The sequence below is a fragment of the Agrobacterium genomosp. 13 str. CFBP 6927 genome (genome assembly GCA_900012615.1).
Taxonomy (GTDB): domain Bacteria; phylum Pseudomonadota; class Alphaproteobacteria; order Rhizobiales; family Rhizobiaceae; genus Agrobacterium.
On sequence record LT009757.1, the window covers coordinates 728,096 to 782,342 of the forward strand.

63 protein-coding genes and 1 tRNA gene (1 of these 64 only partly in view) are annotated in these 54,247 nt (G+C 58.0%); 16 read left to right on the forward strand and 48 right to left on the reverse strand.

The features are described from left to right. Window positions 1-121: 121 nt before the first annotated feature. The gene (locus AGR13A_RS17585) at window positions 122-895 is read right to left on the reverse strand and encodes a DUF3108 domain-containing protein (protein WP_080838066.1); all 774 of its coding nucleotides are present in this window, start codon (window positions 893-895) and stop codon (window positions 122-124) included. A 252-nt stretch (window positions 896-1,147) separates the two neighbouring features. Here AGR13A_RS17585 and rpmB point away from each other — a divergent pair, with 252 nt between their 5' ends. The 3 genes from rpmB to AGR13A_RS17600 all read left to right on the forward strand — a co-directional run bounded on the left by rpmB (window position 1,148) and on the right by AGR13A_RS17600 (window position 2,669). After that, a complete protein-coding gene (gene rpmB / locus AGR13A_RS17590) occupies window positions 1,148-1,438 on the forward strand; it encodes a 50S ribosomal protein L28 (RefSeq protein WP_003509888.1) in 291 nt (96 codons plus the stop codon). A gap of 157 nt (window positions 1,439-1,595) precedes the next feature. After that, window positions 1,596-2,240 (forward strand): queuosine precursor transporter, encoded by a 645-nt coding sequence (locus AGR13A_RS17595; protein ID WP_003497472.1) that lies wholly within the window; start codon window positions 1,596-1,598, stop codon window positions 2,238-2,240. 90 nt (window positions 2,241-2,330) lie between these two features. Then, the gene (locus AGR13A_RS17600; RefSeq protein ID WP_003497474.1) at window positions 2,331-2,669 is read left to right on the forward strand and encodes a pentapeptide repeat-containing protein; all 339 of its coding nucleotides are present in this window, start codon (window positions 2,331-2,333) and stop codon (window positions 2,667-2,669) included. Between the two features lie 2 nt (window positions 2,670-2,671). Here the strand turns inward: AGR13A_RS17600 and AGR13A_RS17605 are convergent, their stop codons facing one another. The 4 genes from AGR13A_RS17605 to AGR13A_RS17620 form a co-directional block, all read right to left on the reverse strand. Next, window positions 2,672-3,697, reverse strand: a complete 1,026-nt coding sequence (locus AGR13A_RS17605; RefSeq protein ID WP_080838068.1) for an esterase-like activity of phytase family protein — start codon at window positions 3,695-3,697, stop codon at window positions 2,672-2,674. Further along, on the reverse strand, window positions 3,687-5,591 hold the full coding sequence (cobT, locus tag AGR13A_RS17610) for a cobaltochelatase subunit CobT (RefSeq protein ID WP_035222557.1): 1,905 nt from the start codon (window positions 5,589-5,591) through the stop codon (window positions 3,687-3,689). The genes AGR13A_RS17605 and cobT overlap by 11 nt, the downstream gene beginning before the upstream one ends. Before the next feature lie 107 nt (window positions 5,592-5,698). Continuing rightward, window positions 5,699-6,688, reverse strand: coding sequence for a cobaltochelatase subunit CobS (cobS, locus tag AGR13A_RS17615; protein ID WP_003509875.1), 990 nt, complete (start codon window positions 6,686-6,688; stop codon window positions 5,699-5,701). Between the two features lie 68 nt (window positions 6,689-6,756). Continuing rightward, window positions 6,757-7,392, reverse strand: a complete 636-nt coding sequence (locus tag AGR13A_RS17620) for a J domain-containing protein (RefSeq protein WP_035222802.1) — start codon at window positions 7,390-7,392, stop codon at window positions 6,757-6,759. 114 nt (window positions 7,393-7,506) lie between these two features. On the opposite strand from AGR13A_RS17620, the gene AGR13A_RS17625 reads away from it, so the two are divergent. Continuing rightward, window positions 7,507-7,788, forward strand: coding sequence for a BolA family protein (locus AGR13A_RS17625; protein ID WP_080838071.1), 282 nt, complete (start codon window positions 7,507-7,509; stop codon window positions 7,786-7,788). Between the two features lie 106 nt (window positions 7,789-7,894). Here the strand turns inward: AGR13A_RS17625 and aroB are convergent, their stop codons facing one another. Continuing rightward, window positions 7,895-9,028 carry a 3-dehydroquinate synthase gene (aroB, locus tag AGR13A_RS17630; protein ID WP_080838074.1) on the reverse strand — a complete coding sequence of 378 codons (1,134 nt, stop codon included), beginning with the start codon at window positions 9,026-9,028 and terminating at the stop codon, window positions 7,895-7,897. Between the two features lie 5 nt (window positions 9,029-9,033). Beyond that, the gene (locus tag AGR13A_RS17635) at window positions 9,034-9,615 is read right to left on the reverse strand and encodes a shikimate kinase (RefSeq protein WP_080838076.1); all 582 of its coding nucleotides are present in this window, start codon (window positions 9,613-9,615) and stop codon (window positions 9,034-9,036) included. Window positions 9,616-9,804: 189 nt separating this feature from the next. On the opposite strand from AGR13A_RS17635, the gene AGR13A_RS17640 reads away from it, so the two are divergent. The 5 genes from AGR13A_RS17640 to AGR13A_RS17660 all read left to right on the forward strand — a co-directional run bounded on the left by AGR13A_RS17640 (window position 9,805) and on the right by AGR13A_RS17660 (window position 13,706). Continuing rightward, window positions 9,805-9,978 (forward strand): hypothetical protein, encoded by a 174-nt coding sequence (locus AGR13A_RS17640; protein WP_035222550.1) that lies wholly within the window; start codon window positions 9,805-9,807, stop codon window positions 9,976-9,978. Next, window positions 9,975-10,970 carry a site-specific tyrosine recombinase XerD gene (xerD, locus tag AGR13A_RS17645; RefSeq protein WP_080838078.1) on the forward strand — a complete coding sequence of 332 codons (996 nt, stop codon included), beginning with the start codon at window positions 9,975-9,977 and terminating at the stop codon, window positions 10,968-10,970. The genes AGR13A_RS17640 and xerD overlap by 4 nt, the downstream gene beginning before the upstream one ends. Window positions 10,971-11,032: 62 nt before the next feature. Next, window positions 11,033-11,986 carry an acetyl-CoA carboxylase carboxyltransferase subunit alpha gene (locus AGR13A_RS17650; RefSeq protein ID WP_035222548.1) on the forward strand — a complete coding sequence of 318 codons (954 nt, stop codon included), beginning with the start codon at window positions 11,033-11,035 and terminating at the stop codon, window positions 11,984-11,986. Between the two features lie 191 nt (window positions 11,987-12,177). After that, window positions 12,178-13,473: a L,D-transpeptidase family protein gene (locus AGR13A_RS17655; RefSeq protein ID WP_139786086.1), complete on the forward strand. Its 1,296-nt coding sequence runs from the start codon at window positions 12,178-12,180 to the stop codon at window positions 13,471-13,473. Then, entirely contained in the window at window positions 13,470-13,706 is a 237-nt protein-coding gene (locus AGR13A_RS17660; RefSeq protein ID WP_080838082.1) for a sulfurtransferase TusA family protein, read from the forward strand. The genes AGR13A_RS17655 and AGR13A_RS17660 overlap by 4 nt, the downstream gene beginning before the upstream one ends. Before the next feature lie 239 nt (window positions 13,707-13,945). On the opposite strand, the gene AGR13A_RS17665 is transcribed toward AGR13A_RS17660, so the two are convergent. Next, window positions 13,946-15,097 (reverse strand): CobW family GTP-binding protein, encoded by a 1,152-nt coding sequence (locus AGR13A_RS17665; RefSeq protein ID WP_080838085.1) that lies wholly within the window; start codon window positions 15,095-15,097, stop codon window positions 13,946-13,948. 194 nt (window positions 15,098-15,291) lie between these two features. After that, entirely contained in the window at window positions 15,292-16,350 is a 1,059-nt protein-coding gene (locus tag AGR13A_RS17670) for a D-alanyl-D-alanine carboxypeptidase family protein (RefSeq protein WP_167377632.1), read from the reverse strand. A gap of 224 nt (window positions 16,351-16,574) precedes the next feature. Here AGR13A_RS17670 and AGR13A_RS17675 point away from each other — a divergent pair, with 224 nt between their 5' ends. The 5 genes from AGR13A_RS17675 to AGR13A_RS17690 all read left to right on the forward strand — a co-directional run bounded on the left by AGR13A_RS17675 (window position 16,575) and on the right by AGR13A_RS17690 (window position 19,197). Next, window positions 16,575-17,738, forward strand: coding sequence for a M20 aminoacylase family protein (locus AGR13A_RS17675; protein ID WP_080838090.1), 1,164 nt, complete (start codon window positions 16,575-16,577; stop codon window positions 17,736-17,738). A gap of 311 nt (window positions 17,739-18,049) precedes the next feature. Further along, a tRNA-OTHER gene (locus AGR13A_RS25000) sits at window positions 18,050-18,146 on the forward strand. 231 nt (window positions 18,147-18,377) lie between these two features. Continuing rightward, window positions 18,378-18,617: a hypothetical protein gene (locus AGR13A_RS17680; RefSeq protein WP_080838093.1), complete on the forward strand. Its 240-nt coding sequence runs from the start codon at window positions 18,378-18,380 to the stop codon at window positions 18,615-18,617. A 30-nt stretch (window positions 18,618-18,647) separates the two neighbouring features. Next, the gene (locus AGR13A_RS17685) at window positions 18,648-18,887 is read left to right on the forward strand and encodes a hypothetical protein (RefSeq protein ID WP_080838097.1); all 240 of its coding nucleotides are present in this window, start codon (window positions 18,648-18,650) and stop codon (window positions 18,885-18,887) included. A 1-nt stretch (window position 18,888) separates the two neighbouring features. Beyond that, window positions 18,889-19,197, forward strand: a complete 309-nt coding sequence (locus AGR13A_RS17690) for a hypothetical protein (protein WP_080838100.1) — start codon at window positions 18,889-18,891, stop codon at window positions 19,195-19,197. A gap of 465 nt (window positions 19,198-19,662) precedes the next feature. Here AGR13A_RS17690 and AGR13A_RS17695 read toward each other — a convergent pair whose 3' ends face one another. Genes AGR13A_RS17695 through AGR13A_RS17730 form a run of 8 tightly spaced genes read right to left on the reverse strand, consistent with a single transcriptional unit; the run spans window position 19,663 to window position 23,773 of the window. After that, window positions 19,663-20,979: an SGNH/GDSL hydrolase family protein gene (locus AGR13A_RS17695; protein WP_139786087.1), complete on the reverse strand. Its 1,317-nt coding sequence runs from the start codon at window positions 20,977-20,979 to the stop codon at window positions 19,663-19,665. Further along, entirely contained in the window at window positions 20,976-21,254 is a 279-nt protein-coding gene (locus tag AGR13A_RS17700) for a hypothetical protein (protein ID WP_080838105.1), read from the reverse strand. Before AGR13A_RS17700 ends, AGR13A_RS17695 begins: the two co-directional genes overlap by 4 nt. Before the next feature lie 33 nt (window positions 21,255-21,287). Further along, complete coding sequence (locus AGR13A_RS17705) at window positions 21,288-21,728, reverse strand: hypothetical protein (protein ID WP_139786088.1); 441 nt, start codon at window positions 21,726-21,728, stop codon at window positions 21,288-21,290. Between the two features lie 35 nt (window positions 21,729-21,763). Then, entirely contained in the window at window positions 21,764-21,952 is a 189-nt protein-coding gene (locus AGR13A_RS17710) for a hypothetical protein (RefSeq protein ID WP_080838111.1), read from the reverse strand. After that, complete coding sequence (locus AGR13A_RS17715; RefSeq protein WP_080838114.1) at window positions 21,949-22,212, reverse strand: hypothetical protein; 264 nt, start codon at window positions 22,210-22,212, stop codon at window positions 21,949-21,951. The genes AGR13A_RS17710 and AGR13A_RS17715 overlap by 4 nt, the downstream gene beginning before the upstream one ends. Before the next feature lie 36 nt (window positions 22,213-22,248). Next, window positions 22,249-22,737, reverse strand: coding sequence for a hypothetical protein (locus tag AGR13A_RS17720; protein ID WP_080838119.1), 489 nt, complete (start codon window positions 22,735-22,737; stop codon window positions 22,249-22,251). A gap of 4 nt (window positions 22,738-22,741) precedes the next feature. Continuing rightward, a complete protein-coding gene (locus tag AGR13A_RS17725; RefSeq protein ID WP_308400297.1) occupies window positions 22,742-23,071 on the reverse strand; it encodes a cell wall anchor protein in 330 nt (109 codons plus the stop codon). 24 nt (window positions 23,072-23,095) lie between these two features. Further along, complete coding sequence (locus AGR13A_RS17730; protein ID WP_080838123.1) at window positions 23,096-23,773, reverse strand: NlpC/P60 family protein; 678 nt, start codon at window positions 23,771-23,773, stop codon at window positions 23,096-23,098. A gap of 128 nt (window positions 23,774-23,901) precedes the next feature. Between AGR13A_RS17730 and AGR13A_RS17735 the strand changes: the two genes are divergently transcribed. After that, the gene (locus tag AGR13A_RS17735; protein WP_167377581.1) at window positions 23,902-25,782 is read left to right on the forward strand and encodes an acyltransferase family protein; all 1,881 of its coding nucleotides are present in this window, start codon (window positions 23,902-23,904) and stop codon (window positions 25,780-25,782) included. A 6-nt stretch (window positions 25,783-25,788) separates the two neighbouring features. Here AGR13A_RS17735 and AGR13A_RS17740 read toward each other — a convergent pair whose 3' ends face one another. Genes AGR13A_RS17740 through AGR13A_RS17780 form a run of 9 tightly spaced genes read right to left on the reverse strand, consistent with a single transcriptional unit; the run spans window position 25,789 to window position 32,151 of the window. Beyond that, window positions 25,789-26,328 carry a DUF4376 domain-containing protein gene (locus AGR13A_RS17740; RefSeq protein ID WP_080838129.1) on the reverse strand — a complete coding sequence of 180 codons (540 nt, stop codon included), beginning with the start codon at window positions 26,326-26,328 and terminating at the stop codon, window positions 25,789-25,791. A gap of 27 nt (window positions 26,329-26,355) precedes the next feature. Continuing rightward, a complete protein-coding gene (locus AGR13A_RS17745) occupies window positions 26,356-27,210 on the reverse strand; it encodes a hypothetical protein (protein ID WP_080838131.1) in 855 nt (284 codons plus the stop codon). 12 nt (window positions 27,211-27,222) lie between these two features. Beyond that, the gene (locus tag AGR13A_RS17750; RefSeq protein ID WP_080838133.1) at window positions 27,223-27,927 is read right to left on the reverse strand and encodes a putative phage tail protein; all 705 of its coding nucleotides are present in this window, start codon (window positions 27,925-27,927) and stop codon (window positions 27,223-27,225) included. Then, entirely contained in the window at window positions 27,917-29,002 is a 1,086-nt protein-coding gene (locus tag AGR13A_RS17755) for a baseplate J/gp47 family protein (protein WP_080838135.1), read from the reverse strand. The genes AGR13A_RS17750 and AGR13A_RS17755 overlap by 11 nt, the downstream gene beginning before the upstream one ends. Further along, window positions 28,974-29,510, reverse strand: a complete 537-nt coding sequence (locus AGR13A_RS17760; RefSeq protein ID WP_080838138.1) for a phage GP46 family protein — start codon at window positions 29,508-29,510, stop codon at window positions 28,974-28,976. The genes AGR13A_RS17755 and AGR13A_RS17760 overlap by 29 nt, the downstream gene beginning before the upstream one ends. Before the next feature lie 10 nt (window positions 29,511-29,520). After that, window positions 29,521-30,009 carry a phage baseplate assembly protein domain-containing protein gene (locus AGR13A_RS17765; RefSeq protein ID WP_080838141.1) on the reverse strand — a complete coding sequence of 163 codons (489 nt, stop codon included), beginning with the start codon at window positions 30,007-30,009 and terminating at the stop codon, window positions 29,521-29,523. After that, window positions 30,006-31,070: a phage baseplate assembly protein gene (locus AGR13A_RS17770; protein WP_080838145.1), complete on the reverse strand. Its 1,065-nt coding sequence runs from the start codon at window positions 31,068-31,070 to the stop codon at window positions 30,006-30,008. Before AGR13A_RS17770 ends, AGR13A_RS17765 begins: the two co-directional genes overlap by 4 nt. Beyond that, window positions 31,070-31,693, reverse strand: coding sequence for a hypothetical protein (locus tag AGR13A_RS17775; protein ID WP_080838147.1), 624 nt, complete (start codon window positions 31,691-31,693; stop codon window positions 31,070-31,072). Before AGR13A_RS17775 ends, AGR13A_RS17770 begins: the two co-directional genes overlap by 1 nt. Further along, a complete protein-coding gene (locus AGR13A_RS17780; RefSeq protein ID WP_080838150.1) occupies window positions 31,693-32,151 on the reverse strand; it encodes a DNA circularization N-terminal domain-containing protein in 459 nt (152 codons plus the stop codon). Before AGR13A_RS17780 ends, AGR13A_RS17775 begins: the two co-directional genes overlap by 1 nt. 80 nt (window positions 32,152-32,231) lie before the next feature. On the opposite strand from AGR13A_RS17780, the gene AGR13A_RS17785 reads away from it, so the two are divergent. After that, window positions 32,232-32,597, forward strand: coding sequence for a hypothetical protein (locus AGR13A_RS17785; protein ID WP_080838152.1), 366 nt, complete (start codon window positions 32,232-32,234; stop codon window positions 32,595-32,597). On the opposite strand, the gene AGR13A_RS17790 is transcribed toward AGR13A_RS17785, so the two are convergent. From AGR13A_RS17790 to AGR13A_RS17895, 22 genes are all read right to left on the reverse strand, one after another. Further along, a complete protein-coding gene (locus AGR13A_RS17790; RefSeq protein ID WP_080838155.1) occupies window positions 32,598-34,523 on the reverse strand; it encodes a phage tail tape measure protein in 1,926 nt (641 codons plus the stop codon). Window positions 34,524-34,532: 9 nt separating this feature from the next. Continuing rightward, entirely contained in the window at window positions 34,533-35,087 is a 555-nt protein-coding gene (locus tag AGR13A_RS17795; RefSeq protein WP_139786090.1) for a hypothetical protein, read from the reverse strand. A gap of 112 nt (window positions 35,088-35,199) precedes the next feature. Continuing rightward, window positions 35,200-35,520 carry a hypothetical protein gene (locus AGR13A_RS17800; RefSeq protein WP_080838161.1) on the reverse strand — a complete coding sequence of 107 codons (321 nt, stop codon included), beginning with the start codon at window positions 35,518-35,520 and terminating at the stop codon, window positions 35,200-35,202. Between the two features lie 9 nt (window positions 35,521-35,529). Then, window positions 35,530-35,901 carry a phage tail tube protein gene (locus AGR13A_RS17805; protein WP_080838165.1) on the reverse strand — a complete coding sequence of 124 codons (372 nt, stop codon included), beginning with the start codon at window positions 35,899-35,901 and terminating at the stop codon, window positions 35,530-35,532. A 48-nt stretch (window positions 35,902-35,949) separates the two neighbouring features. After that, window positions 35,950-37,428 (reverse strand): hypothetical protein, encoded by a 1,479-nt coding sequence (locus AGR13A_RS17810; protein ID WP_080838168.1) that lies wholly within the window; start codon window positions 37,426-37,428, stop codon window positions 35,950-35,952. A gap of 4 nt (window positions 37,429-37,432) precedes the next feature. Further along, window positions 37,433-37,615 carry a hypothetical protein gene (locus AGR13A_RS17815; RefSeq protein WP_080838170.1) on the reverse strand — a complete coding sequence of 61 codons (183 nt, stop codon included), beginning with the start codon at window positions 37,613-37,615 and terminating at the stop codon, window positions 37,433-37,435. 13 nt (window positions 37,616-37,628) lie between these two features. Then, on the reverse strand, window positions 37,629-38,357 hold the full coding sequence (locus AGR13A_RS17820) for a hypothetical protein (protein ID WP_080838173.1): 729 nt from the start codon (window positions 38,355-38,357) through the stop codon (window positions 37,629-37,631). Then, window positions 38,344-38,745, reverse strand: a complete 402-nt coding sequence (locus AGR13A_RS17825; RefSeq protein WP_080838176.1) for a hypothetical protein — start codon at window positions 38,743-38,745, stop codon at window positions 38,344-38,346. The genes AGR13A_RS17820 and AGR13A_RS17825 overlap by 14 nt, the downstream gene beginning before the upstream one ends. A 5-nt stretch (window positions 38,746-38,750) precedes the next feature. Beyond that, window positions 38,751-39,209 carry a hypothetical protein gene (locus AGR13A_RS17830; RefSeq protein ID WP_080838179.1) on the reverse strand — a complete coding sequence of 153 codons (459 nt, stop codon included), beginning with the start codon at window positions 39,207-39,209 and terminating at the stop codon, window positions 38,751-38,753. A gap of 41 nt (window positions 39,210-39,250) precedes the next feature. Next, window positions 39,251-40,261: a major capsid protein gene (locus tag AGR13A_RS17835; protein WP_080838182.1), complete on the reverse strand. Its 1,011-nt coding sequence runs from the start codon at window positions 40,259-40,261 to the stop codon at window positions 39,251-39,253. Window positions 40,262-40,274: 13 nt separating this feature from the next. Then, window positions 40,275-40,646, reverse strand: a complete 372-nt coding sequence (locus AGR13A_RS17840; RefSeq protein WP_121490350.1) for a head decoration protein — start codon at window positions 40,644-40,646, stop codon at window positions 40,275-40,277. 15 nt (window positions 40,647-40,661) lie between these two features. Continuing rightward, window positions 40,662-41,096 (reverse strand): hypothetical protein, encoded by a 435-nt coding sequence (locus AGR13A_RS17845; protein WP_167377582.1) that lies wholly within the window; start codon window positions 41,094-41,096, stop codon window positions 40,662-40,664. 155 nt (window positions 41,097-41,251) lie between these two features. Next, on the reverse strand, window positions 41,252-42,172 hold the full coding sequence (locus tag AGR13A_RS17850) for a S49 family peptidase (protein WP_080838193.1): 921 nt from the start codon (window positions 42,170-42,172) through the stop codon (window positions 41,252-41,254). 14 nt (window positions 42,173-42,186) lie between these two features. Next, window positions 42,187-42,453 carry a hypothetical protein gene (locus AGR13A_RS17855; protein WP_080838196.1) on the reverse strand — a complete coding sequence of 89 codons (267 nt, stop codon included), beginning with the start codon at window positions 42,451-42,453 and terminating at the stop codon, window positions 42,187-42,189. Further along, window positions 42,450-44,057, reverse strand: a complete 1,608-nt coding sequence (locus tag AGR13A_RS17860) for a phage portal protein (protein WP_080840292.1) — start codon at window positions 44,055-44,057, stop codon at window positions 42,450-42,452. Before AGR13A_RS17860 ends, AGR13A_RS17855 begins: the two co-directional genes overlap by 4 nt. Further along, window positions 44,054-46,039, reverse strand: coding sequence for a terminase gpA endonuclease subunit (locus AGR13A_RS17865; protein WP_080838200.1), 1,986 nt, complete (start codon window positions 46,037-46,039; stop codon window positions 44,054-44,056). The genes AGR13A_RS17860 and AGR13A_RS17865 overlap by 4 nt, the downstream gene beginning before the upstream one ends. Beyond that, the gene (locus AGR13A_RS17870; protein WP_308400298.1) at window positions 46,036-46,566 is read right to left on the reverse strand and encodes a hypothetical protein; all 531 of its coding nucleotides are present in this window, start codon (window positions 46,564-46,566) and stop codon (window positions 46,036-46,038) included. Before AGR13A_RS17870 ends, AGR13A_RS17865 begins: the two co-directional genes overlap by 4 nt. 430 nt (window positions 46,567-46,996) lie before the next feature. Then, window positions 46,997-47,773, reverse strand: a complete 777-nt coding sequence (locus AGR13A_RS17875) for a hypothetical protein (protein WP_080838208.1) — start codon at window positions 47,771-47,773, stop codon at window positions 46,997-46,999. 450 nt (window positions 47,774-48,223) lie between these two features. Beyond that, a complete protein-coding gene (locus AGR13A_RS17880; RefSeq protein WP_080838212.1) occupies window positions 48,224-50,041 on the reverse strand; it encodes a DNA primase family protein in 1,818 nt (605 codons plus the stop codon). A gap of 40 nt (window positions 50,042-50,081) precedes the next feature. Beyond that, window positions 50,082-51,350 carry a DUF7146 domain-containing protein gene (locus AGR13A_RS17885; protein ID WP_080838215.1) on the reverse strand — a complete coding sequence of 423 codons (1,269 nt, stop codon included), beginning with the start codon at window positions 51,348-51,350 and terminating at the stop codon, window positions 50,082-50,084. Window positions 51,351-51,359: 9 nt separating this feature from the next. Next, a complete protein-coding gene (locus tag AGR13A_RS17890) occupies window positions 51,360-52,571 on the reverse strand; it encodes a phosphoadenosine phosphosulfate reductase domain-containing protein (protein ID WP_080838219.1) in 1,212 nt (403 codons plus the stop codon). After that, on the reverse strand, window positions 52,568-54,247 hold the 3' portion of the coding sequence (locus AGR13A_RS17895) for a DNA cytosine methyltransferase (protein ID WP_374701886.1). 426 nt of this gene lie beyond the right edge of the window; 1,680 of the gene's 2,106 nt are visible here — the last part of the coding sequence; its start codon lies beyond the right edge, outside the window; its stop codon occupies window positions 52,568-52,570. Before AGR13A_RS17895 ends, AGR13A_RS17890 begins: the two co-directional genes overlap by 4 nt.

The window sequence follows — 54,247 nt, forward strand, 5'->3', positions numbered from 1 at the left end:
GGCAACGGTCGAGATATCCGGCAACGTGCCCCCTCATCCGGCCCTTCGGGCCGCCTTCTCCCCGGCGGGGAGAAGAAATACGCCGCAACGTCTGCTTTTCTTACGCCACCGTCAGCTTTGGTCAGCCGCCGTATTTCGTCGCTGTGATGTAGACCTGCCCCACCCGCGTCGGAATGACGGCGTAGACCGGCGCATAAACATCCATATTGTTCGACTTGGCGAACCAGATTTCCATCGAGATGGATTTCAGATATTCGATATCCTTGCGCCCCTGCCGGTAACCCGACTTTGGCACGTAACGCGCTTTGCAGACGATGGCATCACCACTAAAACCGTTGGTCTTGAAGGGCTTGGTACCACTGGAACTCAAAACCAGATCCAGCCGCGATTCGCCGTCATAGATTGGCAGGCGGGTCGGGCAGATACGGCCACCGGAGGGAATGATCAAACCGGAAATAGGGTCGAGAACCGAGCGCAGATCGCGATCCTTTACGTCAACCCAATTGTCCGGCCGGGCCTTCGGCTCAGGTTTTACCGTTGTCGATGTGACATTGCCGTTGCGATAGACAACGTCATAGGTCCGTACCCGCTTGCCGTCCTTGTAGACCAGCGAATATTCGTTGGCCTGCAGCCGGTGGCCGCGCTTGGCGCCGGAAACGGTCGTCTTGCCGGAAATATCCTTGAGGATGCTGGCAAGGCCGGCGGCGCTGAAGGAACCGGAGATCGAATAATTCGGTCCATCCATGCGAGTCGAAAAACTCGCCCGGGCAATCGGCAGAATACCGAGATTGATGCTGTATTCGCTTGTGTGGCGCGCTTCGGCGGCGAGCGAGGGGGAAACGCCCGTTAACGCCATTGTCGCGGCCACGAAAATGCTTTTTCCTCTGGCAATCATTCTGATATCACCTTAAAAGAGGCGCGGAAGCGGCCTTATCTGGCGATGATATACGCCGACTTGTGGCAATAAAAAAGCGGACGACGGTTGAAAACGCCGGAATTTCCTTTCATTTGCTCGCGAGCGGCTTGACTGTTAAGTCTCGTCTGACTATAGAACCGCAACTTTCCAATCATGGCCAGTTGGATTGCCACCCCGGTTTTGCCGGTGGCGAGCCAGTGGTGAAACAGACGAAACGAAATAGGTGTACCCATGTCCCGTGTATGCGAATTGACCGGCAAGGGCGTCCAGACGGGCAACAACGTCAGCCACGCCAACAACAAGACCAAGCGCCGGTTCCTTCCGAACCTCTGCCAGGTCACGTTGATCTCCGATGCTCTCGGCCAGCGCTTCCGCCTGCGTGTTTCCGCAGCAGCTCTGCGCTCCGTTGAACACCGTGGCGGCCTCGATGCTTTCCTTCTGAAGTCCGGCGAAAACGAACTGAGCATGCGCGCTCGTCTCCTGCGCCGCCAGATCGCCAAGAAGACGGCCGAAGCTGCTTAATAGCGGTTTCGACATCATCGATATTCAGAGGGCTTGAATGGCTTTTGCCGCTCAAGCCTTTTGTTTGTTCTCGGTTGCATTGGATTTTCCGAAAACCGGTTAAGGCTTTTCGGCCCGATGTTTGGCTCTAACTGGTGGCATCACCCAGGATAAAAAAATGCCCTATCTGCGCTTTACGCTTATCTATGTGCTGCTGATGACACTGGTGGTCGTCGCGTCCAATATTCTGGTGCAATATCCGCTTTCAGGGTCGCTGCTGGGCGTCAATCTCGGCGACCTTCTGACCTGGGGCGCTTTCACCTATCCGATCGCCTTCCTCGTCACGGACCTGACCAATCGCCAGTTCGGCCCGTCCATCGCGCGCCGCGTCGTGCTGGCCGGCTTCGTCGTTGGTGTCACGCTATCCTTCTGGACATCGATCCCACGCATCGCGGTCGCCTCCGGCACCGCCTATCTGATCGGCCAGCTGCTGGATATTTCCGTTTTCAACCGCCTGCGCCGCCAGCGCTGGTGGCATGCGCCGCTTGCCGGCTCCATGCTGGGTTCGGTGCTGGATACGGCCCTATTCTTCTCCATTGCCTTTGCCGCAAGTTTCTCCTTTGTCGGCCCCAACGATGCCTTCGCCATCGAAAACGCGCCCATCCTCGGCGTCTTCACCATGGAGGCACCGCGCTGGATATCCTGGGCGCTTGGCGATCTGTCGGTGAAGGTTCTCGTCGGCCTCGTCATGCTCCTGCCTTACGGTGCGCTGATGAACACGCTGAAGCCGATGCCGGGCGCCGTCAAATCGAGCCGCGTTTGAGACCGGGCAAGCGTGGATCAAATCACGCTTGCAAACCAGCCGTCAGCATTGCAGTCTGCGGTCCGTGACACAGCGCGGAGGCGGGTCGACATGCAGATCAAGGACGTTATTGACATCGTGGAGGCTGCCAGCGCCACGCTTTCAGGCTCAACCTTCAACGACGTCAATCTTTCCGGCACGGTCTTTGACAATGTCAATCTTTCCGGGGCGAGCTTCAATAATATCAACCTATCAGGTGCGTCTTTCACGGATAACAACATGTCCGGCTGGTCGATCGATGACGTCAATTTTTCCGGTCTGAAACTGAGCAACTCAAACCTGTCCGGTGCGCAGATAACGTCATGCCGGATGACCGGCATGAAGATCGACGGCATTGCCGTCGAGGACCTAATGGCTGCCTACAAGGCGGCACAGCAGCAGCAGGCCTGATTCTACTCCACCAGCTTGAATTCCAACATCAGGTTGCGCTGGAGGAACGAGTGATTGTCATCGGAAACGATGATGAGACGTGTGGAGCCGTCCGGCCCCTTCACCACATCCATGCCTTCCATATTGTCGATCTGGTAGGCCATGCCCGCTTCCATGAGGATTTCGCCATCCACCACCGCGCCCGGCCTGATATCGGCACCACGGATGCGGCGGATGCGCATGCCCACACCTTCGGCGAAGTTGAAGCGGCGCTCAAGAAGCAGCAGGTCGCCATTGGGCAGGAAAGCGCCATCGGTCACATCGAATGAGGGGTGATGGGTAACGGCGAATGTGCCCTTCAAAGGGCCTTCCAATATGGCGGCAAGAAGATTGCCATCCGTGTCGATGCTTTTTTCAGCCACCACCACAAGAGCTCCGGCAAGTGGCGAATCGGCCGGTGACACCGCCAAAGCCTCCATGCCGCCATTATGGCGCAACTCGTTATTGGGAATGAGATGCGGCAGGCGACCAAGCGGCTTTGCTGTTTCGAAGCCCGGATCGGGATAGATGTCGATCCTGTGCCGCTGCTCGTAGCTGACAAACACCTTGCCGTCGCGCAGCGCCAGCCCTTCGGCATCCACCTCCATCTTGCGGGTCGGTTCGCGGCCGCCAGCATCCAGCATGGCCGTGATGCGGACGTCCTCCAGCCCGGACAAAGCACCGGCCGCATCGCGTGTGACCCTGCCCGTCAGCCAGTGGCCGGTATCCAGCACGGAAACGAATTCCTCCCCGTCAGGGCGGAAGCGGATGGAGGACATAGCGCCGAACAGCTTTTCCGGCGCGCTCATCACCATGCCGCCAATGAATTCCAGCTTGCCGAAACGTTTTGCGCTGGTGCCGACCTCAAAGCCGGACAGCTGGCGAACGCTCACCGGCACATCGATGGTGGAGGCGCCAATCGGAACCGGAACAAGCGACCCGACCGCCAGAGCTGTGGCAACGACCAGAGATTTGCAGGAGAAGGAAGCCCGGCTCCGCTTATCCCGCACGGCGAACCCTGCGGGACGAACCGGAAGCACTGCTCGTATCCTCGAAGAGCGCCGCGAGCTGCTCGGTCATTGCGCCAGCCAGCTCGTCCGCATCCACGATGGTTACGGCACGGCGATAATAACGCGTCACGTCGTGGCCGATACCGATTGCCAGCAATTCCACCGGCGAGCGCGTTTCAATCTGCTCGATGACGGCGCGCAGGTGCCGTTCCAGATAGTTACCCGGATTAACCGACAGGGTCGAATCGTCCACCGGCGCACCGTCGGAGATCATCATCATGATCTTGCGCTGCTCGGGGCGGCCGATCAGGCGGTTATGCGCCCACATCAGCGCCTCGCCGTCGATATTTTCCTTCAGCAGGCCTTCGCGCATCATCAGGCCGAGATTGCGCCGCGAACGCCGCCATGGAGCATCCGCAGACTTGTAGATGATGTGGCGCAGATCATTGAGACGGCCGGGCGACGCAGGCTTGCCATTGGCGAGCCACTGTTCGCGCGACTGCCCGCCCTTCCAGGCCTTGGTGGTGAAGCCCAGAATCTCCACCTTCACGCCCGAGCGCTCCAGCGTGCGCGCCAGAATATCGGCGCAGGTGGCAGCAACCGTGATCGGACGGCCGCGCATCGAACCGGAATTGTCGATGACGAGCGAAACCACGGTATCACGGAACTTGGTGTCGCGTTCCTTCTTGAAGGAAAGCGGCTGCATCGGGTCGATAATGAGCCTGACGAGGCGGGCCGGATCGAGATAGCCCTCTTCCAGATCGAAGTCCCAGGAACGGTTCTGCTGCGCCATCAAGCGGCGCTGCAACCGGTTCGCCAGACGCCCGACAGCGCCCTGAAGATGAGCGAGCTGCTTGTCGAGGAAAGCGCGCAGACGGTCCAGCTCGGCCTCGTCGCACAGTTCCTCGGCGTGGATTTCCTCGTCGAATTCCTGGGTGAAGATGCGGTAATCGACCTTCTCGTTGAAATCGTCGAAGGGGCTGTTGGGACGGCGGGTTTCACCGGGCGTCTCGGAATCCTCGTCGAGATCGTCGGACATTTCCTCGTCCGACATCTCGGCGCCGTCCATCTCGCCTTCTTCCATTTCCTCCTGCGACGCCTCATTTTCATCGGCGGGAGTCGCGTCGGAGCCAGCCTCTTCCTCGACCTGTTCTTCTTCGGTCTCGTTGGTGCGCGGCTGGTCCTCGTTGGATTCCGCTTCCTGGCTGTCAGGCTCGTTATCCTCGTCGCCGAAATCCTCCGCCATCTGCATGGAGGTCAGCATCTTGCGCACCAGCCGCGAAAACGCCTTCTGGTCGGTGATGACGCTGGAGAGATCCTTGAGGTCGCCAGCGGCCTTGTCCTCGATGAAATCGCGCCACAGATCGACAACCTTGCCGGCGCTTTCCGGCGGCTTCTCACCCGTCAGCTTCTCGCGCACCAAAAGCGCAACGGCTTCTGCAAGCGGCGCATCATCCTTGTTGTTGATACCGGCGAAATTGGCCTTGGCGTATTTTTCCGTGTTCATGGCCTGGATATTGGAGGCCATGCCCGGCATGCGCAGCGCGCCGATGGATTCCACGCGAGCCTGTTCCACCGCATCGAAGATCAGCCGCGCTTCGGCGCCCTGCGGCGACATTACCGCATGGGTATCCGCATCATGGCAGGCAAGGCGCAGCGCCATGGAATCGCCGAGGCCACGCGTGATGGCGATTTCCTGTTGAGTGGGCTTCTTGGAAATTTCCGGCAGTCGCATGCGCTCGCCGGCAAGACCCGGCCGCTCATTGGCGAAGACGACCTCGACTTCGGCATCACCCGCAACGGATCGCACGCATCCGGCAATCGCCTGACGCAACGGTTCCGTATCGACCGCCGTACCCGGTTTCGCTCTGGAATTGTCGCCGCGCGCTGCCATTGTCTTTCCTGTCATTTGTCGGCGCCTGCGGCACGCGATCAGAACATCGCGCGCCCCACCGGCGTCTTCAAGTCATGGGTGATCTTCCCCGGACGAGCCGGGGACTATCAGGCGCTGAGAACGATGTTCGCAGCGCTTTCCTTCAGCTCGACGCCGAAAGCCCGCTGATATTGCTCGGCCACCAGCGTGCGCTCCAGTTCGTCGCACTTGTTGAGGAAGGTCACGCGGAAGGCAAAGGCGAGATCGCCGAAGATTTCCGCATTTTCCGCCCAGGTGATGACGGTACGCGGGCTCATGACCGTGGAAAGGTCGCCGTTGACGAAGGCCGAACGGGTCAGATCAGCAACACGCACCATCTTGGAGACGGTTTCGCGGCCCTTCGGATTATCGAGGCTCTTCACCTTGGCGGCAATGATGTTCACTTCCTGCTCATGCGGCAGGTAGTTCAGCGTGGTGACGATGGACCAGCGGTCCATCTGCGCCTGGTTGATCTGCTGCGTGCCGTGGTAAAGGCCGGTCGTATCACCGAGGCCGACCGTGTTGGCGGTCGCAAAAATGCGGAAGGCCGGGTGAGGACGGATGACGCGGCTCTGGTCGAGCAACGTCAGGCGACCGGACGATTCCAGCACGCGCTGGATGACGAACATCACGTCCGGGCGGCCGGCATCATATTCATCGAAGACGAGCGCGACATTGTGCTGGTAGGCCCAGGGCAGAATGCCGTCCTTGAATTCGGTAACCTGCTTGCCGTCCTTCAGAACGATGGCGTCCTTGCCGACGAGGTCGATACGGCTGACATGGCTGTCGAGGTTGACGCGCACGCAGGGCCAGTTCAGGCGGGCAGCCACCTGCTCGATATGGGTGGATTTACCCGTGCCGTGGAAACCGGAGACCATGACACGTCGGTTGTGAGCAAAACCGGCAAGGATCGCAAGCGTCGTGTCGCGATCAAAAAGATAGTCGGGATCAAGGTCAGGCACATAGGCGTCGCCCTGGGAATAGGCGGGAACCCGCAGATCCGTATCAATGCCGAAAACCTCCCGTACAGACACCGTTGTGTCGGGCAGGTTGGAAATATCAAGGTCGATTTTGCTCATCACGTCTCCAAGGCGGGCGGCAGCCACCCGGCCACATCATCAATCAGGCGGTAAACACGTAAGTTGGCTTAGCAGAAACCTGACTGCTTTAACAATTGATATGCTTGAACAACAGCCCGAAAACGTTCTTCCGAACCACGATCGCCACCATTAGCATCAGGATGGTGCTTTTTGACAAGCTCCTTATAGCGCCTTTTTATCTCTTCCTGCTTCGCACTGGCGGCAAGACCGAGCGTATCGAAGGCTTTCGCCTCCAGCGTCTTCAATTTGCGGTCCTGCTGCATGCGCTGTCCGCCTGCCCTTGCGCCACCCGCAAAGCCGCCGGCGAAGCCGAAGGGATCGCGAATGCGGGCATTGCCGCTCGCCGTGCCGGATCGAAGTGTGGAGTGCAAAGGGCTGTCGCGCGCCGTCTTGTTGACGCCCACCGTCCAGGTGGGGCGATGGCCGGTGATCGCCTCTTTCTGGTAACGGGCGATCTCGCCGTCGGACAGGCCCGAGAAATAATTATAGCCTTTGTTGTATTCCTTCACGTGCTCAAAACAGAACAGGAAGAATTGCCCCTCGGCATTGCGGCCGACGGGTGCGCGGTGAACGCCCGGCTTGTCGCATCCGTCCCACTGGCAGGTGGGGGCCTGAACCTCAGGTTCCCTCTCCCTTTTCCGGCGCGTGCGGATGCGGTCGAAATATTTCGAATCCAGTTTCATGATGCCCTGATTATGGGGTGCGAAAAGCCGCACAACAAGAATTGACAAAACGGAATGTTACAGGCTTTTAGGTAGCCCCCTTCAAGACCAGCCAACGAGAATGGAGCCCGTCGCATGTCCCTGCGAGAACGCATAGAAACCAAGCTTCGGGAGAGCTTTTCACCGGAGCGCCTGAGGGTCGTCGATGAAAGCCAGATGCATGCGGGCCACCAGCCTGACATAACCGGAACGGGCGAGACGCATATGCGTGTTCAGATAGTGTCGGAAAGCTTTTCCGGCAAGTCTCGCGTCGAGCGCCACCGGGCGATCAACGCGCTTTTGAAGCCGGAACTCGATGCCGGCCTGCATGCGCTGGCGATAGAGGCGGCGGCGCCGGGGGAAACGGTGCGGTTTTAAACCTCGAGCAAGCCGCCTCATCCGGCCCTTCGGGCCACCCCGGCGGGGAGAAGTGCCGGAGCGAAGCGAGGCGATGAGGGGCGCCCTCACCGTATCGCTCAAAATCTTACCCCGGATGCTTTTCCGACAGGAAGGACTGCACCTCGGACGCCGCCACATCATCAGCCACAAAAGACTGGCCGATACCGTGGGTGAGGATGAAGGTGAGCTTGCCGCCCTTGACCTTCTTGTCCTGCGCGATTGCCGTCATCAGCGTTTCGACCGGCGGCAACTCGCCGGGAATATCCTTCATCGTCGTCGGCAGGCCGACGGCCTTCAGATGCGCTTCAACGCGAGCGGCATCATCAGGGCTTGCAAGGTTGAGGCGGGCGGAGAACTGGTGCGCCAGCACCATGCCGATGGCGACGCCTTCGCCATGCACCAGCCGCTTGCTATCGTAATTGGTCGCCGCCTCCAGCGCATGGCCGAATGTATGGCCGAGGTTCAAAAGGGCGCGCACGCCGTTTTCCTTCTCGTCGGCCACCACCACATCGGCTTTCGCCTGGCAGCTGGTCGCAATCGCCTGGATGCGGGCGGGTCCGCCGGTGCGGATGTCATCCCAGTTCTTTTCCAGCCAGAAGAAGAAATCCGGCTTGTCGATCAATCCGTATTTGACCACTTCGGCATAACCGGCGCGGAATTCACGCGGGCTCAGCGTATCGAGCACCGCCGTATCCGCCAGCACCAGATCGGGCTGGTGGAAAACGCCGATGAGGTTCTTGCCATGGCGGCTGTTTATGCCGGTCTTGCCGCCGACGGAGGAATCGACCTGCGCCAGAAGCGAGGTCGGTATCTGCACGAAGCGCACGCCCCGGCGCACGATGCCCGCTGCAAAACCGGCGAGATCGCCGATCACGCCGCCGCCGAGCGCGATCACCGCATCGTTACGCTCCACCCTTGCTGCCAGAACCGCATCGCAGACGGTGACCAGATGTTCGAAGCTCTTGGTCTTTTCGCCGGCCGGCAGGGTCAGCGAGACGGCCTCGATGCCATCCGTCTGCAGGCCATCCATCAAGCCTTCGAGGTAAAGCGGCGCGACATGTTCATCGGTGATGATGGCCGCGCGCCGGCCCTTCAGCCGCGCCGAAATCTCGCCGCCCGCCCGGCCGATCAGGCCCGGCCCGATCAGAATGTCATAGGCGCGCTCGCCGAGCGGCACATGGACGAGACGTTCATCGGCGTGGATTTCGGAAGGCGTCATGGGGATCAGTCTTTCTGTTCGATGCCGGCTATGGCGGCCAGCACTTCTGTCACGATGATTTCCTTGCGGACATCGCGGGATTCGATGGTCAGATCCGCTTCGGCATAGATCGGATAGCGCTTCTCCATCAGGGCCGCGAGCGTGGCCTTGGGGTTTTCGGTCTTGAGAAGCGGGCGGTGGTCGCGCTTGTTGACCCTTTCCCAGAGCACCTCGAGATCGGCCTTCAGCCACAGCGAAATACCACCGCGCGTGATGTGCCGACGGGTATTGTCGTTGATGAAGGCGCCGCCGCCGGTGGAGATGACCTTGGGGCCGCCGCGCAGCAGCCGCTTGATGACCCGTGTTTCCAGCGCCCGGAATTCCTCCTCGCCATAAGTGGCGAAAAGCTCGGCTATCGTCATGCGCGAAACCCGCTCGATTTCGACATCCGTATCGATGAAGGAGACCTTGAGCTGCTGGGCGACCATTCGGCCTATCGCGGATTTTCCAGCCCCCATCAGCCCGACAAAGACGATGTTGCGCCGTCCGAGCTTTGCCCGCGCTTGTTCCCCGAGTGTGGCCGGGACGGATAAATTCGTTTCATTCATAAATTTGAAAGCCCGTTTGGCATGGATATCTGCAAATGTTTACGAAGCGTCAAGCCAAATTGCTGACTGAATTGCGTTGAATCACAATCAACGCCGCATGCGGCGCGGAGTAGACGTCGGCTTTTTGATCTTGCTGCCGCTATCGCCGCACCGCATATAAGTTTCGATCGCCACCTTCACGGAGCCGCCATGCCCACCCTCTTCCGCTTCACGATGATACTGGCGACCATTGCGGGGCTGGTCTATGGCGGCATGGTGCTGCTTGTCATGTTCGTTCAGCCGCGCGACCGCGAAGTGACCGTGCGCATTCCTTCCGAGCGGCTGAACCCACCGGCGGCTGAGCCGGCCAGGCGCACCCCATGAACGCTCAGGCGGCAGGAGGGCGCGATGGCGCGCGGCTGGAGAGCTTTCTGGAAATGATGAGCGCCGAGCGCGGCGCCGCCACAAACACACTCTCTTCCTATGAGCACGATCTTTCCGATCTGCGCGAATTTCTCGGCCAGCGCGGCCAGTCTTTGACGGAAGCGGGCACCCCGGACCTTTCCGCTTATCTCACCCATCTTTCCGCTCAGGGCTTTGCCGCCACTTCACAGGCAAGACGCCTGTCTTCCATGCGGCAATTCTATCGTTTTCTCTATTCGGAAGGGCTGCGCAGCGACGACCCGACCGGCATCATCGACGCCCCGAAAAAGGGCCTCACCCTGCCGAAAACAATGAGCGTCGACGATGTGAACAGGCTTCTTGCCCTTGCCGCGCAGGAAGCCGCCACATCCGGTCCCGGCCAGCTTGCCCGCATCCGCATGCATCTGCTGCTCGAGCTTCTTTATGCCACCGGCATGCGTGTCAGCGAACTCGTCTCGCTGCCGGTCAAGGTGCTGCGTCAGGAAGGCCGCTTCCTGATGATCCGCGGCAAAGGCAACAAGGACCGCATGGTTCTTCTTTCCCGCGCCGCCATCGAGGCGATGGAAAAATACGAGGCTGCCAGAAAGGCGCTCGCGCCGGAGAAAAGCAGGGCGGCCGCTTCGCAGAAAAAACCTGAGGCACAAGAGAGCCCATGGCTGTTTCCTTCGAACAGCAAGGAAGGTCACCTGCCCCGCCAGGTCTTTGCCCGCGACCTCAAGGATATTGCCATTCGTGCGGGTCTGACCCCATCTGCGGTATCACCGCACGTCCTGCGTCATGCCTTTGCCAGCCACCTTTTGCAGAACGGCGCTGACTTGCGCGCCGTGCAGGAACTGCTGGGCCATTCCGACATTTCCACGACACAAATCTATACACATGTGCTGGAAGAACGCCTGCAAGAGCTGGTACAAACACATCACCCCCTTGCCAAACAGGGCAAAAACCTTGATTAGAGCGACCGGAACCGCCGGATAATCCGGTCAAACCTTGCGCAAAACGATCGGAAACGGATCTCATGCACAATTATCTCGACTTCGAAAAACCTATCTCGGACCTTGAAGGCAAGATCATCGAGCTGAAGAAGCTTGCCGATGAAGACGAGAGCATAGACACCTCGGAGGAGATCAACCGCCTGGAATCGCGCGTCAACGATGCGATGCAGGACATCTATTCCAAGCTGAACGCCTGGCAGAAAACGCAGGTCGCGCGCCATCCGCAGCGCCCGCATTTCGTCGATTACGCCAAGGCGTTGTTCACCGATTTCACGCCGCTTGCCGGCGACCGCAAATTTTCCGAGGACGCGGCTATTCAGGCGGGCCTTGCCCGCTTCAACGGTCAGCCCGTCGCCATCATCGGCCAGGAAAAGGGCAACGACACCAAAAGCCGCCTGAAGCACAATTTCGGCAGCCCGCGCCCGGAAGGTTACCGCAAGGCGATCCGCGTGCTGGAACTGGCTGACCGTTTCTCGCTGCCGGTCATAACCCTCATCGACACGGCAGGCGCCTATCCCGGCGTCGGCGCGGAAGAGCGCGGCCAAGCCGAAGCCATCGCCCGTTCAACGGAAATGTGCCTCAACGTCAAGGTGCCGATCGTCTCCGTCGTCATCGGCGAAGGTGGTTCGGGCGGCGCCATCGCGATTGCCACCGGCAACCGCGTCTACATGCTCGAACATGCGATCTATTCGGTGATCTCGCCGGAAGGTGCAGCCTCCATTCTCTGGCGCGATTCGACCCGCGCCAAGGAAGCTGCAACCAATATGAAGATCACCTCGGAAGATCTGAAATCGCTTGGCGTTATCGACGGGATCATTCCCGAACCGATCGGCGGCGCACACCGTGCACCGGAAACCGTGATCGGTGCGACCGGCGATGTCATCGCCAAGGCGCTGGCCGATCTCTCCCAGCGTTCCGGCACACAGCTGCGCGCTGAACGCCGCCAGAAGTTTCTGGATATTGGCCGGAATCTCTAACGCCGGCCTTATTTTCCTTGAATATCGCCCCAACTCGGCCATAGTCCGGTCACATCAAAAGATGTATCGGCGGCCGCGGGGCGGGTCCGATTTGAGTTAAGAAGATGTAAACGGTTAATACCGTATTTAAAATACACACGTGCTGGTGTAGAACTTGCGCCGCTTCGTGCCATCGTCTTTCGGATCAGATCATGCGTTTGACACATTTTGCCCTTCTCGCCTGCACCGCGCTCATTCTTACCGGCTGCAACGATACGCTCGAAACCGTGGAACGCGACGTTTCCCACGTCAAGAACAAGGTCGATTACCCGCTGTCTCCGTCCATTCTGGCCGAGATCGACAAAAGGGGCATGGACCGCACCTCGCCGATCATGATCCGCATCTTCAAGGAAGAAGGTGCCTTGGAAATCTGGAAAGCCAGGCGCGACAACCGTTTCGAGAAGATCGCCGGTTACGAGATTTGCGCATGGTCCGGCAAACTCGGGCCCAAGGTGAAGGAAGGCGACCGGCAGGCGCCGGAAGGTTTCTACAACCTGACGCCCGCGCATCTCAATCCAAACTCGAAATATTATCTCGCCATCAATACCGGCTTCCCGAACCGCTACGATGCCGCCAATGGCCGCAACGGCACCAATCTGATGATCCATGGCGCCTGCTCATCGTCAGGCTGTTATTCGATGACGGATGCGCAGATTCTTGAAATCTACGGTTTTGCCCGTGACGCCTTCAAGGGCGGCCAGAAGACCGTGCAGTTGCAGGCCTTCCCGTTCCGCATGACGGCGGAGAACATGGCCCGCCATCGCCAGAGCGAGCATCTCGAATTCTGGAAGATGCTGAAGGTCGGTTACGACAATTTCGAAGTCACCAAGCGCCCGCCGGAAGTGAATGTCTGCGAGAAGAAATACGTCTTCAACCAGCAGACGGAAGGCGGCAGCTTCAACGCCTCCGCCCAATGCCCGGCCATGAGCACACCGCCGGCGCTCGTCAGTGCGCTTTCGAGCTACGAGAAGACCTATGATCTCGCCTATGAAAAGGCGATGTCGAAATATGACGGCATGGCCTGGTACGATCCGAGCGAAGCGGAGCGCAAGGCGCTGGTCGCCGAAAAGCGCAAGGGTCGCGAGCCCGCCTATGCCCCGACCGGCTCGGCGCTGAAGGCCGGCAAGCTGATGAAGGAAACGGAATATGCCGCGCTGATGGAGAAGAAGGCGCAGCAGGTAACGTCGTCCTCTCCGGCCACGACCGCAACCGCCTCTTCCCTGCGCGGCCCGCGCCCTTCGGCGGCGCAGCCCGCGGCACCGCAATCGAACCCGGCGCCTGCAGCGCCGACGATGGTTGCCTCGGCCGCTCCCGCAGCAGCCGGTCAGACTGGCGCTGCCGCCCAGAGCGTTCCGATTCCGGCCATGAACCCGCTTGCCTATTCCGCAGCGCCTGCACCCGAAGCGCCGGAGAAGAAGCCGTTCTGGAAGTTCTGGGCCAAGGAATGAGCGACACGGCCGAGATCGTTTATGATTTGAGGGGGCTTAAATGCCCCCTTCCGGTTTTGAGAAGCCGCAAGAAACTCGCAAGTCTGAAAGCAGGCGATATCCTGACTGTCGAGACGACCGATCCGCTGGCGGTGATCGATATTGCGCATATGTGCAATGAGGATGGGCATAGGCTGGTGGAAACCACTGCGCTGGATAAGGGGCATCGGTTTCGGATTGTGAAGGGCGGGTAACCGACGTCCAACGCTGACGCTCCGGGCTTACCCCCTCTGCCCTGCCGGGCATCTCCCCCTCAAGGGGGAGATCAGTTGTGGCCACTGCTCGTTTTTTTTACAGGCTCTCCACTTCGGGTTGCTGTTTCCATAGATGTTCGGAGCAAGCCGCTTGTCGATCTCCCCCCTTGAGGGGGAGATGTCCGGCAGGACAGAGGGGGGTGAACCACACCCACCGACCTAGACCATCACGACACGCCCTAAAACCGCAACCCCGAAACCGCCAGCGGATTATCCGTCATCGCCTGCCTGTCCGGCCGGTCGATGCCCGGTGCGCTTGTGAAGGCCGCGAACAGGTCCTGCACGAAGGCCTCCGGCAAATCCTTGGTAATCAGCACCATGCGCGTGCGCTGATCAGCCGGGTCCGGCCAGGCTGCAAGACGCTCAGGCGTGTGGAAAATATTCTGCACCCCGTGCAGCACCAGCGGTCGGGCCGGATTATCCGACAGCTTGACGATGGCCTTCATGCGCAGGAGCTTCTCCCCATGCGCAGAGCGCAGCAGATCCACGAACATGTCGATCGCCATCGGACTGATCGGCTGATCGTGAATGATCGAAAAGGAACGGATAGAGGCGTCGTGCCGGTTCACATCGTGATGATGGTGATGGTCGTCGTGATCACCATGATGATGGTGGTGATGGCCATGGTCGTGACCGTGATCATGGTCATGGTGATCGTGTGCCGCCTCTTCGCCCAGCCAGCGGCCGACATCAGCATTCTTGCTGCCGGCATCGTAAAGGCCGTTGTCGAGAAGCCCCGCAGCGCTCCACTCGGTTTTGTCACCGTCCTCGATTGTCGCACGCGGATTGAGCGCTTGCAGACGGGCTGTCAGCGTGGAAATCGTGGCGGCATCGGCAAGGGCGCGCTTGGTCATCACCAGACGGTCAGCCACGGCGGCCTGTTTCACTGCTTCCTGATGATTGTCGAGCGTGGAAAGGCCGTTCACGGCATCCACCACCGTAATCATGCCGTTCAGGACAAAATTCTGCGCGATGACCGGGTTGCCCATGATCGATTGCATGACCGGAGCGGGGTCGGCAAGACCGGTGGTTTCAATCACCACCCGCTTCACCGCCTTCAGCTTGCCAGTCTGTATGCCATCCATCAGTTCCGCCAGCGTGTCCACCAGCTCACCGCGCACCGTGCAGCAGAGGCAGCCTTCCGCCAGCTCGATGATGCCCTCGCCGGCGCTCTCCACCAGCAGGTGATCGATACTGACATCGCCGAACTCATTGATGATGATCGCGGCGTCGTTCATCTCCGGATCCTTGAGAAGCCGGTTGAGAAGCGTCGATTTTCCGGCGCCGAGAAATCCGGTGATGATGGAAACCGGTATACGATCGCGAAACATGCCTTGCCTGTATGTTGAGGGCCGCTCCGATAGATCGTCGGACGATCGTCGACCCGGAACCGCACGATAAAACAAAAATCGCCCGGAGCCGGAAGCTGCGAGCGACATTGTAATATCATAACAGATCGGACCTGCGAATACCCAATCCGCAAAGCGCGTCCGCCCTCATTCATTGAAGAGGGCGGCCCCGACGATCAAAATGTTGGGCGAGGAATCGGGATCGGCACATTGGCAAGTTCGCCCTTGGCCGTGGCACCCTTGGTGGTATTGACCGCCACGGTCTCGCTGCCAGGAATAAGGCCGGCGAAAGAATATTCCGGCGGGCGGGTCATTTCCGTGACGTAGGGAGAATGGATGACCATGCGGCCAGTTTCGTCGCGGCTTTCGCTGCGCACCTTGGCGGCCTTCGGATTGCAGATTTCAGCGCTGACATCGTTCACATCACCGGTATCGCCATAAGGCGCCAGCGACGCTAGCGAAACGCCCTGGCCAGACGGCGCGGTCAACCCCATCTGCAGCAGATCGGCCGACTGGTCGGTTCGCCCGGCCAGGCTGTCCGCCCCCAGAACGACGGTGATGACCGAGCGGCCGTTACGCACGGCGGATGACACCTGGTTGAAACCGGAGGCACAGATGAAACCGGTCTTCATGCCATCGGCGCCATCGAAACGGCCGACCAGCATGTTGAAGTTGGCGTAATTCTTCTTGCCGGTTGTAACGCCCTCCAGCGAGAAATAATCGGCATATTCCGGGAACTCACGCTTGATTATCAGCGCCAGCAGCGCAAGGTCGCGCGCCGTCGTATATTGCCCCTTGCCGGGCAGGCCGTTGGGGTTGACGTAACGGGTGGAGCTCATGCCCAGCCGCTGCGCCTGTGCATTCATCTGCGCCACGAAATTGTCGCTGGTGCCGCCGATGGTCTCGGCAATCGCCACGGCGATGTCATTGGCGGATTTGATCAGCAGCAGCTTCAGCGCGCTGTCCATGGTCAGTTTCTGACCGGGCTTGAAATACATTTTCGAGGCCGGTTGGTCGGCGGCCTTCTTGCTCATCACCACTTCCGTCTGCGGGCTGATCTTGCCGGCTTTCATCTGCGAAAAGGCGATATAGGCGGTCATCAGCTTGGTCAGCGAGGCGGGATACCACTTGCGGAACGCTTCCTGATGGGAAATCACCTTGCCGGTTTTGACATCCACCACCATTTTCGGATTGGCATTCGCCACGGGTGCTGCGGCAACAATGCCTGCAGTCATGATGGCAACGGCTGCGGAGAGCCGCCGGGCGGCGTTTGGCGATTTAAATATCTGTGGCAAGGCTTGTCCTCGAATTCCCGTCTTCGGTCGGGGAATGGCAATATTCACCATATATGTCCTAGCAATGGCAAAGTACATTGATTACGTCAATTATGCGGCGCACTATCCACCACGGAGGATAGGATTTTACGACATGCCGCACCGATGAACCCAGGAATGAATGAATGCCGATTTTAAACAGAGCCGCCGAACTCCAGCAGGAAGTCAGCGAATGGCGGCGTCACCTGCATGAAAACCCGGAGATTTTGTATGATGTCGACAACACCGCGGCCTTCGTTGCGGAGAAGCTGAAATCTTTCGGCGTTGACGAAATCGTGACCGGACTTGGCCGCACGGGTGTTGTCGGCATCATCAGGGGCAATCTTCCGGGTAACCGCACCATCGGCTTTCGGGCGGACATGGATGCTCTTCCCATCTTCGAGGAAACCGGCAAGCCCTGGGCCTCCAAGACGGCAGGTGCGATGCATGCCTGCGGCCATGACGGTCACACCGCCATGCTGCTTGGCGCTGCCAAATATCTTGCCGAGACCCGCAACTTTGCCGGCTCCATCGCGGTCATCTTCCAGCCGGCGGAAGAAGGCGGCGCGGGCGCGCTCGCCATGGTCGAGGACGGCCTGATGGAGCGTTTCGGCATTAACGAGGTCTATGGCATGCACAACATGCCGGGCATTCCGCTTGGCGCCTTCGCCATCCGCAAGGGCGGCATCATGGCCGCACCCGACAAGTTCTCGATTACCGTCAAGGGCCGTGGCGGCCACGCGGCACAGCCGCACCGCACCATCGACCCGATCACCATCGGCGCGCAGATCGTCGGCAACCTGCAGATGATCGCCTCGCGCAACGCCGATCCGATCCGTTCGGTCGTCGTCTCCGTCACCCGTTTTCACGCCGGTTCCAGCCACAACATCATCCCCAACGAGGCATTGATCGCTGGCACGGTGCGCAGCCTGGATGAAACGGTGCGCGATCTGGCGCAGGATCGTATCAAGCAAATGGCTGAAGGTATTGCCCTTGCCAACGGCGCAGAAGCGGAAGTCGTCTATGAGCGTTATTGCCCGGTGACCTTCAACCACGCCGCCGAGACCGACCACGCCATCCATGTGGCGCGCGATGTGGCGGGCGAACCGAATGTCGATCCCGATGTCGATCCTTCCATGGCAGGAGAGGATTTCTCCTTCATGCTGAAGGAGAGACCGGGCTGCTTCATCTTCATCGGCAATGGCGATTCGGCCGGGCTTCACAATCCCGGCTATGATTTCAACGACGACGCCATCGCTTACGGCATTTCCTACTGGGTAAAACTGGCCGAACAGCGCCTGACGAGCTGATTGCCGGACAACGCGAAGAAAGCCGAGGAAGAGATCGACCGCGATGAAGAACGCGGTTGATCCGCAGGCACCGTCAGGTTAAAGAGCAATTCAGTGTCCACGTAGCTCAGCAGGATAGAGCACAGGATTCCTAAGCAAATTGGGGGTTGCGCCCGGAAACGACGCAATCGATCTGCTCAAAGTCGGGGAAAGCTTCGCTGGTCTTCCAGCATGCCAATCCCGAGCCAAGCTCCGGAGAAATCCGGTGAAGGTGTAGAGACTGGATGGGTAGCACCTAAAGGCCTGATGGCCCATGGTGAAGGGACAGTCCAGACCACGAACGTCCTGTCCGATGACGACGGGACGGCTGCGAAAGCCGAAGTGGTATGAATCCTGGGGTCGGAGGTTCGAATCCTCTCGTGGACACCAAAATATAACATAAAAATCCCTCTAATTGCTTGTAATTAAAGGGATTTTTCAATTTCATAACAGACTAAGAACCCTCACCATATAGCCTCCTATGGCTATTGATTTTATTGTGAAACCCGACGCGAACCCCTCACCTTTTGAGCATCGCGCATAAGCCACAAGCTGAACGAAGGCATATTGACTCTTTCTCGAAATGAGAACATTTGTAGAACAAAGTAGAGAGTGAGAGACATGGCCGACGCTGAAAAAATCATCATAGTGCAGTTTAAAAAGGGGCGTGGCGGCATTGTGCCAGGCGACATGCGACCCGCAACCAGCCAAGCATCGGCCGAGAAAATGGCGGCTGCGATGGCCCCTCGCCATATCGGCGTTGCGGCATATTCGGTGACCGTGGATGAGGAAAGCGGCAATATGGCGAACGCTCGCCTGCTGGTCTCGCATGGGCAGATTGCCGACTTGATGCCAGACTGATTTCAACCCGGCGCGGGGGCGCGCCTTTTCATGACAGGGAAATTCTTTGCTGCTCTGAAACAGGAGATTGGAAACGTGCGCCCAAACACGATCAAAATGCCGGACGATATCGCGGCTTATGTCATCCAGTGCCATGACGGCGACGCTGTTGCTGCCGTGGAAACGCTGCTGGACGAAATTCACCATCTGCAAAACCAACTGTCCATCGCCACCGTAGCCATGGGCCGGGGATATACACGCGGATGGAAGCCGAGCGCCGAGCGGGATTGACATGCGCCATCGTCGCGGCATCGATCTGACCGGCGGCATTAATGACAATATGCCGCCAAAACCAACTGGCATATTTGTGCCGGAGCGGGACCATTCCGCAACCTTGGCCGATTTGCCGCAATGGTACGTCGTCGGCGCGCGGTGCTGGCGCTGCAAACGCGCCGGCATGCTCGACAGATGGGCACTACAGCGTCGTTATGGAAAATTTCGGCCGATCATATCCATGGAACCGCTCTTGCGGTGCCTTGGCTGCGGCAATAGCGAGAAAAACAGTTTTGTGCTGGCGCGTGCGAAAAGGGACTGGCCATGACTTATGAACCAAAGCCCGGCACCTACGGTTATTTGTGGGCCGATTGCTACACCGTTAGAGCCTATTGTACCCCATGCAATCGCGCCGTCGAAGTCGATCTGGAAAAGCTGCCGCCCGAACAAAGCTACATCAACAGGCGTTGGCGTTGCCAGTATTGCCACGAGTTGGGACAAGCTCACTTAAGCCCTGATCATTCGCCGCGAGACTCGCCCGCCCAAAAGCAAATGCATTTGGAACGGCTGCGACGTAGAGAAGTGCTCGCGGCTCGATTAGCACAACAACGGCAAAAGCCGACCAGCGCTAACTGAGCGGCTTAAAAAGATGGTGCCCGGAGGCGGGCTGTGGATTTTAAGGAATACCAATAGCTTAAGGATTGGCTGGACACGCAAGCTTTATGCGGAAGCATCATGCTTTTTAGGAGAGTGTCCAGCCGCACTCTGTCGCACGAAAGGTCGAGGATGGATGTCAGGCACCAATCAGCGCGCGCCATTTCGTGTTGAAATAATAGCCAAGCCCGACATGCCCATGCGTAGCATCACCTCGGTATGGGTGTGTGGTGTCGGAGGATATCCAGTCCTGATAGTTGGTGTTTTTGATCAGGGCGTTGGCGTAATTCGGGCTGACGGGGATGAAATAGGCCTTCTTCTCACCCGCTGCGATCCAAGCGTCAAACTCGGCTTTCAGGTTTGCTTCCGCTGTGATGGTACTGCTGGCGTCGTTGGTCACACCAGCACCGCCACAACAACCGTGAACAAGAATGATGGCATTCGGCTGATTGAGCCGAGCCTTTTCCCATGCCGCGCGGGCGTTGGTTCGCATCGTTGTTTGGTTCAGGTCTTTGTCATTATACGGGCCGCCAAAGACAATCAGATCATAGGTATCATCCGCGATCCAATAATCCATCTGCCCGAGAATGTTCCGAGCGCCAGCCGTTGCGCTATAACCCGTACCGCCCAGAGCCGAGTTTCTGGAATCGTAGCCGTTCAATTTGCAGAACGTGGCAAAATGGCTATCCCACGGGGCGTAACGGGCAACGCCGGCTGCATCCTTTGTCCAAGTGCCTGCCGTATAGTTTCCGATCAGAAGAGCTTCTTCAAAGCTCGTTCCGACAACAACAGCCTTGGGGCGTCGAGTTGGCTCAATCAATGTTGCGCCCGCGTTCACCTTCAAGGCTGCGAAGGTATGGCTCGTGCCGATCTCGATCTCGATTTCCCGCGTTGCCGCCGTCGCAAATGTCACCTTCACTCTAGACGTCGAAACGCCATTCACAGCATGACCGTCTCGCGCAATGTAACGACCGTCCACGATGATGCGAACAGGCGCGTTTGTGGCATTCTGCGGATATGAAAACTCGAAGACCTGCAAACCTGTCGCCTTGAAGCGGATATTCCAGTTGTTGCCCTGGTCATAACCATTGGCGGGAACTGTGGGCGACGTAGGTTCGCGCCCCGTGTTGATAACCTTAATATTGCCATCCGAGCGGGGAGCAACACTCAGGTGCGCCATGGTGAGCCATTGATCGCTGAATGCGCTAAATCGTTTGCCGCTCGATTTATAGATCAGCGGATTAGCGTTGACGGTCGGAGCGACGACAACCAAACTTGCGTCGGTGGACGCATTGAATGTCACCGTTGGCGGCGATGCGAGATCGGGCAACTCGACTGGATTAGCACCAGCCGCGGCAATTGAAGCTGCCTTCAAGAGAGGCATAGCACCGGGGTTCGGCTTCGCCTTACCAGCCATTCCGAGAGGCAGGCCAAATCCAAGCGAAAATCCGCTCATGTGCGGCTCTCGCGAAAACCCCGGATGGCAACATCCGTCACCTTGCCGGTCCGAATATATACCTTATCCGTAGCCGCAAGATTGACGACAATTTCACGCGTCCCGTCAGGCGTCATCGAAACAAAGTCTTCGGTGTCGTTGGCAGGCGCCGCCGTGCCGATGAAGATAGAAACAGGGTAGACCGTAACCACCTGGATGCCTACTAGCCCATAGTTCGCGCCGTCAGCAACGAGCTGGTAATTCGTGGCGCCAGCCACGCGAAACGTGTTCGTCATTTTGCCCTCTGCAAAGTTTTCGATTGAAAAAGATCAGGGTTTGAGCGCCAACATGATGCTGCCGCCGGAGACCATACCGGCCACGAAGAGAGCAAAACCAATCAGAATGCGGCTCCGTGGTGGAATGTGTCCGTTATCAATGTCTGGCGCGACCAGCGCCAAGGTGCAGGACCAAGCCATCATCCATGCCACGAAAGCGCTGATCGGAGAGTTGACCATCCAGTCCGGTCGCTCATGGTATCGAAGCAGCATCACCCAGACCCGCTGGAAGAAGATGATGCCGACGATCGAAAACACGGCAACAATCAGGAAGTCGGCGCCGGCGCGACCGTAACGCATCGCTTGTGCGGCATCGCGGAACCAGCGGACCAGAACTGCAAACGCAACACCCAGGACGAGGCTTGAGGAAATCTCGGTCATGTAATCGGCCGAGACGAACATGTTGGCAAACCAGAACAGGGTTACGGCAATCACGGCGGACCACGCCGCCACACTCGTTTTAAGTCGTCTCATCGCCGGCTGCCTTTCTGCATGCTGACCACTGTTTCCTCCGCGATACGCTGCACGCGATCGCGCCGGCGTTCGAATGTAACGACCGCTTGCGCCAGATCGGCTTTGCGGTCACGTTTCTCTCTTTCGATTTCCGGATCTGGTAAGGTCTGGACCTTCGGCAAGCGCCACCAGGAAAGCAGCCTCATTCGCCCCTCCTGTTTCCGTTCGACACCATGACCGGTAGAACCGTATCCATCGTGTCGGTGAATTTCTGGACGAGCGGTGCGAGCGTCTTCAGCGTCTCGATATGCTCGTCCTGAAGCTCCTTTATACGGGCATCAGCCGCATCGCGATCCTTCGCACGGCCGATCCGCTCATAGATGTAGAAAATCACCATGAGCAGGGCGAAGCCGCCAAAAGGCCCATGCTGCAGAAACCAGCCGCCGATCTCGTTCGACAGTTCCATTCCCCTGCCCCTCGTGAATGTGACAGGCAGAGGCGATCAGTTGACCGCCTTCGCCACCTCGGGAACCTTGGACATGATAATGTCCTGAAGACCGGATAGATCGACGCCAAGCCTTTCCAGAGTCTCGGGGTTCTTTTGCGCCACATATTCAACGGCGGCATCCAGAACCTGGCCGGGAACGTTACCGACGGCCAGAGGCAGCCCGGTTCTCGTGATGGCATATTTCAGCGCATTGATTGCCGATTCATGCAACGCCAACCTCAATCGCGTCTCGATTTCAACCCGCTGCTTTTCGTCGGAGATATTGAGCAGTGCGATAAGCCGAACGCTCAGCCACGTGACGAGCGCCGGACCGACCGTGGACACCAGCAAGACGACGACCGGCTGCACGATGGTCCAGAGATCGTACCAGATAGAAGAAGGTGCGATTACTGGCCCTGTCTCCTGGGCAAAAGCCGGCCAAAGGATGAAGGAGCCAATAGAGACAATAGCGAGTGCTATGGCGAAGATATTGATGATCCGCATCGGCTCAACCCTCCGCCCGTTTTGCATCACGTAAGGCGTTTGTGATCACCGCATATGCCTCGGCCGCTTTAACCAACGCCGTAGCCGCGGTGACGGACGAGGGATCTTTGCAGATCACATCCAAAGCAGCCCACGCCGCAGATTCCTTGGTGACCGTCGACTGTTTCAGGTTGCCGGTGCTTGCGACTATCACGAACGCGCTGTGGGCAGTCGCCGCCGTGGCGCAAATCTGCGGGAGATTTTTCTGAATTGCAGTGTCGATCGATCCGGTTGTGGACGAGCAGGAAGACAGCGCAAAGGCCGCCACTGCCGCGAAAAGCAGAGACTTGATCATCGAGTGTTTCCTTTTATGGAGGGGTTAAGCTTCGTTGGTCGTGACGCTGGCCGAAATCGTAGTCATCGGCAGGGCGGCATAAGGCGCATCCTGATAGGTCACCGCCCAGCGGTAGCCGAGCAGTCGAGTTTTCGCGATGCGGGCGATGCTGACCGAATCGGACTGATTGCCACCAAGGATATGCAGGTGCGTCTTGTCGTGGCCGACGACGATACCGACGTGACCTTGCCAACCGTCCTTTGAACCACGCCAGAAGACGGCGATGGCGCCGATCTGCGGTTCATCCAGCGGCTTGCCGAATTTCAGCCAATTGCGAGAGCCGAGCGGGTTCGCCGGCATGGGCTCTTTCGGCAGCGCCGTGGCAATGACCATGCCGACGAATGCGCCGCACCAGGCTATTTCACTCGCATCAAGGCGTAGGGCCTTGTCTAGTACCTTGGCGTTCTTCGCCTCATGCAGGCCGAGGAAACGGCGCGCTTCCGTCACCCAAGGCGGCACCATCGGCCTATTGTCGTTCAACCCGAGCGCAACGAGCGTCTTCGTACCGATCGTGCCGGGATAGAGGATCGAGAGCTTCTTATCCTCCTGGAACCGCGTCACGGCCTTCGTCGTGCTACGGCCGGGAATGCCATCAGCGCCAGACGGCCCGACATCATAGCCGAGCGAAATCAAGCGCTGCTGTACCTCGCGTACAGTCGCCATCTTGTTCTCCTAATTGTGGGTTACAGGTACTTGGTTACGCTGCTGGCCAGTTGACACAGCAAGTTGTGATTGCATTCACGCTGTTTCTTGTTTACCGCATTGGGCTGGCGACCCCCCGAATGCGGCTTATGACAATGAATATGAATCTAGCTTACCGCGCCGACATCGACGGACTCCGCGCCGTGGCGGTTCTGGCAGTCGTGCTTTACCACGCCTTTCCAGAGGTTCTTCCAGGTGGGTTCGTTGGAGTTGACGTGTTTTTCGTCATTTCCGGGTTCTTGATCACCTCAATTGTCGCACAAGAGGCACAGAGCGGCGGCTTTTCGTTTTCACGCTTCTACGACCGTCGTTTTCGCCGGATCGCTCCTGCATTGCTTGTCGTGTTGGCCACCAGTCTCGCTTACGGATACTTCACGCTGCTGCCCGAAACATTTATCAGGCTTGCGGAGCAGGTTGCCGCATCGGCCTTTGGCACTGCCAATTTCTACTATTTGATGCACAGCGGCTATTTCGACCCAAGCTCCGAAACTCAGCCAATGCTGCACATGTGGTCACTCTCGGTTGAAGAGCAGTTCTATCTCTTCTGGCCGGTCATCATTGTGCTGGGCTGGAGATGGACAGGCCGCAACGCCAAAGCGGTAACGACTGTCATTCTCTCGGTAATTTTCTTGGCGAGCCTCGCTGCATCAGTTCACCTTACGAAAGTGGATCAATCGCTGGCCTTCTATCTCATGCCGACTCGCGCATGGGAGTTGGCTTTGGGCGCCATGCTAGTATTTGCTCCAACCTTGAACGGCGTATACGGGCGCGTAGCTCCTGTAGTCGGGCTTACAATGGTGGCGGCCTCAATAATCGTTTTCAACTCCAGCATGCCATTCCCCGGAGCTCTCGCGCTTCTGCCTTGTCTGGGTGCAGCACTGGTAATATGGCCGCGGCTACCGGAGCTATCTGGGCCGAAAGTGCTATCGACAAGATATCCTGTATTCCTCGGGAAAATATCTTACTCGCTCTACCTTTGGCATTGGCCTGTTCTGGTGTTCGCTGGCATCAGGTATGAGTGGAACATACCTCACTCTGTCAGGTTCGCGCTGGTCATTGCCAGCATTCTTCTTGCCACCGCGACATGGTGGGTCGTGGAAAAACCAAGCCGCCGCTGGAAGCCAAACCCGACAACCGGGATAGGCTTTGGCGTAGCCGGCAGTGTCGGAATTTCAGTCATCGCTGCCATTGTGATCTTCAACGCAGGCTTTCCCCAACGCTTTCCGGCGTCCGTGAATGCGGCTGTCGCAATGAAGAACTATGATTATGCACCCGTGTTTCGAGAAGGATCCTGTTTTCTAGACCCTAAGCAACCCGCCTCCGAATTTAGCGGCGAGGCATGCATCGGTGACCACGCCGTTGTGTTGTGGGGAGACAGCCACGCTGCTCATTTTTACCAAGCTCTTAACGAAGACATCCCCGGTGGCGTCGGCCAAGCCACAGCGAGCGCGTGCCCTCCCGTGATTGGTTTAACAGTTCCTGATCGGCCGAATTGCAAAGACTTCAACGATGCGGTGATCAATAAACTGGTATCTCAACCGCCGAAAACCGTTGTTTTGGCTGCTGCATGGACACTGTTACCCGACGACGTGCTACCAAAGTTACCGGGCATGCTGGAGAGAACGGTCGCAGTGCTCGAGAACGCAGGAATAGAGGTTAAGGTTTTAGGCCAAGTACCGTCTTACAGGGTTACCGTTCCGGACCTGGTTGCGGTGCGTACTCAAACTGGCGCAGCAGAGCGTGGACAAAGGGCCGACCTTATCGAAAAGCTCGTTCCCCTTGATGATAAGCTCGCCGCCCACTTCCAGCCATCTGGCCGATACATTTCGGTGCTGAGATCCGTTTGTGACGCCGACCTGTCGTGCCCGTTGCTGACCGACAAAGGTCCGGTTCAGTTTGACTACAGCCACCTGACGCGCGACGGCGCATCGATGTTCGTTGGTAAATTCATCGAACAGCTCATCCGTTAACCAGGTTCACGGCCATCCACTTTCAATATCAATCGCATTCAGATCTGATTGCGTCTCCGCATCTGAAACAGCATCTTTCAACGTGCGGCCGCGCTGCCTGATACCGGCATAGTAGTCTCCGACGTGAGATGCAATTGCGAGGCCAGCTGCCGGCTCGGGCATCGGAATACGGACATTCTCAATCGTAATCCATCCCTGACTATAACTTTCTGGCCACGCAATAGCGCCATTCGACGAAGCCAGGGCGGTCGTCGCCATAGCTCCCATATCAGCCCTACTGGCGTCGTCTAATGCGACATGGAACCCATCTTCCGTCCGAAATCCTTCAGCAAGCCGTGATGAAATCTGATCATCTACCGAAGCGAGCTTAACTGCCTTGGCATAGGAAAAAACGATTTCGTCACGCGAGGCGCCCCTTATCTTTTCGATGACATCCTCGTCTCCATCGAAGCAGTTTTCGATAGGGTGCCAAGAGCATGCGCGACGCTCAGAGACAGTGAGAAAATGGAGGTACGCGGGCAGATCGTTTGCATCTATGGAGAACATTTTTATCTACTCTTTCTTAAAGGTTGATCAAATGCTCAGGCGATTCCCGGACATGCGCCCGTTCACGATCGACGCCCCCGAGGGGGTGTATGCGCAGTGGCGAACCACATCACCCGAATTGAGGCGCAATACGGCCGTTGTCGACGTTCCCTCAGAATTTCCGGTCTCTTCCACCGAATTCACGCCAACACGAACGCCATTGACCTGAATTTGAGAGGAAAGATTATTCACAGATGGAGAGCATACCAAAAAGGTATTTATCACATAAATGCCCGCATCAGCGGCTCCAATTGTGATTGACCCAGACGCCTCTGAAGATGCCGGAAGAGCCAGCGACTTTGAAGAATAGTTGGTGAGAACAACGACGCCCGCGGCTACAGATTGAGTAATGCCAGACATGACGAATGAACGGCTCCGACGCAATCCCACTACACGAAAAGCTGCGCCATCATAGATGAGTTCGGTAATGCCCTGCATCTCCCCACCGATCAACGGGTAACCATCTTGCGAAACGATAGGCCGATTACCCAATCCATTCAGATTGAGCGTTGGAGCAACTCCCGAGACCGCAGCGATATTGATGCGGATTGGTGCGCCGACAATGTCCGCGTACGATTCGGGCGCCGGCGAGAGAGCGGCAGTCAACGCTGTGGCCGTCCCTCCAGCGACAGCATAATTCACCTTTCCAGATTGAATAGCTTGCGCAAGTTGCAGAACGTTGGCGGGCGTCAGTCCGGACTTCAGGATCAGATCGACTATTTCACGCTGGGGGGTTTCGATCGCAAGCCCAGGGACAGCCGATCCGCGGACTGCGCCAGGTACATCCTTGTCGACGTATGATGCATTCGGATCGACAGATCCGTAAGGAGGATGATACTTCATAGATGGTTCCGATCAACTGGCCAAAACAGGAATTGCCCAAGCGGGCGAATGTTGACGCAGGAGGCAAAGCAATCGCTCTGCCTCACCAAAGGAAAAGAGCGGATCGAAGCCGCATTCGCTTTCACCGCAACGGAAGTAATCGACGGCAAGGCCTGTGACCGTCACCCGCCAGTAAACCTCCTGCCTGACATCGCCGACGGTGTGTTCGCCACCACATTCCGAAAACCCGCATTCGAAGATGGCAGGCTCTTCGATGGTGATGGTGAAACCGAAAGAAGCCGCCAGACGGATGAAGTCCGACGGCGTGATGATGGCGACCGCCATCAGCTTGGCTTCAAGTGCGCGCAGCCTTCCCGCAATACTCTCATCTTCCGCGCCGCAGGCGTCGGGAAGACCGTATTCGACCTCCCAGTCGCCCAGCATCTCGTCTACACCAAAGACGGTGCTTTCGGTGGTGAGCTTGTATGCGCGCGCATAGAGCCATTCCCAGGGGGAAATCAGCACCCTGGTAAAATTTGCGAGCAGGCTGGAGAGGGACATCGCCTGCCCATCAGGCGTCCCGAAGGCAGCACCCGGTGGCCAGAGCGAGACCGCCCCGCCGATAAGGTCATCATTGGATGGTGATGACAGATTGTCCCATGCAGCCGGCACGCCACCTGTCGGCGCGCCGGCGCTGGCCGTTGTCGTTACGGTGTTCAGTCCGGGATCACGAGCCAAAGTCGAACTCCCCGTTTATGGGAAACTGTCCGCCCGTCAGCACGATATCCCCAACAGGCTCGACGAGCGTGTGCCGCTCCTCCCCGGTCACTGAAGAAATAACTTCCGAATACCAACTTCGCGAGACGGTGAAGCTGTCACCCGTGAGCCCGGGGCGGCACCTTGCAAGATACATGGCGGTTATGCCGCTTTTGATCGCCGCACGGATTTCGGCGGTATCGCCTGAAAGCCCGGTGATTGTAACGTCGACCGGCCGGGGCACTGGCGCCGTGGCAACGCTGTCATCCACACGGATTAAGCGCTGCGCATCGATAACCGCCTGCACCGCCTCCACATCGGATGCGATCGGAATATTGTCCGGTCGACCGTTGAACAGGAAATGAACCACGACACCGCCGGGAGAGTTGGGGACCCGGAAAGCCCATGCCTTCAACACCCCGGAAACGCCCATCACGATGCGCTCATAGTCCGTCAGTGTGCCACCGCCAGGAGGGTTGCGCTTGCGCTGCAAGGCCCGATCCTTCAGGCTATCGGCGTCTTCCGAATCCGCACCGCCGCCAAGGCCGTCATCATCGACAACCCACATGGTTCCCAGACTTGGATAAAGACCCGGATCCCCAAGCGACAGGATGCCCGCGCTCGCACGGTTTCCAGTCGAGCCTAGAACTTCTGCCACAACAGGTATCGTCATGCTGCCATCGGCGGCTGACGTGATGGGTATCCTGGAGACATAGGTCACATTGCCGGAAACGAAACGAATGCTGGACGGATAGGTGGTTAAAGCCGCGCCCGTTCCCGCTATCTCTCCGCTCGCAGCCGTGGCCACCCGCTGGTATATTCCCACCTCGGCGGCATGCAGCTTGATCCATGCCAGATTGGTCGAGGTCGAAAGCAATATCTGCTTCGAGAGCCATCCCATGCGCAGTTCGAATTCGTAGGAGATGGCCGCCAGAACCTTGGCGACGATCGTCACGAAATTGTTTTTAAGGGCGGTATCCGTGCCGGGCATATATCGCCGGAAGGCACCACGCACGGCAGCCGAGGCATCATCCAGCGAGCGGATATTCCACGCCATCTATCTGTCTCCATAACAGTCCGAATTTCTGATTGAACACCGCCTCGCCGTTGCGCCCATAAAGCGCAATGTCGAGATCGAGGCGGTTTTCGGCGCGGTTCGCCGTGGCGATGGCATCGACGCTGGCAACGGCACCCTGCGTCACGAGCGGCTCCAGCGCTTCGCGCGCATAGTCCTGCGCATCCACCTCGATGCCGTCATAGATCGACCGGCGCGTCAGCAGCCACAACCGCGAACCAAGGACATCCTCGCCATCGAGGCGATCGAAGCTGTCACCCAGCCAGCCACGGTTCTGCTCGCCGTCGCGCAGTTCGCTATCCTCGACGCGGCGATCCGTCATCAGCAGGATAAGCACGTGCGTTGCCAGCCCCTGTTCCGCCCGGAAATCTCCGGGAGCCGTCGCGTGACTGAAATCGTTCAGCAGCAGATCGCCGACAAGGCCATCCCAGCCGAGATCGGGCGAACGATAGGTTTCGTCCGCCTCGTCAAGAGGTATGATGCGAAGCATATGGATTATCCTATACGGGTACGCCCGTTTGGCCGCCGCCCGGAACCACGCCGGTGTGGCGGTGTGTATCGCCGATATCCTTGCCGTTGTGCCTGACGGACCCGCCCTGAATATCAACGCCGGCGGCGGAAACAGTGAGCGTCACGCCACCCTTGCGGATCTGGAATGCCGTCCCGGTGACGTCCACCACGATGCCGTCACCCATGACAACCTTGATGATATTGCCGGAGGCATCGTAAAGCGCCGAGCCGCCACCCGGTATGTCGGCAGGCCGATGGCCGGGATGTTCAACTCCAAGAACGACGGCAAAATCCGGATTGTTTGGCGACGGCAGCAACAGGCCTTTCGACCCCGCAGGCGGAGACGAGATGAAGCCATGGGGTTCCGGGCGATGGATGCGGGTATAGCCGTCGCCATACATTCCGCGCCCGGAAACAAATTGCTGCCCGCCCTTTTCCTCAAGACGACCATCGAAGTCGAAACGCACGAAACCGCTCATTCGTCCTCAAAGTCCCCTTCATTGACCGCCGCAGCGGAATAGCCTGACGCCGTCTTGCCACGCGGATTTTCTCCGCCAAGTGCGCGAGGATCCGCGAGCGACAATGTCGCCTTCGTCATCTCGCCCTGTTCGAAGTCGATATCCTTGATGACCATCCAGCCCTCAAGGCCCAGCCAGTCATCTTCGACATAGACGAGATAATTGGGCTGCCAGAGTTTGCCGGCTTCGTCGCGCCATCCGCTGACGATGATGTTTGCCGTGGTGCCGTTCCCGGCGGTTCGGCGAACGTGATACGCCGCCCGTTTTTTCAGGCGACCTGTCGAAGTTTCACCCTCGTGCGGGATAATCAGGGTGCGCTTCCGTCTAACGCCACTGTCTTTTGCTGACGACTGGCCGCGCAGCTGCTGTTTGTCGGTACCCTCGGTCGCCTGACCGCGCACCTTCACATCGCTGTAGCGGCCCTTTTCGGTAAAACTGGCGCGTGATCCCGGAAGGATGTTCACGCCCTTTTGCAGTTTCCCCGCGTGCTTGCCTGCGGGCTTCGTGGCAATCTTGATCCGGCCTTCCGGCGTATCGTGGATCAGAGCACCCCGGCCGCGCGAGCGCCGCTCGATGCTGGAAAAGGCGCTCTCCCCCACCATGAGTTTATGGCGAGCCTCTTTCGGAAGATCGCTTCCGTCTGTCTCGATACCGATTCCGTGGCTGTCGAGTTCGCGGGCAATATCTGCAAGGCTTTTGTCGAGAATTTCACCACTCGGGTGCTCAGCAGAGCATTCGATATAGTCAACGGTACGCGAAACCATCCCGCAAGAAAGCGCCCTGCTCTCTTCATCGTAACCCGTGTCAACATCGCGAACATATCCTGTCAGCATCAGATCGCCGCTTGCGGTGATCTTGACCATATCACCCGGCGCGACTGGCAAACCGCTGCCAGTGATGACGAAATCAGCCTGGGCGCTTCGCGCCGCCTCCTCCGCCGACACCTTGATATTGATGCGGATGATCGGCGGCAGCCCCTCACACACAACCGTCTCAAAAGGTCCGGTCGAAAGCGCCTGCATTATTTCTCCAATGCATTGAAGGCCGATGGCATGAGCATCGGGGTGGAAACGCCGGCAATCTCGACAAGGTTTTCGGCCCTGCCGGCGTCACCGTAAAGCTGGTATGCCAGGAACGTCGAAGGCAGCGATATGCCGGTCTCGACCCTCACCACTGGAACCGCATCCGCCGCCTGATCCGACACCAGACGCACAGCGATACTAACCAGACGAGAAAGCCAGAGGTAAAGGTCGACACCATCCGCACCCATTGTCGAAACGACCGCCAGCGCAGCATCACCCGCCGAGGCTATCCGGTCGCGTCCGGCCCGTGCCTGCGGCCGGGAAATCCAGTCCGCCCGCCCACCGGCAACGGCAAGCCCGACCGCAAGAAGCACTGCGGCGGCATTGGCGGTTTCGGCCGCTTCAAACTGCGCGATGCGCAACGTGTCAAAACCGGAAGGTGAATTCACGCTCTCGGCGATCACCCGCATCAACGAAAGGCTTTCCAGCGCAAACGCATCAGCGTCCAAAGCAGGCGCGGCATCCAGCCGCGATGCCATGTCGTCAGCGTCAAGCGCGTCAGTCACCAACGTTGCGCCGAGACTGCCGAGCCAATCACATATGGCCTGTTTATCAGCAGACATCAGAACAACCTCCCGAACGCAGAAGCGGCATCAGAAACCAGACCGAGGAAGGCGGTATCAACATCCACAATGCCGAGCAGCGTCAGGATTTCGCCAGATGCCGGTATGGCGACGAAATCGAATGCGATGTATCCGCGACGATCCCGTTCACGCGAGCGGTGAAAATCCTCGATATAGGCCAACTGACCGGCATCGATCGGCAAAACCAGTCGGCCCGGCCCCGCAGCCGTGCAGGCCGTCGAAAGCAGGGTCGCAGAAACGTCGCTGGTGTCGCCGAGCAGATAGGCTGTCACGCTGAAGGATGGCGTCTTCAGGCCCATCTCCTCCATGCGCGTCCGCCGACCACCGGCATATTCATGCCGCGCCAATCGCTTTCCACCAGTCAGGTCTTCATAGTCCACCCAGAACCGGACACCACGGAAACTGGCTGGCCGGAGCGTCGATGCCCAGTCTCGCATTTGAAAACCACCCCAAAATTAGAAATCTCGACATTCATTAATTCGAATGTTTCAATACCAGCCAACGAGGAGCCCAGTTCATGAAACGATTGATTTTCGCAGCCGCTTTGATTGCCAGCCCAACAGTCGCCTTTGTGCAAGACACAAACCCGTCGGACTTCTCTTTTACCGACGGCGCGGCGATAAAAGCCCTGAAGATAAAATCAGTCTCAAAAAAACGAAACGTGGTCGTGGTTTCGATCGAAAATCGTACAGACAAACCATTTAACGCGAACTACGCCTGCACGCTCTTCGACGCGAATAACGGGATCCTGGGAGTGACAAACGGAGCGGCAAACGCTGTGCCGCCCCGACAAGAAGTTGCATCCGAATCTATCAGCTTCGATGAGGCTGCGGTCCAAACTACATGCAGGATCGAAAGCATCGTAGAGACAAGATCACCGTAGTCACCACCCACCGCCGGTGGGCTTGCTGATCTCAGGAGGAAATGTCCTTCCTGTATCCGCGTTGACGGACGGTCTCGGTAATGATGTCGCCGACGCCTGCATACGATTGAAGCTTCGCGCCGCCTCTAGCAACCTTTCAGCTGCGGCGCTGATTTGAGCGCCGACATCCACACCTGCCACTTTGAGAAACGCGGCACTGTCTTCTACAGCCTTACCTGCTTCGCGCCCTCCTTCGGCAACCTTTTGCCCTGCCTCATGGCCGGAGTCCTTCAGGCTATCGATATCGATACGGAGAGCGTTCTTGAACTCCTCCTGCGACGGCATCGATATCTTTCCGAACCCGAAATTTGGGACTTTAGGAACAGCTCCAACACGGAGCTCCGGTGGGACGCCCGACGGAAGGCTTCGCATCGGAGGAAGATTTGAGGGCTTGTTACGTGGCACTGGTATGGCACCAGTTCCACCACCGGGGAAGTCTGCCATGACTACCGGCCTTCCCTGCCGACCGTTTGACGCACGCGGTCGACGAGGGTCATCTTTCCCGGCGCCGTACCTGGATGCCCAATATTCGCCGAGAAACTTCTCGTCGCGGTAGCCGCCCTCATATGCGAGATCCATCTCCTCAGTGGAGGATATCACCCCAAGGTTACGGCGGAACCATCCCCAGCCGCGCTTCTCTGCGCCGCGCTGGCGGGCGTTGTAGCGATCGATCTGCTTCACGCCTCCATCCATAAGAGGTGTAACTACAGGAGCTACGCTCTCCCCAAGAGACGTTTTGAGCTTTTCCCAGCTATTCGACATCCTGTCGATCGATGCCTGAGTATCCGCAAATACACGGTTCACGTCGCGGAACACAGTTCCATCAACTTCCGCAGAATTCATCGTATCGATGAATTTCTTGAGGCTGTCGCTGCTGGTCATCAGAGACTGCATGCCGAGGCGGAATTCCTGATCGCTGAACAACAACGGAAGCTTTGAGAGGTCACCCTTGATCGCTTCCTGCGAGAGCCTGATGAATGCGCTAACGGCATCTTCACCAGCCTTCTGTGCCGCCTCCATTTCCTTGCGTAGATCAATACCGAATTTCGCGAACTTTTTCCCGGTTTCTTCGGAATACATCTTGCCGAAGATGTTCTGCGCCTGGGTGGCAGCACTGCTCGCATCGCCGGTGTCTTCGCGGATTGTCTGGAGGATGGCGACGAGCTTTTTCAGGCCATCCTCACCCTTGTATCCGAGCGTCGCGAAGCTGTTGGCAAGACCTGGAATGTACTGCGCCATATCCTTCAGTTCGAACTGGCCAGCCTTGCCGCCCATGACCATGATATCGAAAGCGCGCTGCATGTTCTTCGTTTCGATCTTCAGGGCGTCAGCCGCCTTGAGACCGGTATTGGCAATATCCTGAGTTGCCGCACCCGTTGCCTGCGCCGTGGCGAGAACGGACGGGAGAAACGCCATAGCTTCATCCAGCGATTTACCGGACGCGACGAGAGTATCGATCGCTTCGATCGCTGGCTGCACGCTGTCGTAATTCAGATCCTTTGCAATCTGCTGCGCCTGCGCGAAAGCCTCTTTCGTCTGCGTCGCCGACGCATCGGCCGTGATGCCGATGCGAGTCATCTGACGTTCAAGCGCCGCGAAATCCTTTACCGTTCCAGCAATGGCGCGCCCGACCTCATATGCACCGTAACCGGCAATACCAGTCCGCAGCATCGCCCCGGCCTTGTTGAAGCCTTCCGCAGCGCGCTGCATACCTGCCGAATGGCGATTGATGGAAGCGACCTTTCGGTCAAAATCCGAGGCGGTCTTGTTGAACCGCGACATCTGGCGCTCGATCTGGCCCATACGGGTCGCAACAGAGCGGAAAGCAGGACTGGTGCTGTCCTTGCCATCGATTTCAAGCTCTGCGCGGATTTTCCGGTTTGCCATAGAGACACCCTATCGAGGTAACAGGCGTTCGATTTCATGAACGACGCGCGGAAAGAAATAATCTTCGATGACGCCAGCGAGGACATCCAGATAGACATCCGGATTGTTGGTGATGGCGTGCGCCGGGTTCGCCGCAAACAATTCGCGGATCTGCTCGCGCTTGCCGGTTGCAGACGACATCTGTGTGCCGGGCACCCGGCGAAACGCGCCGACATGACCGCTTTTCATGGCGGCGATGAAAGCATGGCGGTACGAGCCACGAAGCTTTGCGTAGACCCCGGACGCATTCTGTACCGCACCAAGACGCTGCAGAGGTATCCAACCGGACTCAGTAACAACCTTCGAGGTGTTGCCGCCGGCGTTGAAATGCGCCGTCGTCAGTGACGCGACCAGTTCGCGCGGCATTTGAGTATGTGGACCCAGGCGAGCAACGATGCGGGATCGCGCCGTCTGGGCAACGCGCGTCATCGCCCGGCGCATTGCCTTAGTGCGGATTTCGCCGGGGAGCCTCCGGAAGGCCCGCTCCAACTCCTCGAAATCCTTGCTGTTCATTTCCAGTCTCATGACCGGCTCCGTTTTCGTTCGGCAAAAATAACAGCACGATTGCACCAGTGCGCGATTTCAGCGGCAGTCATTTCCTGCACCCGCATCGGGTCCCAGCCGAGTTGAAACACCATCAGGTCGACGGCGTCGACAACCCCGGCTGCCGCATAAAAAAATCGCAGACGGCCTCGGCTACCTCGATCGCGTCATGCGCCTCCAGTACCGAAAGTGCGTCATAGGATGGCGACAGGCATACATTCAGGAGATGGCGGTCGATTGCCTCATAGTGGGTGACGACCATCGGTTGGCCGGCGACCACGTGCGTCTCACGCGGCTCGCCGATTCCGTCCATGTAAATTTCTTTGTATGTCGGCGCCCGAAGCCGAACTTCCGAGAATGGCTGCACTCCCAGAAACTCATATTTCCGGGAAAGCGTAATGATCCTCTCTGCCATGACCGCCCCTTATCCGCGCCGATAGGTTTCAGCGACGATCTGGAGGCCGGATAGTTCACCGTTGAGACGATTGGCACTCGGCTCGCCGCTGAAAAACGCATTGAAGAAATAATGCGTCACGCCGGTGAATTCCTCATGCACAGTAAAATTCTGCCGTGGCGCCGTCATCAACGCATTGAAGTCGACATCGCTGGCGTCCTTGAACGTCACCTCCGCACGTGGCGCGGTCGGCGTACCGACGCGGTCCGTCGAGCCGTCCTGGTTGGTGATGGCTTCATTCGATTGCCCTGCTGACATCACGGTGAAATTGCCGCGCAACGACAGAAGGGAGCCGCTCGCGAGACGTGCGGTCATACGCCCGCCAAAATCATTGCCTGCCATGGGTGTTCTCCGCAAAAAGGATCAAAAGAGGAAGAGGCGGAGACCGCCTCAAAGCTGAGCGTAGACGCGGGCAAGGCCGGCGAAGATGTCGAGCGGGTTGACACGATCCATCGGCAGCACGATGTCCACCCGGTTCGGATTGTCGAGATTGCGGGTGACCGTGATCTGCGCCGCGATATCGTTGCCGAACTCCAGAACGCCGCGCCGCGAAAGGTCGATGCAGGCATGCACCAGCGTCGCCTTGATATCGAGTACCGTGACAAGGGTCGGCAGATTGGCCGGGTTGTCATCGGCGATGGCCTTGTTGGAATGTTCGTAAGCCAACTGCGCGCGGATGAATTTCAGGGCGTAGGTCAACTGGTAGACCGCCTGAATATCGCGCAGGGCCGTATCCGGCACGCCGTTCGTCGTCTGCTGCTGGGTGATGATCTTGTCGATGATCACGTCGCCGCTGCGGTCAACCTTCCATGCCGAAACACCGTTCTGGAGCCATGCATTGCGCGTCGGGTAATCCGGCCAGTAATTGCGATCACGCGGGGCAATGACACCGCTGACCACAAGACCAGACTGGTTTGCTGAAACGCGGCCATCGGAGCCGGAACCAAGCATGGGCAGCGCCCGTGACACAACGGCGCTGACGGCCTCGTAATCAGGGGCGCCATTGCCGCCGCCCGAAAGGATCGGGATCAGTGACAAATGCCACGTGTCGCGCGCCAGACCCTTCGTATTCACCTGGCTGTCAGTGCCGGTGAAAGGATAGAACGCGTGGCCGTAAAGCTGCTGATCATATCCCCAGCGCGATGTCACGAACGCATCGAGCAGCGCCACGGCAGCATCGTCGCTGAAAGCGGAAACGATCGCCTCGAAAGGATCGTCGCCCATGGCCGCTAGGATTGCGGAGAGATCGGGGTTGCCCGCTCCTGCCGTCGTCGTTGCCGCCGTCAGATTGGCGCTGGTAAAGACGTTGCCGCCTTCCAGAATGGGAATAAAGATATCGAGCCTGCCCGCGTAAGCGCCCTTGTGGCGCGCCGTCAGCGTGACAACGTTCGTCGCCACCGTCGCCGTGAAAGGCAGGCTCTTCTTTGTAAGCGGATTGAAATAGGCATTGATCGCCGCCGCCAGAGCGGTTGCGGTATCGTTCGCCGATGTCCCGGCCGCGATGTCGATCGATACGCTTTCGCCTGCGATCTGAACCACGGCCTGTCCGCCCGCCGCAGGAATGGCGCCCACGGTCAATGTCCGGACTTCCGCCGTACCGGTATCGGCGACGCGGCCAAGATAGATGACCTGGGCGGGTGCATTCTTGCGGGCACGGATGAACATGCTTTCCAGCATCGAACCGCGACCGGCGAGACGACGGGCCTCATTGACGGTGCTGCAGATGGCGATCTCGCCTTCGGCAAGCGCGGCGCCGGCAGTGCCGAAGCCGAGCAGGATTTCGTTCAGTTCGGACGAGAACTGTCCACCGGACTCGATATCGAAGGCGAGCAGCGGTGCGACGATATTGTCGGGAATGTTGTTCACCATCGGGTCAATCCTTCCTGGACGGTTTTACGGGTTCGACCGGTTTTGCCTCGGCCTGTTCTTTCTCGACCAGGTCACCGGTCTCGATCATGCGACGATGCCAGCGCGAAAGCGGATCGATGGGGCGACCACCTTCCGGCCAGCCTCCGGGGATGGCGCACCCTTCGGCCGCCACATAAATCTTGGACATTGGAAATCTCCGGTCAGGGGATCAGATCTTCACGACCTGTTTCAAGCGAGATGCCACCGGGTCCAGCCGTCACACCATGTATCATGGTCAGCTGATCCGGGTTTTCAGCCGCAAAACAGGCTGCCAGTTCGGCGAGCTTCTGCTTTGCGTAACTGCCGTCGGGCAATGCTGCCGCAACCGACCCGAGCGGCTCTGGAAGGCCGGGGCGGCTCATGTCGAAATCGTCATCGCCGATTGCGAGGTTATAGGTGCAGAAAATCCGCTGCCAGCGAAGGCCGAATTCAGGAACGGCGTGGGTCTCTTCGTCAACGCGCAAAACCTGCTTGACGAGCTTTCTCCATGGCGCTCCGTCCGCGCTGAATTCGAGACGGCGCCGAACCTGCGCCACCAGGGCAGCGAGAACGAGTCTCGCCTCGACATCGGTGCCTGCCGTCATCGCGTCGACATAGTCCGTGCCGCCTTCCCGGGTGATGACCGCAAGCTCCGCCATAACGAGCAGCGATACGGTGGCTTCGGTGTCATCGAAACCAGAAACTACACCGGCGGCGTCCACGCTGCTTTTTTGCGTGTAGACCGAAAGAACCGGCGTGTATTTCCGCTCCTGATCAATCTCGGTCAAGGTAGGCCCGCGACTGTCAAAGACGCGCGCGCCGGCCAACGTCGGGAAATCCCCGCCTTCCGGAACATCGCTCGGTCTCAGAAGCTCGATCGCCACCAGCCTTACAGCTTCAGCCGCCAACATTCCTCACCTCCGAAACGAACCACGCTGGCCTGTTTGATCCGTCCTTGCGCGAGGCCTCGACGCGCCAGGTCTTGTTGCCAACCACGATATGATCGCCCATCCTGGGCGACCATGGCCATGATCCGACATGCGCCGTAATGACGGCATCATAAGAAACAACGCCATTACCTGATTGCGGATCAGCAGACGGATATCGCCTGATGATGTCGCCCGTCGGCTCAAGATCGACGGAACACAGGAAATCAAACGGCGCGCGCGCCGGATCATCCTGTTCGGAGTGATTGACGGTGGCGCCCGGCCGCCTTCCGATCAGGCGTCCGGGCTTCGTGTCGAAGGTCGCCGCACAGGCGGCTTCCGTGAAGGCCCGTGCGGCTTCCCAGTCAACCATTGCGATCAAGCTTTCAGGAGCAAAAGTTCCGCCTCGGCAGCTTTAAGGTCGACCTGAGCCGCATCGAGAGCGACAGTATCGGTCCCTGCCGCCGTCAAAGCAGCCTTCGCGCTTTCGACCTTCTTTTCAGCCGCAGCGATGTCCTCGGCTTTCTTCTTTGCGGCTTCGCCTGCCTCTGCCTTCTTTTTCGCCGCCGCATCCGCTTCAGCTTTTTCCTCGCTGTCAGACGTTCTGCTCGTGATCGCGACAGCAAAACGATCATCAATAAGGTGCTGGCCATAGTCCGTCGGGACTTTGACAGGCTCATGCGGAGAGCACACCTTGTCCTCCTTGAGGGATAGCACCGCCGCAGGAATAATCCCTCCGCGCGGGAATGCGATAGTTATGGTTTTCTTGGACATGGAAAGTTCCTCTTCCTGTTTCACCGCGCCAAACAACATGACGCTGCAAAACAGGAAGCCCATAAGGCTTCCTGTTAGAGTTATATTTCTGGACTGTCTGCCGGTCAGGTCAGGGTCAGCCTGCGCAGTGTCTGGGGGCGCGTGCAAACCGAAATCGCATTCATCTGCACTTCGAGATCGTAACCCTTACCGTTGCGCTTCTCGATCGCACGGCTGTAAAACGGCAGGCCCGGGGTGTTGACCGTTTCATTATAGTCGGCCGGCGCAAATCTGGTGATAAACAGGTCTGGGACACCCTCCATCACCACCCGAGCCTCGTTGTGGGCGATATAGGGAGAACCGAGATCCGCCGTCGCCTTGGCGCCGGTTTTGTATCGCTCCCACGTCGCGCCGCCCCAGACGAAGCTGTCCGGAACATCCTGGCGAAGGACGGCTGCGCCGGAATTGTAGAGGAATGTTTCCCGGACGGATTTGTGCTGCCAGAGTGCCTTGTGAAAATCACGTCCGGTGAAAACCCTGATGCCGCCATAAGCTTCATCGAGAGAATCTTCGAGAGAGTAAATCACATCCTGCCAGAGACTGGTTACGATCGTGCTGTCGACATCCAGTTCGAGCGACACAGCTGCCGGCACTGCCAGTCCGAACAGGTTGTAGAGATCAACGAGCACGCCGCCGGACTTGGATGTAACGATACCCTTGATGGCGCCCACTCGCTGATGCTCGAGGGTCATCGTCAGATCACGCGCATGGCGCTGCGCCTTGCGGTTGACGCGACCCTCAAGATTTTCGAGGCTGCTTTCAGTGCCGAACTCGCGAACGTTCTGCACTTCGTCAGCGGCAATGCTGTCATCCCGCTGATAATGCGGGACGCCGATGATGTGTTTGCTGCGATCGTCGTCGCCTGTCGTTTCACCGGAACCACCGCGGGAGCTCGGCTCGACGAGGCTGAGTTTTCCGTTGCGCATTTCGATCGAAACGCTCGTCGTCGAAACGCTGTCTTCTTCGAAAAGTGCTGCTGCGGAAATCTGACCGGGGCGATAGGGCTCGGCGTTGACGGCGGCGGTGAGGCTCTCAAGACTGAAAGGATCGCCAGTATGTGCGTTTGGTGCGGCCATGGATCAGATCTCCTTATCGGGCCTTGATGGTCACGGCACGAAGCTGTGTCAGCTTCGCAGCGCGCTTGGTTGCGTCGTCGACGCTGGCGTCGAACACCAACATCGGATTTTTCACCTCGGCGTCATTGGTGATGCAGACCGCTTTGACGTCGGTTGATGTCGCATCGACTTCGTATCCGAGGATAGCGACGGCGGTTTCCGCCCCCTCCTTGCCGACGACGCTCGCGTTCGGAGAAGCAACGTATTTGTTGCTCGCCGTCACCTTGCCGAGAACGGTGCCTGCAAGAAGCTTGCCAGCCCCGGATGCGATGGTGAGAACCTCGCGAGAAAGGTATCCGTTCGCTTCGGAAAGCAGGACGGCCAAATCGCGCGGAGTTTCAGTCATGGAAGTGGCCATGGATCATTCCCCCTTGGTCTGGTTACGGCGCGCCGCAAAGATCGCGTCGCGATTGATCTTCGGTGACGCCTTTGCGGCGGATGACGCACCTGCCGGCATGGCCAGATTGGCCGCCGCGAGGCGCTGCTGCTCGTAGCTTTTTGCAGAGCCAGCATCTCCTTCTCCCGCTTTCGCCGATGCAGCCTGTGCGGCAGGGACATTCGCGGACACGAAAGCGATAACCGCTTCCGCCGTCATCTGCGGGGAAGCGGTGGCAAGCTCGATTGCAGCATTCAAGCGGCCCGCGTCTCCCTTGATGCCCTCAGCGGAAACGATGGTGTTGATGTGGCCCATGGCTGCAGTGAAACCGCTGTCGCCACTGGAAGCGGCTGTGACAACGGCGGCGATGGTGCCGGCTGCGGCGGATGCCGGGCCGGACTGGGACTGTTGGACAGTCATGTCACCTCCAGTGGTGGGTTGAGCCGCGAAGGGCGGCGGGTCGGAAGGCGGAGCTTTCGCTCCGGTTTCACCTTCATTCTCGATCATGAGAACGTCGGCCGTCGATCCGGGAAGCACCGCCGCCCGAATGGCATCTATCAAACTTGACATTGCGTTCATCTCCTTTGGACAGCCTTCACAAAGGCGTCGAAGGTTGCCAGTGGGTCACCGACAGCGTCGATGAGGCCGATTTTCAAGGCGTCCCCCGCTTCATAGATATCCGCTTCAGTCGCGAGCGCGGAAGCTTTTGTGATGCGGCCGGAGCGGCCTTTACCTACAACTTCAGCAAATTTTTGCCGCATCACTTCGGCCTGTCCACGCCAGCGCTCAGCCAGATCAGCAGACAGAGGCTCGTACGGGTTTCCGTCTGCCTTTTTTCCTCCGGCACGAATGATGGTTACTTTGATCCCGGAATCGTCCAGCGCCTTGGAATAATCGGCATGCAACATGATAACGCCGATAGAACCGGCTCCACCAAATTCCGGCATCACGACAGAACGAGCCTGCGAGGCCAGCAAATAACCCGCGGAATAAGCGAAGTCTGTCAGGATCGAAATGGTTGGCTTTTCCTTCGATAGAAGAGCTATAGCCGACGCAACCTCGAAAGCCCCATTCACCTGCCCGCCATAGCTATCGACCTCGAACACGATGCCTCTGACATCAGGACTTCGGCGCGCCATGGCGATCTGGGCAAGTAAACCCTGATAACTCGTCTGCCCCGAATTAGCGCCGATCCACCCGCCTTTGTGCACAAGTGTGCCTTCGATCGGAATAATCGCGACACCTTGATAGAGATCAAATGGTAGCAAATTTGCGCCCGTGTAGGCCCTCTCAAGGCGGTTACCCACCTTGCCAGCCAAGGTTCTTCCGTTTTCTCCAGCCACGTGGCTGACAGCGTCGCCGGGGTTGGAAATTACAACAGTATCACCCGCTATCCGGCTGCCAAGTCCATGCAAAAAAGCCTCAGCTTTTCTGGAGTCGTACATCAGCGGCGTATTAAACACCTGCTGGGCGATGTGGGCATAGCTCAGGCTCATGGCTTTTCTCAATCCTAAAACTTAAGCCGCCAACGACGCGACGGGCGGCAACCGGTTGTCTTCGCCTGACAGGCCGCCTGCAGGCGGACGAGTTCCCTGTCGATATCAGCGATGCTGGACGACGCGACCTTTACGCGCTGCTGCATAACGGGAGAGCGAATTTCACTCTCTTCGATCTGCTCACCTGCGAGACGCTTCGCTTTCGCCGCAGCAAGCGCCGCATAGAGAGCACACGGGTCTTCCACATCCACCACAACGCCCGCAATCTTCACGGTATTCATGTGGTCGCGCCTTCCTTTTGCATCGTTTCAGTTGCCGCCTTCGAACCGTAGCCTCTTTCAAACGGGCTCCGCATACCGGCGTTCACATAACGCTCGTGCCACATGAGCCGGCTCTCAAAGACTTCCTCGGGATCGTCGCCGAGTTCGGCACATTCGCGTTCCAACGTTCCCGTGCCGTTGGCGATACGCTCGCTGGATGCCTTTGCGCGCTTCTCGTCGTCGGCAGTCGGCTTCGATGGCCCCTGGCAGATAGCCCAAAGGATTTCCTCCCGAAATTTACGGAAGACATCATACCCACCCTTGAATGGTATCCGTCCCTCGCCGATTTCTTCATCCAGCCACCCCGCGTAGGGAACCAGAACATGCGGCGCCGCAATGCGGTCGGTACGTCTTTGAGCAATGGGCCAGAGAGCCGAGTTTTCCATGTTCGTACTGGCATAGGTGGCATTGGTGTAATCCAAGGTGTATCCGCCATATGACATGCCGAGCGCCCGCGCCGTCTCACGATGGAGCGAGGCCATGAAGCTTTGGGACTCCTTTCCAGGTGTCGAAATAGACTTGAATTCAAGATCTTCACCCGGGGCGAGGTGAGAAACGCCCGCACCAGCGCCGAGACGGATTTCCGATTCCGCAGCACGGTCCAGTTGAGCCTTGAAGTACTGCGCAAAATCAGACGCGATATCCTCCACACCTGTCGCGCCGCTGTCCTTCATACTTTCCAGAGCCTCGAATGCTTCCGCGCTCGGTTTGTCGCTTTTGAGGATGGCAGCGTAAATCGTCTGCAGAAAATGAACCTGGGCCATGGCGTCATCGGTGTTCTCCGCCATCAGGTATTTCCTGAATGTCGTGGCGAGAGGCGACAGACCGCGTACGTCGTCCGACGAGAAAGGATCGAAAGCGTGCATGACGAGCTGTCGTCCGTCGGCATCCCGTGCGGCATAGTCGATTTTAGTCGTCATGCCGTCGCGACGTTCCTGAAACCGGTAGTGCGTTGGTCGTCCATAGGCATCATGGATGACCCCTTGGTACATCCCTTCAATCTCGTTGGTATCTTGAACCAGCTTCTGCGGGGAAATGAGCAGAAACTTTGTGCCCGTTCTGGTTCCCGGCAACCTTTGCGCTTCCGGCAGGTAGGACACGATTCCCGTGCTTTCCCCGAATGCAAGCCAATGTCTCAAGCCAACATCGGTCTGCTGCGGGATTGTGAATTTCGCACGAAAGTCACATTCCAGCGGGTTCCATGCCCATACCTTGAAACGCCCCTTTACCATTCGTGTCCAGGCAACCGCTTCCGTACGGTCGTAACCGAACTTTGTCAGGTCTGGGCGCGGGTTCAACTGCAGCTCGACGCCAACCGTGTCGGCAAGGATCTGGTCCGCCGCGCCGCGCAGCCGTCCAGAATTCTGCAGCATATCCATGGCAAGGGCTGCGGCCCGCCACCAGACACGGCGAATTTCATCACGATGCTCTCTCAGCGATGCAGGACGGGAGGCTATGATGCCGGATTGTGTGTCGCGAAGGTACCCGGCCCGATAACGGGACGGATTTCCGGCAGGAACAGCAACACTGCCAGCCTTTACCCGTACCCGCATCTTTTCGGTCATCTTCTTTTCGCCCACCTGTTTTCGACTGGCTTTTTTACTGGCGCAGGTGGCGTGACCGGAGCTTCCTCCGGAGATACCCTCTCCGCTACTTGCTGGCTTTCCGGCGACAAGAGATCGACAGGCACTGCCGGTTCATACTTTGCGCGCAGCACAGCCCACTGGCTTTTGGTTAGACGAGAGATGCCGAGATGCTCGGCCATCGCCATCGCGTAGATGCGGCAATCAAGGAAGTGGTTATGCTCTCGACGAGGCATCCATTCTTCATGCAACTTGCCCTTCACCATCTTCTGGCTGAAATATTCCGCAGTCAGCTGCTGAAAATACTCCTCGCCGAGATCCATGTGGAAATGGCAATAACCAGGTGGATCTGTCGCTTCGCCCGAACGCAAACCAGTCTTGTGAAGGTTTCCGTAGAACTCCGCTTTCAACGCCCAAGTGCCGACCGGCCATGACATAGCCGAACCGTGCCTCTTCCGTTTGCCACGCTTGTTCACCGATTTACGCACCGGCGGGCTGATCGCGGCGACACCACGTCCTGGCATGCCTTTGATCGCGTAAGCATTCGGGCGCCGCCGGCACCATTCGAGAACCTGAGTGGGCCGATAACCGCTATCGACGGCTAGCGCCTCGATCTTGCGCAGAACGCCATGGCTATCGGGAAACTCCTGTTCGCAGAATTCATCGAGGAGGAGCCACGCACCCGCTTGCGGATTATCCGTCGCCCCCTCGAAGAACTCGGCGAAAACATTCCAGCTCTGACGGTCCTCCGCGAAGACAACACCCTCGCAGTAAATGCCGTAAGACTGCACGTCTGCTCCCGCAACGAACAGCAATCCGCCGGCAGGAATTGTGCCTGCCGGGTATTCCTCCCGGCGCTCCATAAGGCGCTGATGATCGGGGGCATTCCCCTTCATCTGGTAAGGCTTGGCGCAAATCAGATTGGAATAATCCTTCGCGCCCGCCTCGCCCTTGGCCTCGTACTTGATCTTGTCCTCTGCGATGGCCTCGTATGACATCATGAGCGACATGAAGGCATCCACATGGAAGCCGGGATGCCTGTCCGGACCGGTCACCGTCGGGATGTAACGTCCTTGCTGCACAGCAGGGACACGCTCCATTTCCGAAATATGATGCGTGCAGCTCACGCACCGCATAACCGTCTTGTGCAGATGCTCCCGATTAATCAGTAGATTGGCATCTTCCTGCACCTGCTCGGTACCGCACTCAGGGCACCGGATGTACCAGAAACGCTGGTCGGACCGACGGAAATCACGGTCAATCCGGCAATGTCCTGGACCCTCGCCAAGCGCGTCGCCGCTATCGAGTTCCGGTGTCGAAAGCCCGAATATCTTGTAGGTTTTCTGCCGACGAAACGCCGTGAAGCGACCGAAGAACAGGTTTTCCGGATCCGCGCCGTTAGGAAGCGTCTGCCATTTCGATACCTCGTCCTTCACCCCGAAGCGGGTCGTCTTGGCCGAAAGGTCCATAACGGTATTGGCGTTCGCCAGGTACAGCGAGCCGCCGGGAAACTTCTTCTCGTAAGTCGTCGACCCTACGCCGGACCGGCTGGTCGTTGGCATAATGATCTGTTTCCCGGTATGTTTCTGCCATGCATCAATAAGCGGCTGAAGCTTGCCGGAGTTGATGTCCTGCAGCGTATCCAGACCAGGAACGCCGTAAATCGAGTTATCCGGGCAGGTCTCCGCAATATAGAGCATCCACGCCAACGCCAGAATTGAGACACCGGTCTGTTGTGATTTTCGAACCGTCACCTCCGTGCACGGATGCTCAAGGCTGAGGCATTGCGCAATCTCGACAAGATATGGCGCGTCTTCGGCCGACCATAAATCTCCCTTCTTCGGACCATCCACGAGAACGATGTTCTGGGGAAGATAAATATCAAAAGGGACTGGAAGCTCGCTGCGGACTGTTCGCGCCAAAGCCGACGAAACAACACGAAAGGCCCCAGGATGCACGGTCATGCGTCTTCATCCTCAATCAGCGGGTCGCTCTCGGGGGCGGCCTCCGCCAAAGCTTCCAGCTTGTCGGCGATGTCATTGCAAATATCGATCGCGATCTGCCGAAGAAGAACGCGGACGCCGTGAACCCCTTCTTTCGAAACGGCCAAGGCGATTGTATCGGCCCGATTGGGAAGGCGCTTAACGATGGACTGGATTTCTCCGCCGATCATCGCGACCGCCTGGTCAGTTTTGTCTTTGCGGATAAGGGCTCCGCAATCCTCCTGATGTCGAATCTTTTCGCGCCCGACCTTCAGCCATTCCGACTGTCGGCGCGCTTCGTCAAAACTGTTCTCATCGCGGAACGGAAGCTCTGGCGGAGACTTGCCGTCCGGTCGACCATCTGGAGACCGAAGCGGCGCCGTTGCCTTGGCAGGGTTCACATGCCGCTGACGATAGTGATCATAGTGGGCCAGAGATACCGCTACCACCTGACCCTGCGAACCGCGCTCGATCGGCGTATCCGCTCGATCTTCCGCCAGCTTTTTCACAGTTTTGGAAACGGCAGCCTTCGAAACACCGTCCCGCGCAGCAATCTGCGCGATGGACCACATCACATCGCTCATCGTTAACCCGTTCGTTAACCCATGCGTTAACGCCGTTAACCACGTTAACCCAATTTTTTCAACTGTTTGACTGGCGGCTTTTCGGGGTCGTCCCGGCCCGCAGGGGGAGAAATCCCGGTACGGTCCCTTGACCCGGGGGTGGCTGCCTTTGGCCGCCTCACCCCTCCCCGGTCATGAAAGGCATGCTATTTGCCGCCATTACAGCAGCGGGTGCATGGCAGCCTCCATCGTTGGCAACAAAAAACCCGCGCCGGACAATCCGAAGCGGGTTTTCCAATCTTTTTTACTGTCCCCAAGATATGTCAAGCGACTGCCGCACTTCAACACGTAGACCGCAAATAAATACCTTTCATAATCAAACGCTTACAAGTTTGTCAGTATTTTTTCTTACGCGCATCCACGGCGCATGGTCCGGAGTGAACGGTTCGACATCGTAGAAAGTCAGCTGATTTGCCAATGATTTGCCCAGGCAAACCAGCGCATCCTGCCAAAGCTTCCATTCCATTCGACCAATGATCGCGCTTCGGATTGGCTCGGCGAGTTCCATCTTTCGATATGCGCCACGCATCGGACGTTTGCGTTTCCGGTCATAACCATCCGCCTCGAACTCGTAGAACCGACCAAAGCGGTCTTTTGCAGTTTTCGAGATGAACCATGCCGGTTGCCCGCGACGCTCTACGATACGTTCTTCCGGTTTTTCCGCAAACCAGTCTGGCCCGCGGCCGAGGATGGCTGAGCATACAACAAGATTGGCCGCTCTGCGACCGTTGGCGCGGTCCCCGCGCAGCCGAAAAGCCTCAATCTCAGCCCGCACGGCTTCCGCGACCAAGCCATAGTCGTCAGCCCAATCAGTGAATGGTGCCCAGTCATCACCAATGACGAAACGATGATCCGCAAGATCTCGAACCGCATCTGCAACAGCCAGTGCATCAAGATGCGGCTCCAAGGTGATTGCAGATGACGCAGCCATGACGTTGCGCGACCGGTCGATGATGGCTCCCAATTCCAGCATTTCCATGATCATCGTAAAGTTCGATGAAGACGAGCTCGGGCCACCAGCTTCAGAGATATCCCGCACGCATAGCTCCTGCACAAAAGCCCACTGCAACAGTTTTTCGATACCGATTTTCATTATTTTCAACCCTTTCCAAGGGAAACGAACAGATAGAACAGGAGAGTGATTGATTTAGAACAGCAAAACGAACAGGTAGAGCTGTTTTTTATCAATAAAATCAATGACCGAACATCAAGAACAGGTATTTTCAGGGTTTACATGATGCGACCGGCATTGGGTTATAAGCAAACAACCCGATGGGATTATTCACGCGCAAGCGCATGCACATCATGGAAACTTTGAAATTTGCTGTTCTAGCTGTTCGTGCTTCACAAGCATCTGAAAGATATAATCTTTTCGCCCTCGCCGGTTTGCAACCTGCTGTACGATGGGCATCGTTTGCTGTTCTAGCTGTTCGCCCCGGACCCTTCGCCGAATAACGAAAGGCAGATCGCGGCCTTCGTGTCCTGTGTGTACGGCGAGGGGTCCGGGTGTCAAGCAAAAGCAGATAGTCAGCGATAGAGATCATCAAAAATTCTCCGGAAAAGGTTCATCGTTTGAAAAACGCCCATCTGGGGGTGCCGGGACGTTACTTCCGCCCGCGAACTCCTCACGGATGCGGATGCCCGCGTATTTCGTGCCAGTAGATCGCAATCTTTGAAACTGATGCATCAGCCCGTCTGGCCCCTTCCAACTCTTTCGGGTCTGATCGGGCAACCTCCGAGTGAAGGTCGCCTGCCGTATGTCTGCCAGACCTTCCCGCTTGGCGTACCGGAGATATGCGTTGTAAAGATCTTCAGGAACCTCTCGATCAGCATCAAGGCCCGTGATGAGGCAGGCATTTCGCAGGAATGCGCCGATCGGATCACTCTCTTCCCGATATTCGGCCGTCGCCGCTCGGACGCCGTCAGGGACGCGCAACCCAAACTGGAGGTATTCAAGCGCCCCCTTGACCATCCACGCAAAGATGCCATCTCGCTCCGTAGCCAGTAGCTTTTCCTTGAGGGTCTTATCAACCTCATCTTCCGGAATTTGTATTTCCCACGGCACCAGGTGAACACGACGCCATATACCGTCCGAGTCATCCTTGATGATGGGCTTATGGTTGCCGGAAAGAATGATCTTGAACTGCGGGATGAGTTCAAAAAAATCCTGATGCAAGCGTCGGACCGCGATCGGTTCCCCGCCCGTCAGCGTCTTTATCAATGCGTCCTTCAGATGCACGCCCATTTCTGGCTCGCTGGCCGCCACGAGGCGAGCACCGGGCAAGCGGGCGAGGTCGGGTGTCGCTTCTGCTCCGCCCCGCTTGCTGTCACCAGCGAAACTATCGATCGACATTGATACGGCATAGTCGCCAAGGATCTCGACCATAATGTCGACGAATGTGGATTTTCCGTTTCTGCCGGCTCCATAAAAGAACAGCAGGCATTGTTCACCGGTAAGGCCGAGCAGGCAGTATCCAAGATATCGCTGCAGAAACGCCCGGTAATCAACATTCGGCATGACACGCTGCAGAAACTGGTGGAACATCGGCGCGCCCGCGTCCTGCAAAAAACGCGCTTCGCACAGCTTTGAGATAAGATCGGCCGATCGGTGCGCGTCGACCCTTATCTGCCACTTTCCGGTATCCCCAGCCTCTGAGCAGAACCTCAACGTGCCATTTTCACAGTTTAGCGCGAGTAGATCCTTGTTGAGGTCCAATACTTCCAGAGAGCAATAGGGCGCGGCTTCCTGAAGCATATTGTTGATCTTCGAAGTACCTGCCGCCTGCTTGGCGTGAGCGTGCCGTGACGAAATGCGACCGGACCGGTCTTTTTCGACCTTGTCCATTTTCTCGACATCCTTTTGCAGCCGCTCATATTCGGCCAACTTTTCCGCATCCCAATCCTTTCCCGCTTTACCGATTTTTTTCAGTTCTTCTCGCGCGAGCTTACCGGCCGCGATCTTAGCCTGTTCCTCTTCGCTACAATCCAGCCGCACAGCCTCGTCATCGATGAATTCTGCCGTGCGGTGTGCGAACCGGCGAACAACGGAACCGGAAGCATCCTCCAGCCAGCGCTTTCCATCGTAGCCATGCCAACCGACGTGGGTGACATGACGGATCAGTTCGCCGAAGCGAATAAGAAGCCGATTCGCATTACCGATATCCGTTTCCGGCTGCTCGGAGCATTCCTCGAGAATTTCCTCATCAGACAGGACAAGGACATCTTCTGCCGGCTCCGGCTCTGCAACCGGCAAAGGGTCCGGGTTTGCGGAAAACATGCGCCGTTGCTGCGCAGCCATCTTCATCATACGCGCGACATCCTCAGGAACGTCGCCGTTTGTCTTCTTATCTTTCTCCTTCATCTACGACGCTCCAGGCGCGTCAGACGCTTTTCGGGTGTGTTCATGTGTCAATCCCCTGCTGCATGTTGGCAAACAAACTGGCGAAATCCTCGCCTTCCGGTGGCCAGAATGGTGTGATGATGCGATGCGGCGCCGACAGACGCGTAACTGTCCGCGCTATGGCCGACGCCGTGAAAACGTGCTCGCTGTCGCCGTCAACGAGTATGAAGAGTTCGACAACATGATCTGGCACCTGCACGGCGTCCGTGGGCGTCTGATCTGGCTTTGGAACGGGACCCTGAATTTTCTGAAATTGCCCGTTACCGACCTTTATTGTCGGGTGCAAAAAGGAAGATCGCGGATCGGCCGGGCCAGCAAGATTGCCGAGATCGCCCGTCGCAGCATAGAATGTATCAGCCCGCCAACGTTCGGCGCCTGCATAGGCGCATACCGTCTCGATACCTTCACCCAGCACCCATCGCACCGCTCGCGACGCGCCAAAAACTGGGATCATCGACCCTTTTTTCGTACCGCGCATCTTCTTGGTGGTGACGGGATTTTTGTCCTTATCCAGAATGACTGTGCCGTCTTCATCGCGGATCAACGGCCGATATTTCGGGGCATTGCCCAAATCAATCCATGTTTCATGGCATCCCGTCAGACTGCCGTCGGCAGCTACGAAAGGCGCGATCATGGCTGGCCCCATATGCGGACTGGCTGCCCTGCCCATCTCATCCTTGCCATGCCAGTAGGAATGCGCCGGCGCAAAGCGAATATGATCGAGAATGCCCGGATGTGGTTCAAAACCTGTACGCAGCCGGAGATACTGAAATAGCTCCGAGGCATAGGAAAATCCTGAGGAGCGCAAATCTTGCGCATTGCCATAAATGCCCCGCGCCTTGCTGACCTCGATATCGCGGAACCGGTTTTCGCCCGCTTCCTTCTCGCGGTTTTTCCGCTCGTTATCAGCCTTCAGCTGGGCGATGCGTTTAAGCCGTTCTGCCCGCTGTTCATCAGTTTCGCGCTCGCCACCTTCGGGAATATCTTCGTTGAGTGCGGCGGCGCACGCTTCCAGGAAGCCTACCCTGTCACGCAGATCGAGATTGTGGAAATGCGCCATAAGGGCGATGCCGTCACGCCCTCCGCCACAGTTGCGGCAATTAAAGACGTTCTTGACACCATTTATGGAAAACCGGTCTTTGCCGCCGCAGCGCGGGCAGGCGCCGATATGCTCCTTGCGGCCCAGTTTGATGTTAAGCCGCTCTGCAGCCTCGCTTACTGATACGTTACGAGCCCGTTCAACAAACTCTTCAATGATGGGATCAGACATGCGACAGCCTCACACCAGCAGTGGCTGCACGGAGCCGTCGGAGAAAACAGACGCCATTGGCGTGTCCGCGACAGGTTCGTCACCATCCCAACCCTGCGGCCAGGTTTCGGCCGATATGAGTTCGCGAATGCGGCTCTCTTCCTCTTCATTGAGGATATCTATCTTTGGCCGTCCCAGACGCTCCGCTTCGACATTGATTTCAGCCTGAATACCAAGAACCCGGGCAAGCCCCATCAGTCGGGCATCGAATGTCAACGGTCCCATGCGTTGGGGATTAGCGGCGATAGCGCCGTTTTTCAGCCTTTCGACACCAGGTTTACGTAGCCGGTTATGAGGCAAACGCAACTCGCGATACAGCGGCTTCAAGCCCAGCAGGGGAGAAAGATAAGACCACTCCGGCATGGCGACGATCGTCATCAATGCCAAATCTTTCGACGCAAGAGGGCAGCCGGCACAACCGGTTCTGGCGTTCTTCTCCTCCGCCTCATCGCCACCGTAAGCGTCCGCAATCGCAGACGTGGCCCAGCCGCCGTACTCAGGCAGAGGCGCATAAAATCTCAACCAGTCCCAGACATTGCACACGCGCCAATGCAGAAGAGGGGCAAGGGTTGCTATGCGACCGCGGATGCCTTTCGCCTGCGGCAATACCTGCTGATACCAGCCCTGCCCGCATTCTGCTCCATCCTTGCCACACGACATGACAATACGTTGGTCACGGATCGCACTTTCACCTTGCCGGACACCTGTGATCATCAGGATATTTCCATCAATCTCGTTAATCCGGCGCTCCAAAGCCTCCGTCATAGGATCGATCTTTATCTGACGGGTGCACCAGCGGAGGGTGTTGTTATTTGGCGGAGGAACACCGCGGCCGAGGATGTAAACAAGGAACCTCTTATCGAGCGGTGCCCGGACAACCTCGCAGCGGATACCCCTTTCAGCCATCTGCAACATGATCCGCTCAGCAGCAATCGCCAGTGGCGGCAACTCCTGGCGCGTGTCGGCATAAAAAACCGAAAGCGACTTCGGCTGTGCCAGCTGTCCAGTGTCCAACAGATGGAGGATAAGCGTCAGGGTCGCACTGCTGTCTTTCCCTCCGGACCAAGCTATGCCCCAGTGGTCATGGTCCGGGCCATATGCCTGCATGGATTGAAGAGTAAGCTCAACCGCATCGTCATAGACGAGGCGTTTTGAGCCTTCAAACAACGTTGGCTGCATCATGCCGCCACCTGCACGGCAACGAGATGATTACAATTCGCGCCTATTAGCGCTTCGGCCACAGGCGGGCTAACACTGTTCCCGACACAGGAGACCTGCACGGATTTCGGAAACGCTATCCACGTTTCCTTGCCGTCTTCCGACACCCAGACACCATCGATCTGATAATCGCCGGGGAAACCTTGCGCATTAAACAGTTCGCGCGGCGTAAGCATCCGCATGCCGATATCGACGATGACGAAGGTGTGCCCGTCGATTTCGAGGGTTACGAACTCACGCTCATCCCAGAACCCGTGCGATCGCATAAATGCCGCGACTTCGCGGGCGCGGGCAGCCTGTTCTTCCGTAAATGGTGGCACATCAAGCATCGCCTCGACATGGCCGTGCCGGTCTTTCGTGGTAATGGTGCGCGCAGGCTGATTTTCCTCGCCGCCGTCGCCCGTGCCGTAATAGGCCTGAAGGAATGGCGTCACCAGCTGCGACTTACCAGCACCATCAGCCATCACCGTCGCAGACGGACGGTCGATCTCGTGGCCGGTAGAGGTGCCGAATTGCCTCGCGACGAAGGCGGAGACAACGCCTTGCTGTGATCCGCTTTGCGTTGCGGTGGACATCGGTGCATCGGCAGGTCTGCCCGGATTGACGCCACCTTCGCGGCGGCTGTCGTTGTTGTGCTGCGCGACAAAAGCAACGGCCGCAGCGTGTTTGATGCCGCCAGCAACAACCGTTCCCAAAGGCTTGTCTATATCGAGGCATCGCGGAGACTGCCCGTCGCGCTCGCCGTATCCGGTCTGTATGAGCGTCGGGACGATAACGCTGTTCTGATCCTTCTTGCTGGCCGTGATCGTATGGTGCGGATCTTCGACGGATCGATTGGACCCACCATGCTGCGCGGCAGTAAGGACAGGTGCGACCAGGGAGAGGCCAGCGCCGCCGGCGGTGATCGTATGCGTTGGCTCATCAGCGCCGTTAAACGGCTTGCCGGCATTGCGCATCGTCATCAGGTGCGGAGCGATCATACCGATCGGCGCTGCACCACCTGGCCTCTTGATATAGCTATTCGCTGTAACGGTCGGCGCGGGCTCGCGAATGTCGCTGCCGGTGGCGCCGGTATTGAACCGGATCACCGAAGGTGCAACCACAGCATGACGGTTTTCGCAAGGGATTGTCGATATCGGGTCAGACAGTTCCCGCGTCCGCTCCGCTCTTAAGTCGCCATGGCCGTAATAGCTGACCATATGTGGAAGAACGACGGCCTTCTCACCACGGTTCGCGCCAGTCACCGTCTTGGCAGGCTCATCAATATCTTCGCAGCGCGCGCCATGCGTCAGATTGACGATGAAGGGCCTGTCCGCATCGAGAACATAACGTTTCATGCCCCGCGCAACACGGGCCATGGTGTTATCCGCCAGAGGCCTGATAGCCTTCAGACCGTGCTTATCGGCGATATCGGCCGAGCTATCGAAGATTGACGGGCAGGGGATCGACCAGTCGATGCATTCCGCCGCGGTGCGCCACGGTAGCTTGCGACCGGCGATCACGTCGGCATCATCGGGCGCGCCGTGCGTCGGTTCCGGCCAGACGATCTTTTGACCATCAAAACGGATGATGACGAAAAGGCGCTTGCGGATCGTCGGTGCGCCGTAATCGCAGGCGCGCAATTCCCGCTTTTCCAGTTT

What these genes read in the sequence shown, in the direction of transcription:
- AGR13A_RS17780 (WP_080838150.1), bottom strand. Translation starts at nt 32,151, where the DNA reads ATGCGAGACTGGGCATCGACGCTCCGGCCAGCCAGTTTCCGTGGTGTC.
- AGR13A_RS17660 (WP_080838082.1), top strand. Translation starts at nt 13,470, where the DNA reads ATGAGCGACACGGCCGAGATCGTTTATGATTTGAGGGGGCTTAAATGC.
- AGR13A_RS17760 (WP_080838138.1), bottom strand. Translation starts at nt 29,510, where the DNA reads ATGCTTCGCATCATACCTCTTGACGAGGCGGACGAAACCTATCGTTCG.
- AGR13A_RS17715 (WP_080838114.1), bottom strand. Translation starts at nt 22,212, where the DNA reads ATGGAACTGTCGAACGAGATCGGCGGCTGGTTTCTGCAGCATGGGCCT.
- AGR13A_RS17625 (WP_080838071.1), top strand. Translation starts at nt 7,507, where the DNA reads ATGTCCCTGCGAGAACGCATAGAAACCAAGCTTCGGGAGAGCTTTTCA.
- AGR13A_RS17785 (WP_080838152.1), top strand. Translation starts at nt 32,232, where the DNA reads ATGAAACGATTGATTTTCGCAGCCGCTTTGATTGCCAGCCCAACAGTC.
- AGR13A_RS17690 (WP_080838100.1), top strand. Translation starts at nt 18,889, where the DNA reads ATGCGCCATCGTCGCGGCATCGATCTGACCGGCGGCATTAATGACAAT.
- AGR13A_RS17815 (WP_080838170.1), bottom strand. Translation starts at nt 37,615, where the DNA reads ATGTCCAAGATTTATGTGGCGGCCGAAGGGTGCGCCATCCCCGGAGGC.
- AGR13A_RS17795 (WP_139786090.1), bottom strand. Translation starts at nt 35,087, where the DNA reads ATGAGACTGGAAATGAACAGCAAGGATTTCGAGGAGTTGGAGCGGGCC.
- AGR13A_RS17650 (WP_035222548.1), top strand. Translation starts at nt 11,033, where the DNA reads ATGCACAATTATCTCGACTTCGAAAAACCTATCTCGGACCTTGAAGGC.
- AGR13A_RS17740 (WP_080838129.1), bottom strand. Translation starts at nt 26,328, where the DNA reads ATGTTCTCCATAGATGCAAACGATCTGCCCGCGTACCTCCATTTTCTC.
- AGR13A_RS17770 (WP_080838145.1), bottom strand. Translation starts at nt 31,070, where the DNA reads ATGCAGGCGCTTTCGACCGGACCTTTTGAGACGGTTGTGTGTGAGGGG.
- AGR13A_RS17855 (WP_080838196.1), bottom strand. Translation starts at nt 42,453, where the DNA reads ATGAATACCGTGAAGATTGCGGGCGTTGTGGTGGATGTGGAAGACCCG.
- cobT (WP_035222557.1), bottom strand. Translation starts at nt 5,591, where the DNA reads ATGGCAGCGCGCGGCGACAATTCCAGAGCGAAACCGGGTACGGCGGTC.
- AGR13A_RS17670 (WP_167377632.1), bottom strand. Translation starts at nt 16,350, where the DNA reads ATGACTGCAGGCATTGTTGCCGCAGCACCCGTGGCGAATGCCAATCCG.
- AGR13A_RS17790 (WP_080838155.1), bottom strand. Translation starts at nt 34,523, where the DNA reads ATGGCAAACCGGAAAATCCGCGCAGAGCTTGAAATCGATGGCAAGGAC.
- rpmB (WP_003509888.1), top strand. Translation starts at nt 1,148, where the DNA reads ATGTCCCGTGTATGCGAATTGACCGGCAAGGGCGTCCAGACGGGCAAC.
- AGR13A_RS17755 (WP_080838135.1), bottom strand. Translation starts at nt 29,002, where the DNA reads ATGGCGTGGAATATCCGCTCGCTGGATGATGCCTCGGCTGCCGTGCGT.
- AGR13A_RS17830 (WP_080838179.1), bottom strand. Translation starts at nt 39,209, where the DNA reads ATGGGCTTCCTGTTTTGCAGCGTCATGTTGTTTGGCGCGGTGAAACAG.
- AGR13A_RS17885 (WP_080838215.1), bottom strand. Translation starts at nt 51,350, where the DNA reads ATGTCTGATCCCATCATTGAAGAGTTTGTTGAACGGGCTCGTAACGTA.
- AGR13A_RS17860 (WP_080840292.1), bottom strand. Translation starts at nt 44,057, where the DNA reads ATGACCGAAAAGATGCGGGTACGGGTAAAGGCTGGCAGTGTTGCTGTT.
- AGR13A_RS17890 (WP_080838219.1), bottom strand. Translation starts at nt 52,571, where the DNA reads ATGATGCAGCCAACGTTGTTTGAAGGCTCAAAACGCCTCGTCTATGAC.
- AGR13A_RS17620 (WP_035222802.1), bottom strand. Translation starts at nt 7,392, where the DNA reads ATGAAACTGGATTCGAAATATTTCGACCGCATCCGCACGCGCCGGAAA.
- AGR13A_RS17820 (WP_080838173.1), bottom strand. Translation starts at nt 38,357, where the DNA reads ATGTTGGCGGCTGAAGCTGTAAGGCTGGTGGCGATCGAGCTTCTGAGA.
- AGR13A_RS17725 (WP_308400297.1), bottom strand. Translation starts at nt 23,071, where the DNA reads ATGATCAAGTCTCTGCTTTTCGCGGCAGTGGCGGCCTTTGCGCTGTCT.
- AGR13A_RS17835 (WP_080838182.1), bottom strand. Translation starts at nt 40,261, where the DNA reads ATGGCCGCACCAAACGCACATACTGGCGATCCTTTCAGTCTTGAGAGC.
- AGR13A_RS17745 (WP_080838131.1), bottom strand. Translation starts at nt 27,210, where the DNA reads ATGAAGTATCATCCTCCTTACGGATCTGTCGATCCGAATGCATCATAC.
- AGR13A_RS17710 (WP_080838111.1), bottom strand. Translation starts at nt 21,952, where the DNA reads ATGAGGCTGCTTTCCTGGTGGCGCTTGCCGAAGGTCCAGACCTTACCA.
- AGR13A_RS17880 (WP_080838212.1), bottom strand. Translation starts at nt 50,041, where the DNA reads ATGAAGGAGAAAGATAAGAAGACAAACGGCGACGTTCCTGAGGATGTC.
- AGR13A_RS17765 (WP_080838141.1), bottom strand. Translation starts at nt 30,009, where the DNA reads ATGAGCGGTTTCGTGCGTTTCGACTTCGATGGTCGTCTTGAGGAAAAG.
- AGR13A_RS17840 (WP_121490350.1), bottom strand. Translation starts at nt 40,646, where the DNA reads ATGACTGAAACTCCGCGCGATTTGGCCGTCCTGCTTTCCGAAGCGAAC.
- AGR13A_RS17735 (WP_167377581.1), top strand. Translation starts at nt 23,902, where the DNA reads ATGACAATGAATATGAATCTAGCTTACCGCGCCGACATCGACGGACTC.
- AGR13A_RS17665 (WP_080838085.1), bottom strand. Translation starts at nt 15,097, where the DNA reads ATGTTTCGCGATCGTATACCGGTTTCCATCATCACCGGATTTCTCGGC.
- AGR13A_RS17720 (WP_080838119.1), bottom strand. Translation starts at nt 22,737, where the DNA reads ATGCGGATCATCAATATCTTCGCCATAGCACTCGCTATTGTCTCTATT.
- AGR13A_RS17810 (WP_080838168.1), bottom strand. Translation starts at nt 37,428, where the DNA reads ATGGTGAACAACATTCCCGACAATATCGTCGCACCGCTGCTCGCCTTC.
- xerD (WP_080838078.1), top strand. Translation starts at nt 9,975, where the DNA reads ATGAACGCTCAGGCGGCAGGAGGGCGCGATGGCGCGCGGCTGGAGAGC.
- AGR13A_RS17825 (WP_080838176.1), bottom strand. Translation starts at nt 38,745, where the DNA reads ATGGTTGACTGGGAAGCCGCACGGGCCTTCACGGAAGCCGCCTGTGCG.
- AGR13A_RS17695 (WP_139786087.1), bottom strand. Translation starts at nt 20,979, where the DNA reads ATGAGCGGATTTTCGCTTGGATTTGGCCTGCCTCTCGGAATGGCTGGT.
- AGR13A_RS17845 (WP_167377582.1), bottom strand. Translation starts at nt 41,096, where the DNA reads ATGACTGTCCAACAGTCCCAGTCCGGCCCGGCATCCGCCGCAGCCGGC.
- AGR13A_RS17775 (WP_080838147.1), bottom strand. Translation starts at nt 31,693, where the DNA reads ATGTCTGCTGATAAACAGGCCATATGTGATTGGCTCGGCAGTCTCGGC.
- AGR13A_RS17865 (WP_080838200.1), bottom strand. Translation starts at nt 46,039, where the DNA reads ATGACCGTGCATCCTGGGGCCTTTCGTGTTGTTTCGTCGGCTTTGGCG.
- AGR13A_RS17640 (WP_035222550.1), top strand. Translation starts at nt 9,805, where the DNA reads ATGCCCACCCTCTTCCGCTTCACGATGATACTGGCGACCATTGCGGGG.
- AGR13A_RS17600 (WP_003497474.1), top strand. Translation starts at nt 2,331, where the DNA reads ATGCAGATCAAGGACGTTATTGACATCGTGGAGGCTGCCAGCGCCACG.
- aroB (WP_080838074.1), bottom strand. Translation starts at nt 9,028, where the DNA reads ATGACGCCTTCCGAAATCCACGCCGATGAACGTCTCGTCCATGTGCCG.
- AGR13A_RS17685 (WP_080838097.1), top strand. Translation starts at nt 18,648, where the DNA reads ATGACAGGGAAATTCTTTGCTGCTCTGAAACAGGAGATTGGAAACGTG.
- AGR13A_RS17655 (WP_139786086.1), top strand. Translation starts at nt 12,178, where the DNA reads ATGCGTTTGACACATTTTGCCCTTCTCGCCTGCACCGCGCTCATTCTT.
- AGR13A_RS17595 (WP_003497472.1), top strand. Translation starts at nt 1,596, where the DNA reads ATGCCCTATCTGCGCTTTACGCTTATCTATGTGCTGCTGATGACACTG.
- cobS (WP_003509875.1), bottom strand. Translation starts at nt 6,688, where the DNA reads ATGAGCAAAATCGACCTTGATATTTCCAACCTGCCCGACACAACGGTG.
- AGR13A_RS17585 (WP_080838066.1), bottom strand. Translation starts at nt 895, where the DNA reads ATGATTGCCAGAGGAAAAAGCATTTTCGTGGCCGCGACAATGGCGTTA.
- AGR13A_RS17680 (WP_080838093.1), top strand. Translation starts at nt 18,378, where the DNA reads ATGGCCGACGCTGAAAAAATCATCATAGTGCAGTTTAAAAAGGGGCGT.
- AGR13A_RS17875 (WP_080838208.1), bottom strand. Translation starts at nt 47,773, where the DNA reads ATGAAAATCGGTATCGAAAAACTGTTGCAGTGGGCTTTTGTGCAGGAG.
- AGR13A_RS17850 (WP_080838193.1), bottom strand. Translation starts at nt 42,172, where the DNA reads ATGAGCCTGAGCTATGCCCACATCGCCCAGCAGGTGTTTAATACGCCG.
- AGR13A_RS17730 (WP_080838123.1), bottom strand. Translation starts at nt 23,773, where the DNA reads ATGGCGACTGTACGCGAGGTACAGCAGCGCTTGATTTCGCTCGGCTAT.
- AGR13A_RS17700 (WP_080838105.1), bottom strand. Translation starts at nt 21,254, where the DNA reads ATGACGAACACGTTTCGCGTGGCTGGCGCCACGAATTACCAGCTCGTT.
- AGR13A_RS17800 (WP_080838161.1), bottom strand. Translation starts at nt 35,520, where the DNA reads ATGGCAGAGAGGATCATTACGCTTTCCCGGAAATATGAGTTTCTGGGA.
- AGR13A_RS17805 (WP_080838165.1), bottom strand. Translation starts at nt 35,901, where the DNA reads ATGGCAGGCAATGATTTTGGCGGGCGTATGACCGCACGTCTCGCGAGC.
- AGR13A_RS17635 (WP_080838076.1), bottom strand. Translation starts at nt 9,615, where the DNA reads ATGAATGAAACGAATTTATCCGTCCCGGCCACACTCGGGGAACAAGCG.
- AGR13A_RS17675 (WP_080838090.1), top strand. Translation starts at nt 16,575, where the DNA reads ATGCCGATTTTAAACAGAGCCGCCGAACTCCAGCAGGAAGTCAGCGAA.